Origin of the sequence: Allochromatium humboldtianum (genome assembly GCF_013385175.1) — a bacterium.
GTDB lineage: Bacteria > Pseudomonadota > Gammaproteobacteria > Chromatiales > Chromatiaceae > Thermochromatium > Thermochromatium humboldtianum.
Genome location: NZ_JABZEO010000001.1, coordinates 454,185 through 511,855, shown reverse-complemented (window position 1 = coordinate 511,855; position 57,671 = coordinate 454,185). Strand labels below are relative to the sequence as shown.

Here is a 57,671-nt window from a genome sequence, read left to right as displayed (position 1 = left end):
TTCGTCCTCAACAACAGCTTCCTCGGCATGGTGCGCCAGTGGGAAGACATGATGGACGATGGCCATCATTACGAGACCTGTCTGGCGCGCACGACCGAATGCGATCCGGACTGCATCGACCTCGATCAGAGCTGCCGGCGCCAGATCCCCAACCTGACCGGACTCAAATACGTCTATCCGCGCCTCAAAACGGTGCGTCTGCGCGATCCCGCGACCCTGCGCGAAGACATCGCCGCCGTGCTCGCCGAACCTGGGCCGGTGCTGGTCGACGTCTGGATCGATCGGGCTGAGAACGTCATCCCGATGATCCGCCCTGGGCACAGCCTGGAGCAGATGATCGAATCTTGACTCCCTCTCCCCAACCCCTCTCCCGCCAGGGGAGGGGCTAAGATCGAAAATCCCAACTACGTCCCATCGTCGCACCTATACACGCGCTAAGCTTAGAAGGCAGGGAAAACCCGTGCCATCAGCGAGGAACGCGACTCATGGGCATCAAAGCGAAACTCAAGCTGATCGGTCTGTTGCCGCTACTGGTGGCAATCGTCTTCGGCGTCACTATCTATCGCGGTCAGGATCGGCTCAATGCCCTGAGCGACCTGGCGCTGAAGACTGACGCGATGCGCGAGGCGCTCCGCGATGTACGCGACGTGAGCCGACGCATCCTGGCCACGCGCGACAACGAGATCCGCTACGACGGCTATGACGCGCTGGAGATCGTCAATCTCGGCGTGATGGATCTCGCGGTCTGGCGCGACGAACCGGGGATGAGCCAAACCGTGCGTGAGTTGGACCGGCGTCTGCTCATGGCGCGCATCCATTACGAGATGCTCGACGGCCTGACGGTGCCCATGCTCAAGTGGATCGCGGTGCCGCAGATCACCGAGGTCGAGCAGGCTCTGATGACCGAACTCGATGCGCTCGACACCCGACTGCGGGCCCTCCATCAGACCGCGCGTGCGGCCCTGGTCGAGCACAGCGAGCGGCTCTGGCAGCGCGAATTCTGGCTGCTGACGCTGACGGCCGTCCTGGTGCTGTGGCTGACCCACCCCATGCTCGATCGCATCGGGACGGCGCTGCACACCCTCAGTCAGGGCACGCGCGGACTCGGCCCGGATGGGCTGCCGCAGGAACTCGAGCTGACCGGCGAGGACGAATTCGGTCAGCTCGCGAGCGACTTCAACGCCATGGTCCGGCGTCTGGCCGCCTCGGAGGCGGCACGCGATGAACGCTCACGCGATCTGGAAACGGCCGTCCAGGATCTGGAGAACTTCAGCTATTCGGTCTCGCACGATCTGCGCGCGCCGCTACGGGCCATCGACGGCTTCATCGGCATCCTGCGCGAGGACTATGCCGCGACCTTGGATGCCGAGGGGCTGCGTCTGTTCGGCGTGGTCAGCGCTAACGCGCAGAAAATGGAACGGCTCATCGACGACATCCTGGCCCTGTCGCGCGCCGGACGTCTGGCGATGGAGTGGATGCCGATCGACATGAACCGGATGGTCGACGAGGTCTGGTCGGATCTCCTGGAGACGGCGAGCGGACGCCCGATCCGGTTCGAGCGCGACGACCTGCCCGTCTGTCAGGGCGATCCGCGCGCCATGCGCCAGATCTGGCAGAATCTGCTCGCCAACGCCCTCAAGTTCACGCGCGACCGCGATCCGGCCCTGATCCGGGTCGAAGCCCGAACGGAGGCGGGCCTGATCCGCTACAGTGTGCGAGACAATGGCGCCGGCTTCGATCCGGCCTATTCCGCCAAGCTCTTTGTGCTCTTCCAGCGCCTGCACGGCATGGACGAGTTCGAGGGCACGGGCGTGGGTCTGGCGATCGTCAAGCGCTTCGTGCAGAAACACCACGGACAGGTCGAGGCGAGCGGCGCTGTCGATGGCGGCGCGTGCTTCACGTTCAGCCTCCCAATCGATCTTGAATCATGAGCAGCGGTTGCGAACGCGGAGGATCGACGACATGGTCACGAAAGACTCGATGGTGGACATCCTGCTGGTCGAGGACAATCCGGACGATGCGGAACTGGCCATGCGCGCCCTGCGCAAGCACAATCTGGCCAATCGTCTGGAATGGGTCAAGGACGGCGCCGCCGCGCTGGATTTCCTCTTCCATCGCGGCGACTATACCCATAGCCCAAACACGCTGCCGCGCGTCGTACTGCTGGATCTGCGTCTGCCCAAGGTCGATGGGATCGAGGTGTTGCGCGAGATCCGCGCCCACCCCGAGACGCGCGAGTTGCCGGTCGTGATCCTGACCTCCTCGCATGAGGAACGCGACGTCGTCGCCACCTACGAGCTGGGCGTCAACAGCTTCGTGGCCAAGCCCGTCGCCTTCGACGAATTCGCCCGCACCGTCGCGGAGTTGGGAATGTACTGGGTGCTGGTCAACCGTGTGCCACCGGAGATCCGTTCGACTTGACTGACCGTCCATTACGCCTGCTCCTGCTGGAAGACAACCCGGCCGATGCCGAACTCAACGAACGTGTCCTGCGTCGCGCGGGGCTGGAGTTCGAGTCGCGCCGCGTGGAGACGCGCGAGGATTTTCTCGCCGCGCTCGGCGACTTCAAGCCGGATGCGATCCTGGCCGACTATGGTCTGCCACACTTCGACGGACGCACGGCCATGGAGCTGGCCCATGAGCGCGATCCCGACTGGCCCTTCATCTTCGTCACCGGTGCCCTGGGCGAGGAGAGCGCCGTCGAGCTGCTGCGCAACGGCGCCGGCGACTACATCCTCAAGGATCGTCTGACCCGCCTGCCCGAGGCGCTCGAACGTACCCTGGAAGCGGCCCGCCAGCGCACGGATCTGCGGCTCATGGCCCGACGCGCCTCGGGATTGCTGGAGTTGCCCCGCGTCGCCGAACGCTTAGGCGAGGCCGAGTTCCTGCAGTTCGGTCAGACGCTGGTCGAGGATCTGACCGGCAGCCGGATCGCCTTCATCCATCGCGTCAGCGAGGATCAGACCGCCATCGATCTGGTCACTTGGTCGCACCGCACACTCGAGGGCGGCTGTCTCGCCAAGCCCCCCCTGCATTACCCGGTCGAACAGGCCGGCCTCTGGGCCGAGGCCCTGCGCCAGCAGCGCCCGATCGTCGTCAACGACTACCCGGCGGCCGCCGAGCGGGGCGGACTGCCCGAAGGACACATCACCCTGGAGCGTTTCATCAGTCTGCCGGTGATCGAGGGCGGACGAGTGGTCCTGATCTTCGGCATCGGCAACAAGGCCCTACCCTACACGGATCTGGACGTCGAGACCCTCCAGCTCGTCGCCAACGAGCTCTGGCGCATCCTCTGCCAGCGCCGCGCCGAACAGGATCTGCGCGAGAGCGAGGCGCGGTTCCACGCGCTCTTCGAGCACATGCGCAGCGGTGTCTGCATCTACGAGGCCATCGAGGACGGGCGCGACTTCATCATCCGCGATCTCAATCATGCCGTGGAGTACATCGAGGGCGTCGAAGCGCACACACTGCTCGGGCGGCGACTGACCGAGGTCTTTCCGGGCGTGGATGAGTGCGGCTTCCTGGCCGTGTTCGAGCGCGTGTGGCGCACGGGTCGCGCCGAGCACATCCCGCCGCAACTCTATCGCGACCGGCGTATCCAGGGCTGGCGCGAGAACTTCGTCTATCGCCTGCCGCATGGCGAGCTGGTCGCCGTCTACGACGACGTGACCGAACGGCGCAACCTGGAGCTGGCCCTGGAGGAGAGCCGCGAGCGCCTGGAACTGGCACTGGAGGGGTCGGAGCTGGGCATGTGGGACTGGAAGGTCCAGACCGGCGAGACCCAATTCAACGAGCGCTGGGCCGGAATGCTGGGTTATCGCCTCGCGGAGCTGGAGCCGACCAGCATCGAGAACTGGCAAGACCTTTGCCATCCGGAAGATCTCGTGCTCGCCAAACAGCGACTCGAGAGCCATTTTCGGGGCGAGGCGTCCTACTACGAATGCGAGTTCCGGATGCGTCACAAGGACGGGCACTGGGTCTGGATCCTCGATCGCGGCAAGGTCGTCGAGTGGGGGCCGGATCGACGCCCCGTGCGCATGGCCGGCACCCATCTCGACATCACCGAGCGCCGCCAGACCGAGGAGAAGCTGCACCAGCTCTCGCTGGCCGTCGAGCAGAGCCCGACCAGCATCGTCATCACAGACCTCGAAGCGCGCATCGAATACGCCAATCCGGCCTTCACCCGCGTCTCGGGCTACAGCCTGGAGGAGGCCATCGGGCAGAATCCGCGCCTGCTGCAATCCGGCCAGACGCCGCGCGCAGTCTACGAAGACCTCTGGGCCACGCTCCAGCGCGGCGAGGTCTGGCGCGGCGAGCTGCACAACAAGCGCAAGGACGACGAACTCTATGTCGAGCTGGCCACCATCTCGCCTGTGCGCCAGCCCGACGGCCGGGTGACGCACTATCTGGCAGTCAAGGAGGACATCACGGATCTCAAGTGCGCTCAGGAGGAACTGGACCGTTATCGCCGGCATCTCGAAGACCTGGTCGAGACCCGCACCCGCGAACTGCGGCTGGCCGAGGAACACAGCCGGCTGATCCTGGAATCGAGCGCCGACGGACTCTATGGCGTCGACGTCGAGGGGCGCACCACCTTCGTCAACCCGGCCGCCTGCGCCATGCTCGGCTATGCCCCCGAGCAGCTTCTGGGCCGTTCCAGCCACGAGATCCTCCACCACAGCCACGTCGATGGCCGCCACTATGCGATGGAGGACTGCCCGCTGCACAGCACCCTGCTGCACGGCGAGGTACGGCGCGGCGACAACGAGGTCTTCTGGCGCGCCGACGGCACAATGCTGCCCGTATCCTATTCCTCGCACCCCATCCGGCGCGAGGGCGAGATCGTCGGTGCGGTAGTCAGCTTCATCGACATCTCGACTCAGAAACAGGCCGAGGCCGCGCGCGAGGCGGCATTGGCCGAGGCCGAGCGTCTGGCACGCCTCAAGAGCGAATTCCTGGCCAATATGAGCCATGAGATCCGCACTCCGCTCAACGCCGTGCTCGGCTTCGCCCAGATCGGCGCGCGCGAGACCGACCCGGACAAGGTCCGCGCCTTCTTCCGGCGCATCCTCGACTCGGGTCAGTTGCTGCTCGGCATCATCAACGACATCCTCGACTTCTCCAAGATCGAAGCCGGCAAGCTCGCCATCAACGATGCCGAGGTCGATCTGCGCGCGGTCATCGAGCGCTCGATGGATCTCCTGAACACCCGGGCCAAGGACAAGGGACTGCGTTTCAGCGTCGAAGAAACCCCGAACCTGCCCGCGACCTTCATGGGCGACGATCTGCGCCTGTCCCAGGTACTGGCCAACCTGCTCTCCAATGCCGTCAAGTTCACCGATCGGGGCGCCGTCACCTTCGGCATCCGGCGCGAGGAAGGCCGGCTCGTCTTCAGCGTCGAGGACACCGGCATCGGGATGCGCGAGGACTATCTGGCCAATCTCTTCCAGCCCTTCGAGCAGGCCGACGGCTCGATCACGCGCCGCTACGGCGGCAGCGGTCTGGGATTGGCCATCAGCAAGCGTCTGGTCGAGCTGATGGGCGGCGAGATCCACGTCCGGAGCCGCTTCGGCGAGGGCACGCGCTTCGAGGTGCGTCTGCCGCTGATCGAGCCGCGCGGCGCCATCGGACCCGGTCGGCTCGCCGCCGAGGTCGCCGTGCCCGAACGCGCCGGCGCACGCCTGCGCGGACTGCGTCTGCTGGCCGCCGAGGACAACCCGGCCAACCGGCTGGTGCTGGAGGAGATGCTGAGCGCCGAGGACTGTGACCTGACCCTGGTCGAGGACGGACGTCAGGCGGTCGACTGCGTCGAGCGCGAGGGACCGACCGCCTTCGATCTGGTGCTCATGGACATCCAGATGCCGGTGATGGACGGCCTGGAGGCCACGCAGCGCCTCCATCAGTTCGCCCCCGAGCTGCCGGTCGTCGGCCTGACGGCCCACGCCCTGAACTCCGAGCGCCACCTCTGTCTGCAAGCCGGCATGGTCGATCACATCGCCAAGCCGGTCGACATCGAGCAGCTCATCGCCATCATCCTGCGCCATGTTCGACACCGCCCATCAGCCAGGGACAAGGCCGAAGCATCGTGCTGCCGGAAACGCCCCCTGGGGCCGGCACGGACCGATGCGCCGGACATCGCGGCCACTTCGACCCCGGACACCTGGATCGAGTGGCAGGCACTGGAGTCGCGCTATGCGCACAACCCGTATTTCATCCCGCGTCTGTTGCGTGCGGTGCTGGAGTCCAATCAGGATCAGGCTGACCTGCTGCGCGAGGCCGCCCATCAGGGCGACCGCGACCGGCTGGTCTTCATCGCCCATCGGCTCAAGGGCACGACGGGCAATCTGTTCGCCAAGTCCGTGCATGCCCTGGCCACGGAGACCGAGAAGCGCGCGCGCGCACTCGACATCGAGGCCCCGCGCCTGGCGCTCGAACTCGCCGACGCCCTCGACGCACTGCTCGCCGAGATCGGCGCGAGCCGATGGATGGGCGGCCAAGCCGAGACGACCGACGACACGGACGGCGCAGGCGCCCCCGTCGACGCGGCCGAGGTCGCCGCGATCCTCACCCGACTCGCCGGACTGCTCGACACGGACGACACCGAGGCCAATCCGCTCTATGCCCGTCATCAGGATCTCCTGAGACGCGCCCTTGGCGAGCGCGTCGAACGCCTCGGCGCCGAGATCAAGGACTTCGACTATCAAGCCGCCCGCGAGACCCTGCGCACACTGATCGAATCCGGCACGACCTGAACCCATCCGGCACGACCCGGCCGAGGCGAGCTGGTCTATGCTGATGCTTGAGCCAATCAATGCATTCTCAGGTTGCGCTCACCGCCAAGCCGCCCGATTCTATCGCTTCCAATTCTTCCATCGCGCTCGCTCGACCTCACAGCGCGTGATCCATTTAGAGGCCGACACCATGACTGACTACCTGGATATCGGCGGCCTGAAGGTCGCCCAGCCGCTCCACGATCTGGTCCGGGACGAGATCACGCCAGGCATCGGGATCGACCCCGCCGCTTTCTGGCAATCCTTCGGCGAAATCGTGCGTGAATTTGCGCCCCGTCACCGTGAACTGCTCGCCAAGCGCGACGCCCTGCAACAGCAGATCGACGCCTGGCACCGGACGCATCGCGATCAACCCCTGGATATGGCCGCCTATCGTGATTTCCTGGTCGAGATCGGTTATCTGCTGCCCGAGGGGCCGGACTTCTCGGTCAATACCAGCAATGTCGATCCCGAGATCGCCACCATCGCCGGCCCCCAGCTCGTAGTGCCGGTCAGCAACGCCCGCTATGCACTCAACGCCGCCAATGCGCGCTGGGGCAGTCTCTATGACGCCCTCTATGGCACGGACGCCATCCCCGAGGACGAAGGGCTGGAACGTGGCGCTGAGTTCAACCCGGCCCGCGCGGCGGCTGTGGTCGAGCGCGCGGCGATCTTCCTGGACGAGGCCGTACCGCTCAATCGCGGCTCGCACACCGACGCCTGTGGCTACAAGCTGGAGAACGGCAAGCTGGTGGTGCTTCTGCCCGACAACAGTGAAACCCTGCTCGCCGATCCGGCGCAGTTCGCCGGCTTCCGGGGCAACCCGGACCAGTTGGACGCGGTCCTGCTGGTCAACCATGGTCTGCACATCGAGATCCGCATCGACCGCAACCACCCGATCGGCGCCGGCAGCGCCGCCGGTGTCGCCGACATTCTGCTCGAATCGGCCGTGACCAGCATCCAGGACTGCGAGGACTCGGTCGCCGCCGTCGACACCGAGGACAAGGTCGGCGTCTACCGTAACTGGCTGGGGCTGATGAAGGGCGATCTCACCGCCGGCTTCAGCAAGGGCGGGCGGATGGTCGAGCGCACGCTGGCCGAGGACCGGACCTACAGTCGCCTTGGAACCGGCTCGCTCACCCTGCCGGGGCGCTCGCTGATGCTGGTGCGCAATGTCGGCCATCTGATGACCACGGACGTGGTGCTCGATGCCGAGGGGCGCGAGATCCCCGAAGGATTGATGGACGGCATGATCACCGTGCTCTGCGCCCTGCACGACATCCATCCCGAACAGGGTGCGCGGCGCAACTCGCGCACCGGCAGCGTCTATATCGTCAAGCCCAAGATGCACGGCCCGGAAGAAGTCCAGCTCGCCGTCGATCTGTTCGGGCGCATCGAGGACGCGCTGGGTCTGGCGCGCAACACGCTCAAGATCGGCATCATGGACGAGGAACGGCGCACCACGCTCAACCTCAAGGAATGCATCCGCGCTGCGCGCGAGCGGATCATCTTCATCAACACCGGTTTCCTCGACCGCACGGGCGACGAGATCCACACCGACATGGAAGCCGGCGCCGTGCTGCGCAAGGGCGACATGAAGGGCGCAGCCTGGCTGCGCGCCTATGAGGACTGGAACGTCGATGTCGGCCTGGCCTGCGGTCTGCGCGGTCAGGCCCAGATCGGCAAGGGCATGTGGACCATGCCCGACGAGATGGCGGCCATGCTCGCGGCCAAGTCGGCGCATCCCAAGGCCGGCGCCAGTTGCGCCTGGGTGCCCTCCCCGACGGCGGCGACCTTGCACGCCATGCACTATCACCAGATCGACGTCGCCGCGATCCAGGCCGAGCTGGCCAAGGGCGAACGGCGCGCGACGCTCGATGACCTGCTCCAGATCCCGCTCGATCCGAACCGCGCCTGGACACCTGAGGAAATCCAGCAGGAACTGGACAACAACTGTCAGGGCATCCTCGGCTATGTGGTGCGCTGGGTCGATCAGGGCGTTGGCTGTTCCAAGGTGCCCGACATCGCCAACGTCGGCCTGATGGAGGACCGCGCCACGCTGCGCATCTCCAGCCAGCACGTGGCCAACTGGCTGCATCATGGCGTCGTCGGTGAATCTCAGGTGATGGAGTCGCTCAAGCGCATGGCCGCCGTGGTCGATACGCAGAACGCGGGCGATCCCCTCTACCGGCCGATGGCGCCCGGATTCGACGGCGTGGCCTTCCAGGCCGCCTGTGATCTGGTCTTCAAGGGCCGCGAGGCGCCGAACGGCTATACCGAGCCGACCCTGCACGCGATGCGGCGGCGGTTCAAGGCCGGGCGCTGAGGTCGGCGGGGGCTTGTGGACAGTTGCATCCGGATGCGTTGATGTCCATGCTTGGGATGCGGAATTGACAATTGTCAAACCGATCGGCTTCGATCCTGTCGAAGCCGAATGACACCAGGGAATCCAAGCCAGCGGACAGGCGCTATACCACCCAAGCCTGAAACCATCGACACATGATGGAGGATGCATCCATGTCCACGACCACTACCGAGATCGCCGGCCGCGAACTGACGTTCAACAAGGCGGGTCATCTGGCCTCCTTCGGCGACTGGGATCCCGAGATCGCCGAGGCGCTGGCCGCTGACGAGGGCCTGACCCTGACCGAATGTCACTGGAAGGTGATCGAGTTCCTGCGCGCCTACTACGAGACCCACGAGATGCCGCCCTCGCCGCGCGTCATCATCCGGGCCATCGGCGAGGATCTCTCGGCGCATGTGCCCTGTACCCGCAAGCATCTGGAGGCGCTGTTCCCGAACGGCGGCTGCAAGCAGGCGTGTCGGGTCGCGGGTCTGCCGCGCGCCTACTGTCAGTCCTGCTGAACCATCCCCCGTGAGGCCGGCACTGGAACGCCGGTCTCGCGGGCGGACCACACTCAAAACCATGCGCCATGCTGGGCTTTGCGTGCCTGATCCGCTCATCTATAATCGCGCGCGTCAACCGCTTGATTCATCTATGGAGAAGCACGTCATGCCGACCTATGACTACCGCTGCGACACCAATGATCGCGTGATCGAGGTGAGCCATCGCATGAGCGAGACCCTGACCAACTGGGGCGAGCTGTGCGCGCGCGCCGGTATGGAACTGGGCGATACCCCGGCGGATGCGCCCGTCCACCGGCTCGCCACCGGCGGCAACGTCATCACCAGTTCCAGCCTGGGCAGCGGCCGCGCGCCCATGCCTGCCTGTGCCACCGGCTCCTGCTGCGCCGGCGGCATGTGCGGGTTGAATTGATCGTCCTCCCGGACGTCGCTCCAGCCGGGGTCGGTTCGCCGATTCCGGCCCTCCCTATCGTCATCGAACCTGCCTCGACGGACCCCATGCGGAGCCTCTGGTCTTGAAGTCCATCCTGGTCGTTCGTCTGAGCGCCATCGGCGACATCGTCTTTGCCTCGCCGCTGGTCGCGGCGCTGCGTCGTCGTTGGCCGGAGGCGCGCATCGCCTGGCTGGTCCAGCCCGAATGCGCGGCGCTGCTCGACCGTCATCCGGATCTCGATACGGTGATCGTCTGCCCGTTGCGTCACTGGCAGCGGCTGTGGCGCGAACGGCGCTATCGCGAGCTGTGGGCGGGGATTCGCACGCTGCGGGCCAATCTGCGTGAACATGACTTCGATCTGGCGCTCGATCTGCAAGGTCTGCTCAAGAGCGGGTTGCTGACCCGGCTGTCGGGGGCGCGCGAGCGCATCGGGCTGGGTTCGCGCGAGGGCAGTCAGTGGCTGATGACGCGCCGGTTGCCGCGCGGGGGCGAGTCCAAGCTGATCGGTTCCGAATATCGCTTTCTGGCCGAGTCGCTCGCCCTGCCGGTCGCGGACGGCTTTCGGATGGCGGTCCACTATGGCGAGGCGGAAGCGGCCTTCGCCGAATCGGTCATCGCGCGCGAGTCGCTCTCCAACGGTTATGCGGTGTTCTGTCCCTTCACGACGCGTCCGCAGAAGCATTGGATCGAAGAGCGCTGGGCCAGACTTGCGCATCGTGTCCGCGATGAACTGGGGCTAGCGCCGGTGCTGCTCGGCGGTCCGGGCGACCGCGAGGCGGCACGACGGATCGCCGATGCGGCCGACGATCAGTTGATCGATCTGACCGGCCAGACCAGTCTCACCGAGGCAGCGGCCCTGATCGACCGCGCGGCGCTCCTGATCGGCGTCGATACCGGGCTTTCGCACATGGGCATCGCGTTCGAGACGCCGAGTCTGCTGCTGTTCGGCTCGACCTGTCCCTATCTCGACACCACGCGCGCCAAGGCGCGGGTGCTCCATCATGCGCTGCCCTGCTCGCCCTGCAAGCGTCGTCCGACCTGTGACGGGCGGTTCGACTGTATGCGCGTGATCGAGGCCGACGAGATCCTGCGTGCCGCCGACGAGGTGTTGCGGGCGTGAAGATTCTGCACGTCGAAGGTGGGCGTCATCTCTACGGCGGGGCCTTCCAGGTGCTGCATCTGGTGCGCGGACTGGCGGCGCGCGGCCACCGGAATCTGCTGGCCTGTCCGCGCGGCTGTGCGCTCGCCGAGGCCGCCGCGCCCTTCGCCGAGATCCATGGCCTGCCGATGCACGGCGATGCCGATCTGCTGATGGTTGGGCGTCTGTACCGGCTGATTCGCGCCAGCCGGCCGGATCTGGTGCATCTGCACAGCCGCATCGGCGCCGATGTCATGGGCGGGATCGCGGCACGGCTGGCCGGGGTGCCGGTGATCCATACGCGCCGGGTCGACAATCCCGAGCCGCGCTGGCTGGTCGCACTCAAGTACCGGCTGCACGATCGGGTCATCGCCATCTCGGACGGGATCGGGCAGGTGTTGATCGCCGAAGGGTTGCCGTCAGCGAAATTGCGCGTGGTGCGCAGTGCCGTCGATCATGAGCGCTATGCGGCGCCGGTCGACCGAGCGGCGATTCGCGCCCGGCTTCAGGTGTCCGCCGATGCCTTCCTGATCGGCGTAATTGCGCAGTTGATCCCGCGCAAGGGGCATCGCTTCCTGCTCGACGCACTGCCGGAGCTGATCGCCGCGCATCCCGAAATCCAGGTGCAGTTCTTCGGCCAGGGGCCGCTGGCGGATGAGCTGCAACGCCGAATCGAAGAGGCTGGACTCAGCGGGCATGTCCAGCTCGCGGGCTTTCGCGACGATCTGCCCGAGATCCTGCCCGCGCTCGATCTGGTCGTGCATCCGGCGCTCATGGAAGGTTTGGGCGTCTCGCTGCTCCAGGCCGCCAGCGCCGGCGTACCGATCGTCGCCAGCCGTGCCGGCGGCATTCCCGAGGCGGTGCGCGAGGGCGAGAACGGCCTTCTGGTTCCGCCGGGCGATGTCGTGGCGCTGCGTGCGGCGATCGGCACGCTGCTCGACGATCCCGAACGCCGCCGTGCGTTGGGCGCGGGCGGCCGGGCGCTCATGGCGCGCGAGTTCTCGATCGACGCCATGGTCGAGGGCAATCTCGCGGTCTATCGGGAGTTGCTCGACGCGACTGGATTGGTTCACACATGACCGAACCGACCACACTGCAAATGGTCGCCAGCAAGGCGCTCGGCGGGGCCGAACGCTGGTTCATCCGCTTCAGCGACGCGCTGGCCGAGCGCGGGGCGCCGGCTCAACTGGCGATCCGCCAGGGGAGCGCGCTCGATGGGCTGGATCTCGGCGGGCTGCCGGTCCATCGCCTGCCCTATCGCACCACCTGGGATCCCTGGTCGCGGCGTGCGGTCGGGCGTCTGATCCAGCGCTTGAAACCCGACATCGTCCAGACCTACATGGGTCGTGCGACCCGGCTCGCCCGTCTGCCAAGCGCGGGCGGCCCGGTCCATCTGGCCCGGCTCGGCGGCTATTACGCACTCGGCCCCTATCGTCACGCCCACGGCTGGATCGGCAATACCAAAGGCTTGTGCGACTGGATGGTGCGCCAGGGACGGCCGGCCGAGCGCGTCCACCACATCTATAACTTCGCCGACCCGGCCCGTCCGGTCGCGCCCGAACTCGTCGCCGAGCGCCGCGCCGTGCATGGTCTGCCGGATGACGCCTGGGTGCTGGTCACGCTCGGACGCTTCGTGCCGGTCAAGGGCCAGCGCTATCTGATCGACGCGCTCGAACGCTTGCCCGAGACCATTGCCGGGCGTCCGTTGCGGCTGGTGATGGTCGGCGATGGACCGCTCGGTCCCGAGTTGCGGCATCAGGCCGAACAGGGCGGCCAGTCACACCGGATCGTCTGGGCCGGCTGGCAGCGCGATCCGGCGCCCTATCTCCAGATGGCGGATCTGGTCGTCTTCCCCTCGCTGGAAGAAGAGACGCTGGGCAATGTCATCCTCGAAGCCTGGGCCTGGGGCAAGCCGCTGGTGACGGCCAGTTTCCGTGGCGCGCGCGAGCTGGCCCGTCATGGCGAGGATGCCTGGTGCGTACCCTGCGCCGAATCCGTAGCGCTGGCCGAAGGCATCCGCCAGACGCTGTCCGATCCAGAGCTGATGGCGGCGCTGGTCGCGCGCGGACTGGAGCGGGTGGAGCATGAATTCAGCCGCCGCGCCATTCTGGATTGTTATCTGGAACTCTATCGCCAGGTCGCGCGTGGCTGAGCCGGACCTCAGTCCTCGCTCAACCAATCGCGCACCACCAGAAAGCGCTCCAGGAGTTCGGCCTCCGGCGTCCCCGGCTCGGGCCGATGGTCGTAGCGCCAGCTCACCTCGGGCGGCATGGAGACCAGGATGGATTCGGTCCGCCCGCCCGACTGCAACCCGAACAGCGTGCCCCGATCCTGGACCAGATTGAACTCGACATAGCGCCCGCGCCGGATCTTCTGGAACTCGCGCTCTCGATCACCATAGGTCATGGCCCAGCGGCGCTCGACGATCGGCAGATAGCCGGTCAGATAATGATCGCCAATGCTTCGCCAGAAGGCGAAGGCGTGCTCGAAACCGCCCTGGTCGAAGTCGTCGAAGAAGATCCCGCCGACACCGCGCGGCTCCTGGCGGTGCCTGATGAAGAAATACTCGTCGCACCATGCCTTGAAGCGCGGATAGAGTTCGGCGCCGAACGGCTCGCAGGCGGCGCGCGCGTTGAGGTGCCAGTGGATGACATCCTCCTGGAAGCCATAATAGGGCGTGAGATCGAAGCCGCCGCCGAACCACCAGACCGGCTCGGCGCCCGCCTTCTCGGCGAGGAAGAAACGCACGTTCAGATGCGACGAGGGCACATAGGGGTTCAAGGGATGCGCGACCAGCGATACGCCCAGCGCCTCGAAACGCCGTCCGGCCAGCTCGGGCCGGTGGGCGCTGGCCGAGGGCGGCAACCGCTCGCCGTGGACGTGCGAGAAGTTGATGCCGCATTGCTCGAACACCAGCCCCTCACGAATCACGCGCGTGCGCCCGCCACCGCCGCCGGATCGCTCCCAGGTATCCTGGCGTAGCTCGGCCCCGCCATCAGCCGCGCGCAACGCCTCGGTGATGCGGTCCTGGAGATCGAGCAGATAGGCCTTGACGGCCTGGAGATCGGGTTGGTTCGACATGGCCATGAGTCCTCGCGGTAAAGTCTGGGGCACGGCAACCATAACCGATCAACGATGCCTCATGCTCGCGCGAATCCCCGCCTTTGAGGGGGTTACCCATCGGCTCATGCGGGCGGCAGTGCTTGGTATATAGAACGTTTAGCGCTCAGTCGCCGTCGAGCGACGTCAGGTCGGTGGAGTCATGATAGAGTTCGATGCCCAGTTGCTCGGCGACCCGGCGGGCTCGGGCGTCGATCATCGGTGAGATCACGATCAGCCGCTGGGCCTTGCGGTTGTGACGGGCCTCGTAGAAGCGTGCCTTGCGTTCGAAGCTGTACATGCCGGCCTTGTCGATCGAGGATTTCAGTTCGCAGATCAGTAGCACGCCGTTCCGGATGATGACGTCGAGTTCGATCTGTTCCGGGCGTCCGAAGACTGTGCCCTCGTCGTCGAATTCGTTGACGTTGATGACCTGGACGCCGAAGCTCGTTTCGAGGATGCCAGCCAGGGCGTTGCGGAAGGCGCTTTCGGACTGAATGCCCCAGCGGGCGCCCAGGGCGCCGATGCTGCGGTCGAACTTCTTGGCTTGGGCCATGATTTCTTCGTGGACGCACTCGAAGTGGCGGTTGTTCTCCTCCCACTGGCGTGCTTGTTCGGCGCGGTCACGCTCACGCTCGGCCTTCTGTTCTTCCCATTTGCGCGCTTGTTCGGCGCGGTCACGCTCGCGCTCGACCTGCTGTTCTTCCCATTTGCGCGTTTGTTCTTCCCGATCGCGACGCAGTTCACCGATCAGATGATCGAACCAGTCTGAGGTCTCGGTGCGCGTGGGGTGATTCCGGCGTGTCAGTTCCAGCACATAGTCGCGAAAGGCCGAGTCTTCCCGCAGCAAGGCGGGCAGTTCGCGTTTGATCGTTTCTTTCAAGGATTCGGCGGTCATCGTCAGTTCCTATCGATGTGAGGTGCGTGTCCAGGTTGGTGTAGATTCTGGTGATCTGTGCGTTCAGACCAGCTTCAACAGCGTCCGGATCTTGGCCTTGATTTCAGCCAACTCAGCCGGGCCGACTTGGCCCTTGCGTTCCGCTTGCCGGCTTTGCCAGTCGAGACTCTTCACCTGATCTGCCAGTGCAACGCCTGTCGCTCCGCGGCCCCCGAGCACGACTTCGAAGGGATAGCCCTTGGCTTGATTGGTGATGGGTACGCAGACGAGCAAGCCGGCCCGACTGTTGTACGCCCTGGGACTCAAGACCACGGCTGGGCGCCGGCCGGCCTGTTCATGTCCACTGTGCGGTGTAAAGCTCAACCACACGATGTCGCCCTCGTCGGGCACATAGGTCGTGGCCATCAGAGCCGTTCCTGTCCTTGGGGAAGGCCGAAGTCCTGCTCCAGGTGGCGGTTCAGTGGGGTGATGCCCGCCAGCAGGTCATCGAGGGTGTAACTCGGAGCAGCGGGTTCGATGATCACTCGGCCGTTTTCCACACGGACTTCGACGGCCTGATCCAGTGCCAGATGGGCGGCTTCCATGATGGCGGCGGGCAAACGGACGGCTGGACTGTTGCCCCATTTTTTGACGAATTGAACGGTCATTGGAGATCTCTGCAAGTAGAAACATATGTTTATACCAGAGAGTGTAGGCCACGCGCCTATCGGTATCAATGAGCATGAGGTTACGAGTCCATGGTGATGAGTGACTTCAGTACTCAGTCGCCGTCGAGCGATGTCAGGTCCGTGGAGTCATGGTAGAGTTCGGTGCCCAGTTGCTCGGCGACCCGGGCATGTAGAGCGTCCCAAATTTGGCGTTTTACGGGGTCTGTGGGGGCGTCAGCCAAGTGCCCGTTGCTGCCGATCAGAGCGCTGTTCAAGCGGCTACGCTGATCGATTCGGTGCGTTGACAGCAGGTCATCGAGTCACAAACTGTCCGAGCTTTGATAGGTTCTTCCAGGCTAGGGTTCCAAAGCCGCCTACGCGATTCGACCTCAGGGCCTGATAATCCTCGGTGGATTTGCGGAGGATATTGCGAAGTGAGCGATTGCTGGCGCCACCTGTTCGCATCTTGACCAGAACTTCCGGAAGATAGGCGACCTGAGACTCGCTCAGACCCGAGAAGAGGCGCAGAATCAAATCGTAATCGGCGGCGATTCGATATCTGGTGTCGAAGCCGCCATGGGCTTCGTACCAAGATCGCCGCACGTAGAGTGTTGGATGGGGCGGCATCCAGCCCCAGCGCAGCCGTGACGTTGTGAAACGGCCAGCACGCCAATGACGCAGAACGCGGGTTGGATCATCCTGCCAGACATATTCCAGATCACCATAGCAGGCGAGGATTGCCGGATCTTCGAAGCATTCGGATACTTGCTTGAGGACGGTGGGATGCGCGAAGACGTCGTCGGCATGGAGAAAGCCGAGGATCTCGCCTTGAGCCAGGGTGATTCCTTTGTTGAGGGCGTCGTAGATGCCCTGATCAGGTTCGCTGATCCAGCGTGAGAGCGGTGTATCTGGCTTGGCGTGCTCGGCTTCGATCAGGGCGAGCGTGCCATCGGTGGAACCACCGTCGATGAGGATGGACTCGAAGGTGAGACCTTGTTGAGATCGAATTGAGGACAGGGTATCCGGCAAGGTAGTGACGCTGTGGTAGCAAGCCGTAATGACAGAAATCGACATCAGTGACCAACCCGGATGTCAAGGGTTTTCTCGATGGCTTCTGTGACAGTGGCTCCAGAGTCACGCATATAACGCTTCACCTCCGCTACTTTGGCATCGACCAGATAGCGATACCAAAAGCCCTGGAGAAAGTGGAAGGCCGTACCGGCCTGACCGTCGAGAAAGCCGAGCCGCAGTACATAGCGGTAGAAGAAATAGGCAAAGGCTCGGAAGCCGCCCGGTAAGCGAGCATAAACTCGTTCTTTGATCCAGCGCTTCATCCCTGCCTGGGAGCGATTATGCAGATCCGCAACGGAATCGTGCGGCATGAATCCGTATTCCAGGTTTAGCAGGTCGATGGCTTCGCGGTTGGCATAGCGGTTGTGCTTTTCGGTCCACCATGTCAGCGAATTGAGGTTGTCGTCGATGATCTCACCGTCGAATTTCACTGTCGGCCCAGCTACTTTAATGTGCTCGTCCATCCAGCGGTTTTCGCACTCGCCACGACCGTAGCGAAACAATCGCAGAACTTGGATCGGAAAGACTCCACCATGGCGAATCTGGCATCCCTGGAAAGTCATACGCCGGTTGCAATAGATGCCGTCGATCTCGGGGCCAAGCATTGGCAGGCGGGAATGAATCTCGGTGGTCAGTTCAGGTGTCAGGTATTCGTCGGCATCTAAACGCAGCACCCAATCGGTGTCGGGGCCGAGTTGAGTCAGCGCCCAGTTGAATTGAGTTGCGTGATTTACCCAGGCATTCTGGATTACCAGTGCACCATGCGCGCGAGCGATATCTAGAGTGTCGTCAGAAGAAAAGCAATCCACCACCAAAACTGCGGCAGCCACGTCCTTAAGACTCGCTAAACAGCGTGCCAAATGCAGTGACTCATTGAAAGTTAGGACAATAGCGATAAGTTTCATGGAGCTGATCTAGCCCGTCGCACGGGACGTAACATTGGGGGCAATACCGTGCATAGATATAGCCACTGCATGTTTTAACCAGACATGGATCAAAATAAAAACTGAAAATTTTGCCTATTACTACTTTGTCACTTTAATTTTGGATCCCAAAATCATTTGATAGCTTCGGTCTTATCATATCGCTCAATGTCACGGCGTCGTTGTGTATGTCGAGCCTCTAGCTGTTGAATACGCTTATCGACAGCAGCGGGCTCATTGAGCAGCATGGAATAATCATGAGCCGAATGTCGCGGGAGCTCAGTAACGTTCCAAAGGTGTTTTGGTATAATCGACCTCAGTACAGTACGAAAGTTTTCAAATCATGCTAAGTGCTTAATTTTTCGCTCTTAGGGAGAGTCGCGCTGCAAGCAGAATAATGTATAAAAAACAAGCACTTAAATCAAGTGTGAGATTTTCGTACTGTACTGAGGTTTCAGTTTGAAAATAATCGTAATATTCCTCAATGTGAAATGAAAGCTTGCCAGGCAATTGGCTGAGCGCATGATCTTATTTGGGAGCAGTGGGCTTGACAAGCATATCCGGCACATGGCGCGTTAAAATGACTGCATAGTAAACTATAGCAAAATCAATCGCTTAATCAAATCTGACAAAGTAGTACTATAGACCGAACCGGTAGATCAAGGCCTTTATGTAGGAGCGGACAAGGGCGGTGGGGGAGGTGTAGTTACGCCCATGCCCAGCGGCCCCGCTTAAGATCGGAAAGAACGAGCCGCTAGTGTGAACAAGGGCGCAGTCCTCTGGACGGCGCAGGACGACGGCTAGCATGGCGCGTTCCATCCTGCCGCCTTCACTCTCCAACAAAGCCAGCGTATCGGCCAACAACCGACGCAATATACCCACCCGCGCGGCGAAGACCCGGGTGTCGAGATAGGGAAGCTCGTCGTAGCCATGCGGGCCGTGGCTCCAGATATTGGGACTAGCCAAGAAAAACGCGTGGTTTTCCTGAAGGAAGGCGTCAAAGGCCCTGAAATTCAATAATTTGCAACGGGCATGCAGCTTGATGGCTAGAGCCTCGTCGTCGAGGCAGTGCAACCCACTCAGCAAGTTGCGGCATTCCCCAATCGAGGGGTTGTCGGAAAACGCGCCTCTGTCATGGACAAGTGTTACCCCAGCTGGCACATCCGGCGCGCGCTGCCCATTGTCGCAGACGACGAACTGGGCTTCAGGCAGCTTCGCTCCGAGGTATAGGAGATTTTCCTGTAGGTCTACCTCGCGGGCGCCATTAGTGTCCTTGTTTGGAAAGGTGCAGGCAGGCAGCAGCACAAAAATTTGGTTGGTGTCCATTTGCCAAGCCTTGTGGTTGATGGTCCTTACTGCCCAGACAACAGCTCGCGCGGGATCAGGATGAGAGCTGGTCCAGCCCCATTGATTCGGCCTTCCCGATAACTTTCGTGACGCAGCAACCCGGCGAGTGAGCCGTATTCGTTTTGGGTTCCGTCATGGCCCTCGATGATTATCGCCGGCCGTGCACGCAGCCAATCACACGGCGTGTCAGTATCGCCGAAGATGGACGTTTCAGCACCCTCGATATCGATTTTGACGAGAAAAAGGTCATCTTTTCGTTCGCCAAGCAGCGTGTCCATTGTCACGGCTTCGACGCTTTCCCCGCCCGCGTGTGCCTCTGCACCAATTCTGACGTTGCGTGTGGACTGGTCCGGCGCGTCGTTCAGCGTCACTATGGTGTTATCCTTCCATATCGCTGCGCGCCGCAGGTCGACGGACGTAAGGCCCGCGACGTTGAGCTGCGCGACTGACAGGCTTTCTGCACCAGGTTCGACAGCAATCACATCCGCTTCGGCGAAGAACTGTTTGAATTGCCGCGTGGCGAGGCCGACGTTGGCGCCAGCATCGAGGATCAGCGGCGTGCGCCCGGAAGCATGGATCTCGTCGTGACGACGGCGGATGATATCGAGAATGCCGTGAGCGTCGAGATCGTAATCGCGGTTCACAAATATCTCGCGGAAGGTAGCTAGGTCGGAACTGCACGGACGCAGGTAAATCTCGCCGACCCCGGGGATCGAGGTTATTCGCGGGGCACCACTACGCGCGAGCACGTATTTCACTTGGTGTTCCAGCGCTAGGGTAATACCGGACAGACCAAAGCGCCGGATGTATTCACCGAGACGCGTGAGATAAATTCCAATGCGTTCCGATTTCGTGGTCATTGTGGCACTTCTGCATTCTGGACTATGCGTCAAGCCGGACTTTTGTTGATTGCCTGTACCCCATTGGGCAGGAGATATTTCGGGAAAAATGGAAGATCCCGGCGATCTCTCCTTAACTGCGCGGGCCGGGTTTCCAGCATAGATTTTCCACACTTCAGTATCGCGTGATACCACCGTGCGGGCAGCCAGAACGCTGCCAATCTTCACTCTCACACCGGGGCCAACGAAGGCGTCACTGGCAACCCAGCAATGGGACTGGATCTCAATTGGTCGCGCCACGAGTGGGAAACCAGGGGCATGGACGTCATGGCTCGCGGTGCAAAGATAGGCACCCTGTGACACGATGCTCTGCTTGCCGAGGCGTATCGGTGCAACGTTGTAGCAGTTGACGCGCTCAGCGAGCATGGAATGGTCAGCCAGAGTCAAGTTTGGCGGATACCAGACCTTAGCACTGCCACGCACGTCGCAGGGCACACCAATAGTAGCCCCGAACCGACGCAGTACCATGGAGCGCCAGCGCCACATCATCGGCGGAGTCCAAGAACACAGGACGGCCCAAGTCACGTTCCACATGGCCCGGAACAGCCGGTGCCGCAACGGAAAAGTCGGGGCACCCTCGATCGGGGTGCGCTTTGTTGTCATCAGTACGATCACTCCGTATGCACGCAATCGGGCATCGGGCCTTGCCCCAACACCCAACGATAAACCGAAAGCATTTGAGTAGCGATGCTCGACCAAGTAAAGCGCTCATTGACTAGCATCTGCCCCCTCTGCCCCATCGCCATCCGTTCTTCATCCGTCATCGCAAATAAAGTAGCAAGACCTTGCGCAATGCTTTCAGGTTCGGCCTCGATTTGTAGTGCTGCTTGCACTTGAAAGCCTTCAGGCAAATTGCATTTCGGAGTCATCAAAACCGGTAAGCTATAAGCCCAGGCTTCTAGAATTACCATCGGCAAGCCTTCACTGAGAGAAGGAAGTATAAAAGCATCAGCGCGGCGATAGCTGGCTTGCTTTGCCGCCTCGAACTGAGGGCCAACAAAAGACACTGAATTTTCAACATACTGCTGCCGGGCCAGTAATTTAAGATCGTCTTCATGGCCTCCCTGGTTCCAACCAGCGACAACGAGCTGCCAATTGCTGGCTGAATGCTGTTTCTGATTAACCATTGACCAAGCATGCAACAGATTTGATAGTCCTTTTTTTGGATGCAAACGCCCGAGATATAAAAGCACTTTCTTTTCAAGAGAAATATCTTTTTGCCAGCTCGGCGGATCTACAGGCGTATTAGGTGCCTTATCAATTCCGCTTGGAATAATACAAATTGGATTATGCAGACCATAGGCGCGAATAGCTTCAGCCTCGGATTCGCACAGAGCATGTAGACAAGCCGCGCCACGCAAATGTACATCTTCGTAAAGCCAGCCAGCGAGACGTTTTTTCCAGCGGGCATTGCGAACGGCCCAAAGATCAAGCATACCATGAGATGTGATTAGGTAAGGAGCGCTACAAGATTTGCGCCAAAATAGGTTAGCAGCTGAAGGATACATCCAAAGGCCATGAGAATGAACAATATTTGGTTTAGCTTCAAGAAGCATTTTTATCATACTTGGCGCGTAGCCGAATGCGCGCGGCCCTAATACTGGCAGTGCGTAAGCTGTTGCACCGGACCATTCGCAACACTCGTTAGCCCAATCAGGGTGTTCAAGGCCAATGACGGCAACATCATGACCGAAGGTCTGCTGTGCTGCCGATAAGGCAGCAACTACTTCACGCACCCCCGCAGCGGCCCTGACGAGTCCTGAGGTTACATGTACGATCTTCACGATGACGCCTGCAGCTGATCGACGAGTGCGATGAAACGCTTTGACATATCAACTGTGTTGAAGCTGTTCAGTGTGACGCGGCATGCATTTTGTGACCAATGCATAAGCTTATCATCATCGTTGAACGTGTCATTGATGCATTTTGTAAGTGAAGCTACATTATTGGACTCAAAACTGACTCCGGTCTCACCAGGAATGAAGGCAGCAATTTCAGGCATGTGCCTCCAGCGATTATTATGGACAATAGCAGGTAGCCCGTAGGCCATAGCATGTATCAAACTTAGCCCAACTTCGCCGGGATAAAGAAATGCTTTGCAAATATTTGCAACAGCAGCAATCCGCTCTTCATCAACGGTTCCACCGTGCCAAGTAATCCGTTCACTGATCCCGAGAGTTACGGCATACGCTTTAAGTGAGGAGCCTTCCTCACCATCGCCAAGGATATGAAGGTGCGGAGCATGTGACCCGAGGACGTGAAGCGCCTCTAAGCCAAGGTTAAGGTTTGCCTTCTCTGTTAGCCGCCCAATGAATATAAGGGCATTGTCGCGGATTTGAGGTATGAATATCGCACGTCTAGCGACGATTGGCTCAATATCCAGACCATTATTTAGTGCCACGACTGGACGAGGATCAATAATGCCGCGATGCGTTTCACGATATTCTGCAACCTCAAGATCGGTATAAAACAGCAATGCATCCGCAGCTGTCATTGGTATTTGCCGGATTAACTGACGCCATACGCGGCTCGTCGAGCTCCAATAATGTCCCCACCAAATTGTTTTGGCCCCAATGAAGCGGGCTTTAGCAAGTAAAACGAGCGTCGATAGCTGTCGTGGATTGCCTGATAAGACGACAATATCTTTTGGTTCGATATTGATACTAGATGCATCTTCTTGCCAATAGAACCCGTAAGCTATCTGCCGGATTTGACCAAGCCTGCGTGCCCACGAATGTTCAATAACCCTATCCGTCAACGCACCCATATTTGTCGGACTGAAATAAACGTTAATTTTATCACCATAAAACTGCCAGAGCCGATCAAAAAAGTTGATACGGTAGCTTGGCAATGCAGGCTGAATAAAAATAATGCGTTGCATACAATTATTGCTTAAAGCCATCCAAATTTCCGAGTAAAATTAGGCTTCTAATTAGGCCATTTCCTAAATTTTTTTACGAGATAATAACAAATCCGATTTACGCACAAAAATCTCGTATTGTCCAAGAAGTATTGTTGTCATAAAAAAATTTAGATTAGAAATCAGACTACCCTGCTTTAGACTGACCACCAAAGTAAAAAAACAATATCCTAATAGAATTGCAAATGTACGTCGCCCAACCAAATTTTCTGTTGTCAATCTTAAAATTCGAACAGCAGATCGAATAGTTAGTGCGATCACTGATGCATAAAGTAGAAATCCAATAATTCCTTCCTCTGATAACACCTCCGCTGGAACATTGTGCGGATAAATTCCTATGATAGCGAAAGAAGAAGAATTACCTAAGCCAAATAGCATGCTCCAAGGCGTCTCTGCCCAGCGTTCAAGCATGATTACACTGCTATCAAAGCGGCCGGATATATCCTGCGATATGCGATCTTCACTCCACCGAATATTTTTTTGGCTAAATTCTTCAATACCCCATCCGACGAGCAAAATAAACAATAACAGACTGATTGCCAAGCTAATAAAACGGCCTACACTTTTTATTCGGTGAACCAGCGGCCAGACCAAAATGACTGCCGCCATTCCACCAAGCAGTTGACCCCTTGAACCGGACGCGACAATAAGCCCCAAACAAAGCGCAGTCACAAACCATCGAGCAGCAGACCAAGCGAACTTCAGGATTGGGGGATTATGGAACATGGCTATCAATAGTACAACAGCACCAAGTGTTCCTATCTCCAATGGATTACCAAAAAACTCTTGGGTACCAGATTGGATGACAATTCGCCGATTATCCCAAGTCACAAAAAACAGTAAAAATATAACCAAAGGTAACGCAAATACTAGCAACGCATTGAATATCACTTCATAGTCTTTCACTTGTGTTACAAGCAGTGGCGCAAAAACTATAATCACGGCAATGTAGGGTATCTGGTGCTTCCAAAGCCCAGGGGCTTTGTCGCTCAGACCCCACAGCGTAGATAAATAGGCGAACAAAAACAAAGCCAGAACGAGCCAAGTGACTTTAGGAATCGCAATAAATACGCGCTGACGCGATAGGATCCAACGCACCAACCCAATGCCTACAATAATACCTACCGCTATATTCGTGAAGGTACTATGCTGTAAGAGAAATGCCCAAGATGACTGCCCCCATTGCTCGAGGCTAAACATTACTATAACAGCCGATAGCCCTACACTTGGCCAACGGAATGTTGTCAGTAATAGACCTCCAAGAATGACTAAGTAGCTTATCTGCCCCAGCATATTTTAATTCATTAATTTTTCATATCAACGTTAATTATTTTGGGCGGCACAATTTTTAATGTATTCATGCTGCCCATGATTGGTTTATAAGACCACACAATATCAGAATCAATCATTGCATTCCAAAGATCAATAGCAAAGTCCCTGCCTGAATAAAGATCTGGACCGGGCTTAAACTCGCAAAAAGCAGTGTCATACCACTTATTTCCTTCAACTCGATATAGCCATGTTTTCACTGCATTTTTGTATCTCGCTATAATCTCGTCGTATTCCGTACTTCCAGATTTCCACAGACCAGCAGCAATAATGCTGGTTAAATGAAAAAGCGAATTTTTTGCCCCCCAAGCAACATAATCGGGGCTACTGCGACCATTGATATTATACTCAAGAAACATGCCAATTTCCCCAAGATTTGGGGAGGCGAAGCCATCAGCAATATGCCCTGCCGTACCACATTTCGTATCTATCTTGCATGCCTTATCAACAATTTGAGCAGCTAAGTTAAAATCATACTCCTCCCTTCTTAATAAATTATAAGGGTCATAAGCAACTTCGCTTCCTGTTTCATACCATGCCGGGCAACCTGGATCACCTGTTACTATTCTGCCCTTAAAAGTAAACGCTTTTCGAACCCCTTCAGGATTCACTTCGCATTTGCTAGCAGTAGATTGACCACCTTGAATCATTAGTTTAACAGTGTCACTTCCACTTAGACTTGCAGTAAGCTTTGACCAACCGAAATCAGAAAGCTTTTTGATTAATGCGGGGTGATCAAATGAAGAAAGCACGCTGTTAACTTTCTCCGCACTACCGAAATATATGTAAGCATATGACATCCAGGCAACCATGGAATTTCGCTGATTGGGGTTATAGTTTCCCGCGTCAGTCATCTTAATATCTAAATAACATTGATTCGCTGCATTATGTTGTATATTGGCAATAAAAGTGCCGACACGCATCAACAAATCAGCTCGTTCTTTTGTCTCCGGAGATAATTTTTCCCAAACGGCAGGATTGTATTTAGCAAATGCAATTAATCCGGCGACATGATGATCTCCCCATGAAAACATGATTCCTCGAAGTCCTGGTTCATTTCCAGGACTGACAACACTTGTTAAATTTTCAACAGTTCGATCAGCAATGCTTCGCCCATCTGACGATGCGGCATTCGAGTTAAAATAAGCAACTATGCTAAGATAATGCGCGGCGGCCCAAATATCAAAGCGACCAGCATTGTCTGTAAGTATCGGAAGACTCATGGCTCGATCAATAGTTGACTGAGAAAATTTTGGACTCACTACATCTGCAATTGTGATTAAAGGATGCAACAAAATCATAGATGCCAAAATAGTGGTCGTAGTAATGATTTTTATGTACTTAATCATAAACACCTCAGAGGTTAAGATATACGGGTTTCTGTTCGGTTTAATGCCGTTTGGTTTTTGGCACATTCGCGATATTTGGCGAAAACGCTGTTTAATGCATAGTATTATCTTTGAAATAGGTGATTTTCAGAAAATAAGTTAACGCGCTTGATAGATAAAACGCCAAATAACCGAAAGCAAGTGAATATTCACGATACTGAATAGTGCAAACAAGAACAGCAATAAAACTAATGGCGCCAACCAGAGAGCTTATAAAAACAATCCATGAATTATTGATGGCTATAACATATTTATTTAGCACGCTTGACAAAGTAAAAGCAACAGAAGCAAAGCAAAGAATTACAAGCAGTTTATATCCATGCGCGTAGTTTTCACCGTATATTGCCATTATTTCTTTCGCAAAAAAAGAAAAAGCGGATGCAATAAAAACCGATATTGCAAAGTTTATTGTCAAATTAATTTTGAATATGCTTTTCATGATGACTAGGCTTTTATTTCCAAATGCCTTTGATAACATTGGAAGCGCCACACTTGTTGTGGCTCCAGTAGCAATCATGATCATTGTAAGCCATTGAAATGCCGCATCAAAAACTGCTATGTCGGAAAAACCGCCAGACGAATTGACAACCAAATATCTTCCGAATAGTGGTGTTACATTGCTAATTACCATAGAGAAAAATATCGGCACGCTAAATATTAGAATTTTTTTTCCTTCTCGCCAAAATAAAAACAAGCCTTCAAAAAAATAATACAAACAAAAATTTGTTATTTTATTTATGATCAAATATTTAAACAAGAAATCCAAAAAAAAATATAACGTCAACCCAAAGATCGCCCCATAGATAGAAAAGAAATATGTAAAAAAAAATATTAATGGAATCGCCACGCAGGATGAAGCCAAGCCTGCAAAGGTTAATTTTTTAAATTCTTCAAGCCCTATCATTATTGATTGCATTAGAGAAGAAATGTTTGTCGAAATAAGAAGAAGTGTTCCAATCTGCAATCCCAAAAGAATTTCTTTTTGATCGATAAATAAATGCTTTATTATGAAATCTGAATTCGCAAAAAAAATAGCGGCCACAAAAAATATTAGCAACAGATCTGTTATAATTATAATCGCGAAAATACGTCCGATTTTATTTTTATCCTTATGGCAAATCTCACTAACACGCTTGATAATTGAAGGGCCAAGTGCGCCACTTATTATGCCCTCAATTGAAGATATTGAATTTCGAAGTAATGCAAACTGCCCAAACAACTCTTGAGAAAGCAATCTTGCCGCGATGATATTGCTCAGAAAAGCTGCCGACCTAGCTGCAATATTTCCAATTAGAAGCCACGCGGAGCGATGGATAACTTCTTTAATTAACTTCACATTTAGATACGCCATTGAGTATTCAAAATATTTCTACCTCCGTCATCTTTTACCATGGCACCACCAGCGTCAACGGCTCCTAACACGACCACCTCGGCAACGGCCGCTTAATCCTAATCGGCTGAGAAATCTTCCAGGGCGCCGAAACCTCCAATCGGAGGCCTAGCCTAGGCTCGCCTCCAGCTTCAACTCTCCCATCTATTGTAGTCAAGCATCCGCTGACCTGCTTGCCGCTCGTCATCGAAGATGCACTCAAAGTCGGCCTCACACGCGACACCCGACTCATCACCCAAGTCCTTGACCCCACGTCCGCCAACTCACCGTCCCCCCCTACGGCCAGTGGCATATCCGCCTCAAACACGAAAACCGCCGCTCACGACGTCGACGCCTGCGCGCCATCGTCGAACATGCCTTCGACAATGGTTGCACCCTGCTCATCCCCGCCTTCAGCATCGCCAACGACGCCTCACGAAAGGGCGCACCTGGGACGACCTCGAAATCATCCTCGATTCCCGACTTCACCGCTGGCTACACCCGCTTACGTGAACACAGGGACCGCGAAGCCAAACGCCGGCTCGATTCAGGCCGCCGTCCATACTTTGAGTATATTTTACTGAGGAATGCATCTGAACCAGCAAGGAGCCGGACCAGACCACCCAGGCAGGGCAATCGACAGTCTTATGCAACACCTTGTCCAGACTTTGGGCGTCCAGGATACACTCGGACCACTCTAGGAGCCGGTTGGGGTCAGCTTGCGTGATCCGCTCGCGCACCGGCGCACTCGGCGGGCCGAATTTGCGCTCGATCAGGCGTAGGAGCACCATGGCCCGGCCACGCTGCTCACCTTTGCGCAATATATCGATCGATGAACGTCTGCATCAGCGGTTCTCCCGTGGACTCTACTTGCAACAGCGCCCGTACCTCCGGCTCGTCCAGACGACCCGTGCCCCGGACATAGTAGCGCAGAAGCAATAGCCGAGGTGGTTATAGGTTGAGCGGTTTCAGATCAGATGCCTATCCTGCGACCAATGGAGCGCCATCTCAAATTGAGATAGATTTTTTGGGTGAAAGTCATCAGCAACAGCGCACTGCGGGCCTTCGCGGCCGACCATCCGCAAGCCGAAGCCCCATTGCAGGGCTGGCGGCGGGTGATCGAGAAGAACCGATTTTCCAACTGGGCCGAACTCAAGGCCACTTTCAACAGCGTTGACAGTGTCGGCGACCTGGTGGTGTTCGACATCGGCGGCAACAAATACCGCCTGATCGCCTATATCCGGTTCGAGAAGCAAATCCTGTATATCAAGGCCGTCCTCACCCATCAAGACTACGACAGAGGAACCTGGAAACCGTGAATGCACAAATCGACATCAACCGCCTGCTTCCGGCTTGGGAGAACTTTCGCCGCGCGACCGACATCGCTCCAATCCGCGACCAAACCCACTACGCTCACATGATCGAGATGCTCGAAATCCTACTCGACGAAGCCCAGGGCAACGAACAGCATCCCGCCATGGAACTCGTCGATATCGTGGGCGACCTTATCGCAGACTATGAGGCCGAGACCCATCCGTTGCCCGAGGCAACAGGTTTGCAAGCCTTGAAGTTTCTGATCGAACAGCACGGACTGAGGCAGAGCGATCTATCGGACATCGGCAGTCAGGGCGTCGTTTCCGAAATCCTGGCCGGCAAGCGCGAACTCAACCTTCGTCAAATCCGCGCTTTGAGCGAACGCTTCGGAGTATCGCCGGCGACCTTCGTCTGATCCTGGCCGTCCACCGACCCCAAACCGAGTTAACGAGTCAACAAGAGGCGGCATCATCGCCGGCACCCGAGGTAAACATGACTCATCAACACAGGCCAAATCCAACCATCCTCCACCACGGCGCCACCACAGGCGTCACCGGCTCCTGCCACGAACTCCAACTCGGCAACGGCCAATCGATCCTGATCGACTGCGGCCTCTTCCAGGGCGCCGAAACATCCACCCAGGGCGCCGGCCACGACCGCCTCCAGATCGAGTTCCCCGTCGAACCGATCCTCGCCCTGATCGTCACACATGTACATATCGATCATATCGGCCGCCTGCCCTACCTGCTCGCCGCCGGCTTCAAGTCTCCCATCTATTGTAGTCAAGCCTCCGCCGAGCTGCTCCCACTCGTCATCGAAGACGCCCTCAAAGTCGGCGTCACGCGCGACGCCAAACTCATCGCCCGAGTGCTCGACCGCGTCCGCCAACTCACCGTCCCCCTCCCCTACGGCCAGTGGCACAGCCTCACGACCGGCGACCCCAGCCTGCGCCTCCGACTCAAACCCGCCGGCCACATCCTCGGCTCCGCCTACGTCGAATGCGACCTGCGCCAAGGAGGAACCGCCACCCGCGTCCTCTTCTCCGGCGACCTCGGCGCTCCCCATACCCCCCTGCTGCCCGCCCCCAAATCCCCCTACGCCGCCGACATCGTCGTCCTCGAAAGCACCTACGGCGACCGACTCCACGAAGACCGCCGCTCACGACGCGACCGCCTGCGCGCCATCGTCGAACACGCCTTCGACAACGACGGAACCCTGCTCATCCCCGCCTTCAGCATCGGCCGCACCCAGGAACTGCTCTACGAACTCGAAGCCATCATCCACCAACATCGCCAACGACGCCTGACCAAAGGACGCACCTGGCACGACCTCGACATCATCCTCGACTCCCCCCTGGCCGCCGACTTCACCGCCGGCTACGCCCGCCTGCGCGACCACTGGGACCGCGAAGCCAAAAGCCGACTCGACTCAGGCCGCCACCCACTCGACTTCGAACAACTCATCACCATCGACGACCACGCCACCCACCTGCGCACCGTCGACTACCTGACCCGCAGCGCCCGCCCAGCCATCGTCATCGCCGCCAGCGGCATGTGCGCCGGCGGACGCATCGTCAACTACCTCAAAGCCATGCTCGGCGACCCACGCCACGACGTCCTCTTCGTCGGCTACCAGGCCGCCGGCACCCCCGGCTGGGCAATCCAGCGCTACGGACCGCGCGGCGGCTATGTCGACCTCGACGGCACCCGCCTCGACATCCGCGCCGGCATCCATACCCTCGGCGGCTACTCCGCCCACGCCGATCAAAAAGACCTGATCAACTTCGTCACCCGCCTGCGGGTCAAGCCCAAGAAGATCATCCTCGTCCACGGCGACACAGACGCCAAGCACGCCCTGCAACACGCCCTGCTGGAACGCCTGCCCCAAACCGACGTGGTCATCGGTTGAGCGGTTTCAGGTAAGAGCGCTACATAGCACGGACGTTCTCAAAGATGCGGTTTGATCTGCGGCAGGAGCTGCTCGAAGGTCCGCCCCTGACCGACCTCGCCGATGGCGTGCATCTTCCATTCGCCATTGTGACGATAGACCTTGGCCATGAGCATGGCCGAGTGGCTGCCCTGACAGCTCAGATCATAGCGGGCGATCTCACTGTTGTTCGCACCGTTGAGGATGCGACAGTAGGCATTGGCCACCTGCGAGAAATCCTGGCCGGTGTAGTTGTTGACGGTGAACACCAGACTCTTGACGTTGGCCGGTACCGCCGCGAGATCGACCTTGATTTGCTCGTCGTCGCCCGCGCCCTCACCGGTGCGGTTGTCGCCGGTGTGATGGATACTGCCGTCGCGGCTGGTGAGCTGGCGGAACCAGACCGCGTCGACCAGCTCGCCTGCTTCGTCGAACAGCAGACAGGAGGCGTCGAGGTCGATGCTGTCGTTCCCGCCGCCGCCGAACAGACCGCCCAGTAGACCGCCCTTGCCGGACTGAGCGGCATCCCAGCCCAGGCCCATGACGATGCGGGTCAGACCGCCGCCGGCCTCTTTTTCGAGCGAGATCTTTTGACCTTTCTGAAGACTGATGCCCATGATGACGACTCCTCAGTGATGAACCGCGTCTGGCGCGGCATGGATTGCTGGATACGTGGTGATTGTTGAAACGGCTGGAATGCGCACGCGGTCATTGCCCTTGCTGGGGTCGGAAGATGGTCTTGTTGCGCGAGCAGATGACGACCTTGCCCTGACCGCGAAACCGGATCACCAACCCTTCGCCCGAGGTCACGGAGTTGACGATCGAGCCGAAGAAGCCGCCGCCCGTGCGCGGCATCCCGACCTCGTAGAGCAGACTCGATGACCAGGCCACCGCATGATTGTTGTCGATGACGATATCGCGACCGTGCGTGACATCCAGGGTGAAGATCGAGCCGAAACCCGACACGGCCAGCTTGCCCTGCCCAACCGCTTCCATGATCACGAAACCGCCGGTGCCGCCGAACAGCCCGCCGCCGACCGTATTGAGCCGTGGATTGACTTGCACGCCGGATTCGGCGGCGAGAAAGCTGCTGTCGGAGAGTGTGTAGGACGAACTGGGGGTGACGTCGAGCAGCTCGATCGAACCGGGCATGGTCGGTGAGAGCAGACAGTCGCCGTCGCCGCCGACGGCCTCGATCTCCTGCTGGAAGAAGGACTCGTCATTGGCCAGACGCCGCAGCAGCGCACGTCCGAAGCCGCCGCGCATCTGGCCCTTCACTTGCAGCGGCTCTTCCATCATGACCATGGCGCCGGACTCGCAGAAGACCCGTTCGCCCTTGCTCAGACTCACATGCAGAAACGGATCGATCTCTCCAGTGACCGTGAAGGTTGGCATGGCTTGGCCTCCCCTAGCGGATGAAAGCAATGAGGCGTCCGGCAACCGGCGACCAGCCGCCAGCGCTGTTGCTGGAAGCCGATCGCCGGACGCTGGCAGCTTGGAATCAACCGATGTTGACGCCGTGATCCTTGGCCAGCGCGCCCAGGCCGCCGGCGAAGCCCTGGCCGACAGCCTTGAACTTCCACTCCTCGCCGTTGCGGTAGATCTCGCCGAAGATCATGGCCGTCTCGGTCGAGTAGTCCTCGGAGAGGTCGAAACGGGCCAGCTCGGTACTGCTGTCTTTGTTCAGCACGCGCATGAAGGCGTTGCGCACCATGCCGAAGTTCTGTTTGCGGCTCTCGGCCTCGTGGATAGTGACGGCGAAGACCACGCGCTTCACGCCCGCCTCGACGCCCGGCAGATTGATGGAGACGGTCTCGTCGTCGCCCTCGCCGGCGCCCGTGGTGTTGTCGCCGGCATGGATCACGGCGCCGTCGGGCGAGGTCTTCTGGTTGTAGAAGACGAAGTGACCGTCCGACAGCACCTTGCCGTCATCGCCGACCAGGAACACACTGGCGTCCAGATCGAAGGCCGCGCCGTCGGTGGAACGCGCGTCCCAGCCCAGTCCGACTTGGACATTGGTCAGACCCGGATCGGTCTTGGTCAGACTGACGTTACCGCCTTTTTGCAAACTGATGGCCATTGGGGGCTCCTTGTGGTGCGTTGATGGAACTGAGATCGTTGTAGAGAATGATTCGAACTAGTGTAGTCGAGTCGACCAGCGCACGGTATAAGCTTAACGTTTCTTCATCCTGCCCAAGTGATCGATCGTCTGATTCTCGATGAGTCCGCTTCTAGACGTCCTTGGCCCCGCGGCCCGCTGTCCCGCCATCAAGAGCGCACTGTCGCGACTGGCACGACAGCACGACACCGAACGTGATAGCGTCTCCACGCCGCCCGAGGTCGTGAACGCCCTCCTGGATCTGGCCGGCTATACGCCCGACCGACCGCTGTATCGCTTACGGCTGCTCGAACCGGCGTTCGGCCAGGGCGAGGTGCTGCTGGCCGCGATCGAGCGTCTGCTCGCGGCCTACAGTCTGGCCGGCGGTCAGGCGAGCGAGGCGGTGCGCGAGCTGCGCGAGACCATTCGTGCCGTCGAGCCGCACATCGCCGACCATGACGCGACCGCGCGCGCTGTCGAGGCGCGACTGGTCGCGGCGGGGCTCTCTGAACGCGATGCGCACCGGCTGCGCACGGTCTGGCTGATCCGCGACGACTTCCTGCTCTGTCATCTGCGCGGCGAGTTCGATTGCGTGGTCGGACGACCGCCCCAGGTGCGTCTGGAGCGCCTGCCCAGCGTCCTGCGGCGTGAGTACCGGCGGCGTTTCCACACCCTCTATGATCGTGCCGATCTCTCGATCGCCTTCTTCGAGCGCGCCCTGGATCGGCTGGCGCCCGACGGACGGCTCGGATTCGTCTGCGCCGGCCGCTGGCTGAGGAACAAATCCGGCGGCCCATTGCGTGCGAAGGTCACGCTGGAGTTCACGCTGACGCATTTCATCGACCTCGAAGGTCTCGATGCCTTGGCGTCGAACGGGCTCGCCGCGCTCACGTTCATCGAGCGCCCGCCTGTCGAGCCGCCTGCCGACACACTCGGCACGACGCGCCTCGTCAAGCCGGGCGTCTTGAGTCTGATCGAACAACTGCCCTATCTGGTCGCGACCCTGGGGGCCGAATCACCGGACGAGACGCTGGTCGCCGAGGTACGGCTCGGCGGCGCAAGACGCGACGCGCCCTGGCTGCTCGACGGCGGAGAGCACCTGGACGTGATCCGTCGGCTCGAACAGGCCTATCCGACGCTGGACGAGGTCGGTTGCAAGGTCGGACTCGGCGTGGCCACCGGTTGTGACCGCGTCTTCATCGACGACTATCCGAGCCTGCCGGTCGAGCCGGCCTGCAAGCTGCCGCTGGTCATGGCCCGGGATCTGGCCGATGGTGAGATCCGGTGGCACGGCCAGGGGGTGATCAATCCGTTCCGAGCGGATGGTCGGTTGGTCGATCTCGACGAGCATCCACGGCTGGCGAAATATCTGGAACGGCATCGGGCGGCGATCGCGGGGCGGCATGTCGCCCGACGCAACCCGACGGCCTGGTATCGCACCATCGACCGCATCGACCCGAGTCTGGTCGAACGGCCGAAGCTGCTGATGGCCGACATCCGGGGCGAGACGCTGGTGGTGTTCGACGAGGGGCATTTCTACCCGCATCACAGCCTGTGCTATGTCACCATGTCCGAATGGGAGCCGCGCGCGCTCCAGGCGGTTCTGCGCTCATCGGTGGCCATGGCGATGGTCGCGACCTATGACACACGCTCGGCCGGCCATCCACGGATTCAGGCGTCATCGCTCAAGCGTCTGCGGATTCCGCGCTGGACGGAGGTGCCGGAAACGCTGCGCGCCGAACTGGCGACCGTGGCGCTCGAAAGCGATCGGGACGCCGTCGATGAGGCGGTGTTTCGGCTCTATGGTCTCGATGGGCGCGAGGCGGAATACGTCAGAGCGATGGCGCGTCGCTACTGAACCTGAACCGCCGAACGCATGCATCAACATCTGTTTCAGGGTCCATACAATGCATCTGTACTCAGCCTTCCGTATCCACAACGACGACCAGGGCCATCATGCTGGGATCGAACAGCGACCCAGGCCGGAACCGGCTGAGGGCGAGGTGCTGATCCGGGTCCAGTATTCCAGCGTCAACTACAAGGACGCGCTCGCCGGCACGGGTCGCGGCAAGATCCTGCGGACCTTTCCCCTGGTCGGCGGCATCGATGCGGCGGGCGAAGCCGAGGTCTCCCGACATCCGAACTACAAAGCCGGGGATGCGGTCATCGCCACCGGCTGGGGCTTGAGCTTCGACCACGACGGCGCCTATGCCGAATACCTCTGTGTCCCCGGCGACTGGCTGGTGCCCATGCCGGCGGGACTCGATGCACGCGCGGCCATGATCCTGGGCACGGCTGGATTCACGGCGGCGCTGGCCGTGCAGCGGATGCAGGTCAATGGTCAACGCCCCGAGCTGGGACCGATCCTGGTGACAGGCGCCAGCGGCGGGGTCGGCTCCATGGCGGTCGCCATCCTCGCCCATCTCGGCTATGAGGTCACGGCACTCTCGGGCAAGCCGGATCTGCACGACTGGCTGAAGGGATTGGGCGCCGCGCGGATCATCGGCCGCGAAGCCCTGTCCGGCGCGACCCGACCGCTGGAGAAGGCCGAATGGGGCGGCGCCATCGACAACGTCGGCGGCGAACTCCTGGCCCAGATCACCCGCACCACGGTCCCCGGCGGCAACATCGCCGCCATCGGTCTGGCGGGCGGGCATGAGCTGCATACCACGGTCATGCCCTTCATCCTGCGTGGCGTGAGTCTGCTCGGCTGCAACTCGGTGGATGTCCCCAATCCACTGCGTACCGAACTGTGGCAACATCTGGCCGACGATTGGCGGCCGGCGAACCTGGACGCACTGCTGAGCGAAACAGTCGCGCTGGATGGACTGGCCGAGGTGTTCGAGCGCGTGCTCGCCGGCCAGACACATGGACGGATCCTGGTCCGACTCTGAGCGGCGTGCGACACTGTTCGGGGCGCGACGAGACCGCGCGTCGCCGACGCCCCCTATCGGAGCACCGACCCAAACGCATGCCACGTCTCATCAATCCGCAGGGCATGGCCAATCGCCTGATCCTGGCAGGCATGGCGATCATCCTGCTCAACGCGAGTCTCCAGTTCGGACTGCTCGATCGCCATCTGCGCCAGGATCTCACCGAGCTGACATCGAGCCAGTTGCTGACGCTGGCCAACTATGTCGCCGCCCAGATCGACCGCGACCTCGTGAATCGCCGCGAACTGCTCCGGCATGTCGCCGATCATCTGCCGCCGGCGCTCCTGGACGACAGGATCGCCCTGCGCGCCAGGCTGGCGGAACATCAGGCGGTCAATCCCCTGTTCTCAGAAGGACTGATGGTGCTCGACGACACCGGCATGGTGGTGGCCGACTACCCGCCCCTGCCCGGCCGGGACGCCCTTTCGCTCGGGGACAGCGACTACTTCCGTCAGGCGATCCAGGGTGCGTTCGTGATCGGCCGCCCCCTGTTCAGCTCGGTCTCCAAGGCGCCGGTCCTGCCGATGGCCGTGCCCCTGCGCGACACCGATGGGCAGGTGCGGGCCGTGCTGGTCGGGGTCTCGGGGCTGAAGTCGGCCAATTTCGTCCAGGCGCTCTATGACACGCGGGTCGGAGCCACGGGGGGATTCGTCCTGGTCTCGCCGCGCGACCAACTGTTCCTCGGCTCCTCGGATCTCAATATCACGCTGACACCGACACCCAAGGAAGGCATCCATCATCAGCACGACATGGCGATGCAGGGCTTTCGCGGCGTGGGCATCGACGTCAACGCCGGCGGCGTCGAGGAATTGGCCGCCATCGCCTCGGTGCCTACGGGCGGCTGGTTCCTGGTGGCACGCCTCCCCACCCACGAGCTGTTCGCACCGATCGAGCGTCTGCGCGACTTCATGCTGACGACCAGCGCCATCCTGGCACTCGTGTTCCTGCTCGTCATGGTGATCGGACTGCGCCATCAGCTACGCCCGCTGCGCGAGGCGGCACGCCACGCCGAATGCATGACGCGCGGCGAGATCCCGCTCGAACCCCTGCCCGTGGTGCGCAACGACGAGGTCGGTCACTTGACCGCCGCCTTCAATCGCGTCCTGGAGAAACTGCTGGAGAGCCGTGCCGAGATGGAGTATCTGGCCCGGCACGATGGCCTGACCGGACTGCCCAATCGTCAGCTCTTGGCGACCCATGTCCAGCATGCGCAGGCGCGGGCACAGCGTCATGGATACGGCCTCGCGATCCTCTATCTCGACCTGGACGGCTTCAAGACCATCAATGACAGCCTGGGACATGGGGCGGGCGATGCGGCCCTGCGCGAAGTGGCCACACGCCTGAGCGGAGTGATCCGTGGCGAGGACACGCTGGCACGCATCGGCGGCGATGAGTTCGTCATCCTGCTGGCGGATCTCGATCCGGATGAGGCCCGCGAGATCGCCGAACTGGTGGCGCGCAAATGTCTGGGCGTCTTCGAGCGTCCGGTTCGGATTCAGGACCGGGACTGCCTTCTGGGTACCTCGATCGGTCTCGTGCTCGATCACGGCGAGCGGACCCTGGATGCCCTGCTGACGACGGCCGACATGGCCATGTATCGCGCCAAGGAGACTGGGCGGGGCCGTTTCTGCTGGACGGCCGACTGAGATCGAAAACGCGCCATCCATCATGCCGGCCTTAACAAAGTTTAACCGAGCGTCCAGCTTGGGGCTGCATTGCCCAATTATTTGATTGGATTGGTTTTTCATTCCGGCACTCAGGCGCTGCCCCCGTTCTCGTTTCATCGCCCACTTGCGCGCCGCGACCGGCTTGGTTGAAATCCGCGCCCGTATGGGGCCGCTGTGCCCTACCCTCCAAGACACCGCGAGCAATCGAGACAGGAGAGACTCAATGATCGAGGTTCGCCACCTCAGTCGCCACTATGGCGCACTCAAGGCGGTCCAGGACGTCTCGTTCAGCATCGACACGGGTGAGATCGTGGGTCTGCTCGGCCACAATGGCGCGGGCAAGACCACCATCATGAAGATGCTGACCGGCTATCTCGAACCGAGTGCCGGAACGATCCGGATCGACGGACTGGACATCGCCGAACAACGCCGCGAGGCGCAACGCCGCATCGGCTATCTGCCCGAGAACTGTCCGCTCTATCCCGAGATGACGGTGCTCGATTCACTGGACTATCAGGCATCCCTGCTGGGTCTGGCGCCCGACCGACGTCCGGCGGCGATCCGTCGGGCCGTCGAGCGCACCGAACTCGGCGCCAAGGCGACCGCCGCCATCGGCACCCTGTCGCGCGGCTACCGTCAGCGCGTCGGCGTGGCCCAGGCGATCCTGCACGAGCCGCGCATCCTCATCCTCGACGAGCCGACCAACGGACTCGACCCGGCCCAGATCCAGCACATGCGCGCCTTGGTGCGCGAGCTGGCGCGCGAGGCCACGCTCATCATCTCGACCCACATCCTGCAGGAGGTCGAGGCGGTCTGCGGGCGGGTGCTCATCATGCGCGGCGGTCAACTGGCGCTCGACAGCCGGCTCGACGCCATCGGACGCCGGCCGCGTCTGGTGGTGACGCTGGATCGCGATCCGGACGAGGCGCTGCCGGCGCTCTCGGCGCTGGACGGTATCGGCTCGGCGGTCCTGCTGGATCAGGACGGTACGCGCCATCGCTTCGCGCTCGAAACCGACGACGCTCAATCGGCTGCGCCCGGCGTCGCCCGCGCCGTCTGCGAGCGCGGCTGGTCGCTGCACGGTCTGGAGACCGAACGCCAAGACCTGGAGGCGCTGTTCGGCGCCGTGACCCTGGAACGGATGGAGGCGACCCATGGCTGAGATCGTCCGCGTGGCCCGCCGCGAGCTGGCGGCCTTCTTCGGCTCGCCGGTGGCCTATATCTTCATCGGCACCTTTTTGGCGGTGTCGCTGTTCGTCTTCTTCTGGGTGGATGCCTTCTTCGCCCGCAACATCGCCGACGCGCGTCCGCTGTTCGAGTGGATGCCGATCCTGCTGATCTTTCTGTGCGCCGCGCTCACCATGCGAATGTGGAGCGAGGAGCGGCGCGCCGGGACGCTGGAGAACCTGCTGACCCTGCCGGTGGCCACGCCCAAGCTGGTGCTCGGCAAGTTCCTGGCCGCGCTCGGGCTGGTCGCCGTGGCGCTGGCCCTGACCCTGCCGCTGCCGATCACGGTCTCGCTGCTCGGGCCGCTCGACTGGGGGCCGGTCATCGGCGCCTATCTGGCGGCGCTGCTGCTGGCCTCGGCCTATGTCGCCATCGGACTCTTCGTCTCGGCACGGACCGACAATCCGATCGTGGCCCTGATCGGCGCGACCCTGGTCAGCGCGGCCTTCTATGTCATCGGCTCGCCGGCGCTCACCAGTCTGGTCGGACACGGCGGCGGTGAACTCCTGCGGCTGATCGGCAGCGGCGCACGCTTCGAGTCGATCACGCGCGGTGTGATCGATGTGCGTGATCTCTATTACTACCTGAGCCTGACCGGCGTCTTCCTGGCACTCACCATCCACGGCCTGGAACGTCTGCGCTGGGCCGAGCCGGAGGCCAATCCGCGTCATCATCGGCGCTGGACCCTGGTTACGGGGCTGGCGGTGGCCAATCTGATCGCCGCCAATCTCTGGATGCAGGGCGTGACCGGCGCGCGCGCCGATCTGACCGAGGGCCGGCTCTACAGTCTCTCCGAGGCCACCCGGACCTATCTGGATCAGCTCCAGGAACCGCTGCTGATCCGAGGCTATTTCAGCGCCCAGACCCATCCGCTGCTCGCGCCGCTGGTCCCGCAACTGCGCGACCTGCTGGAGGAATATCAGATCGCCGGCGGCGACAGGGTGCGCGTGGAGATCGTCGATCCTCAGCAGTCGCCAGAGCTGGAGCGCGAGGCCGGCGAGCAGTACGGCATCCGTCCGGTCGCCTTCCAGACCGCGACCAAGTATCAGGCCGCCGTGGTCAATTCCTATTTCGACATCCTGATCAAATACGGCGATCAGTACGAGACCCTGAGCTTCCAGGATCTGATCGACGTCAAGGTCCGCAGCGAGACGGATCTCGACGTGCGTCTGCGCCATCCTGAGTACGACCTGACGCGCACCATCCGCAAGGTGCTCCAGGGCTATCAGGGCGGCGGCGATCTGTTCGCCAACCTGTCCAAGCCGCTGACGCTCAAGGCGTTCGTCTCGGCATCGGACACGCTGCCCGAACCGCTACCCGGTTTGCGCACCGATCTGGAGTCGCTCCTCGGTGAGTTGCAGTCCAAGTCGAACGGCCGTTTCAGCTTCGAGATCCAGGATCCGGCGGCCGGTGATGGCGCCCTGGCCAAGACGATCCAGGAGCAGTATGGCTTCGAGCCGCTGGTGGTCAGTCTGCTCGATCCCACACCCTTCTATTTCTATCTGGTGCTAGAGGATGGCGCACGGAGCATCCCGGTGCCGCTGCCCGAATCGCTGGACCGCAGTGGGCTGAACCGTTCGATCGAATCGGCGATCAAGCGTTTCGCACCCGGCGTACTGCGCACCGTGGCACTCTTCGCGCCCGGCCCCAAGCCCAACCCCTTCGGCATGGGCGGCTCGACGGGCGACGACTACAGCCTGCTGCGTCAGACGCTCCAGGACAGCTTCAACCTGCGCGAGACCGATCTCACCTCGGGTCAGGTGCCGGAGGACGCCGATCTGCTGCTGGTCGTCGGTCCCGAGTCGCTGGACGAGAAACAGCGCTTCGCCATCGACCAATTCCTGATGCAGGGCGGAACCGTGATCCTGGCCGCCTCCAGCTTCAATCTGGATCTGACCGGCGGCGCCATCGGCGCGCGCAAGATCGACACCGGGCTGGGCGACTGGCTCGCGCAGCATGGCCTGAAGCTCGAATCCAGCCTGGTGCTCGATCCGCGCAACACACCCTTCCCGATCCCGGTCCAGCGCGATCTGGGCGGCTTCACGGTCCAGGAGATCCAGACGCTCGACTATCCCTATTTCCCCGACATCCGGGGCGAGGGACTGGCCGAGGACAGCCCGATCACCGCCGGTCTGGGTCAGATCACGCTCAACTGGTCCTCGCCGATCACGCTCGACGCGACGAAGAACGCCGGACGCAGGGTCACGCGCCTGCTCCAGAGTTCGGACGCCGCCTGGAGCAGCGATTCGGAGAACATGCAGCCCGACTTCGAGGCCCATGGTGCGCTCGGCTTCCCCAAGGGCGAGGATCGCGGACGCAAGCTGCTGGCTGTGGCTGTCGAAGGACGGTTCGATTCGCCGTTCGCCGGTCAGCCATCGCCGCTACTGGCCAAGGAGGAAGCCAGTGCCGAGTCCGACACCGACGTGGAGGCCGCCTCATCGACGCCCGAGGAAAACAACAATGCCGAAGGCTCCAAACAGCCGGTCATCTCGGCCGTCATCGACAGCTCGCCCGAGTCGGCGCGGCTGATCCTGCTCGGCTCGTCCAGCTTCCTCGGCGACACCGCCATCAGTCTTGCCAACGAGGCCACCCAGAGCCGTTATCTCAAGCCGCTCGAACTGGTCCAGAACGCCATCGACTGGTCGCTGGAGGATCGTGGACTGCTGTCGCTGCGCGGCCAGGGTCAGTTCGGACGTCTGCTCGATCCGATCGGACGCGAGGCACGCCTCTTCTGGGAGTCGCTCAACTATCTGCTGGCACTCGGCGGACTGGCGCTCGTCTACGCGCTGCATCGTCGCGCCCGCGCCCGTCGCGCCCGCTACCATGCCGCCATCCTGGGTCAAGGAGGTCAGTGAATCATGACAGCGACCAACACGACATCGCTCTCGAAGTCGGCGAGCGAGACCGCCGCCGACACCAGCGCACCAAGCCTTCAGACCGATCTCGGCTGGCGTCCGGATCTGCGCACCCCCCTGGTCATGGGGCTGGCCGGACTGCTCGCGCTGCAACTGCTGATCGCACTCGGCCAGAGCCTGAGCGCCCCGAGCACGCGCGCCTTCGCCCCGCAAACGCCGCTCATCGACTTCGAGCCGGCGCAGGTGACGGCGATCCGTATCGAAAGCTCGGACGGCGCCGATCCGGTGCGCCTCGAACGGCGCGACGGCAGCGCCTGGGTGATCGGCGGCCTGGGCGACTTCCCGGCCGCCGGCTTCAAGGCCGATCAACTCCTGGCCACGCTGGCTGGCCTCAAACGCCCGCTACCCGTGGCCACCAGCGCCGAGGCGCGCGAACGCTTCAAGGTCGCCGACACCGGCTTCAACCGGCGTCTGACGCTCGAAGGCGCACAGGGACAGATCGCGACCCTGATCCTGGGCGAGACACCGCGCTTCAAGCGGCTGTTCGGCCGCCCGGCGGACGACTCGGCCGTCTACGAGCTGGATCTGGCGATCGCCGACGTCTCCAACCGCCGTGTCGACTGGCTCGACCAGGGGCAGCTGCGCCTCGATCAGGCGAAGATCACCGCCATCAAAGGCGCCGACTGGCGTCTGGAGAAGGACGGCGAGGACTGGCGTCTGGCCGGCGCCGGCGCGGACGAGCCGCTGGACCAGGACAAGGCACGCGAGCTGGTGCGTACCCTGGCCAACCTGAGTTATCGCGACGTCTTCGCCGCGACAGAGGCCCCAGCCGAGGACGCGTCGAACCCCGTGCTCGAGCTGAAGATCGAACTAAGCGCGGGCGAGTCACGCGCCTACCGGATCGCCAGGCTCGCCGGGAGCGAGGACTATGTGCTCAAGGATGCCGCCCGTCCACAAGCCTTCAAACTCTCGAAATACGACCTGATGGACTGGGTCGATCTGGAGCGCTCCAAGCTCATCGTCCAGCCCGAGCCGACAACGGCCACAGACGCGCAACCGGAATCCGCCGCGCCCGCCGCGCCTGAGTCGCCTGTGACTGACAAGGCGCCGGCCCCGGTCGGCACAACACCGGCCTCAGACACGGACGCCGACTGAGATCCGACGGCGAGGGATCGCCGCCATCATTCGACCCGGGATGACGAAGCCGGGTGACTCGATTATAGTGATTCGTTGAATGGGCTCGACGGAGGGCGTTCCACACCCTCCGCGGAGCCGCCCGAACATCGCGCAACGCCCGCTCGGACCATCGACGATCATGACCCCCTCCAATGCCTACGAGCTGCTCGGCGAGTTGTCGCGGGCGATCGATGACTCACTGGAACTGGAGCCGATGCTCCAGCGTTTTCTGGCCGAGATGGTGCGCCTGCTGGAGGCGGGCGGCGGCGCCGTGCTGGAGTCTCCGGCCTCCACTCCACCCGGACAGCCCACCCTCGTCTGCCTGCACCCGGATGCACTGCCACGCGATCCGCTCTATGGCGCCTTCTGGGACGACTGGTCGCCGGGCGCGCTGGAAACGGCCCTGGCCGAACGTCCACAGGGACTCCCGATCCTGACCTCGGGCGAGATGGGCCATGTACTGGCCGCGCGCCTCCCCGGATTCGGTCTCCTGATCCTCGTGCGTCCGGCGACGGCCGGTGAGCCGACACCCGACCTCCAGCAGGGACTGGCCCTAGTGGCCATGACCCTGGCCCAGGCCGCGCGCGGCGCACGCCGCCGTATCGAACTCCAGCACGGGATCGAATCGGCACACCGCGCCAGGAACCAGCGTCTCGCCGACATCGGCCACGAGATCCGCGCCCCGGTCAAGGACATCCTCGAACTCAGCGAATTGACGCTGCATACGTCACTCGAACAGACCCAGCGCCACTATCTCGATCACATTCGTTCGGCGTCCGCCCGCCTGCTCGGCCAGATCGACGAACTGCTCGATTTCACACGCATCGAGACCGGCCAGATGACCATCGAGCGGATCCCCTTCAATCCCTCGGTGTTGATCGCCGACCTGATCGACACGCTCGCGACCACCGCCAGAAGCCAGGGACGCGAGATCCAGTACGAACGACTCGACGCCCTGCCGACCCACAGTCAGGGGGATCCGAGCCGCATCCGTCAGGTGCTGACCACGCTCTGGAATACAGCACTCGTCTTCGGTCGCGATGACAGGCTGTGTCTTCAGTCACGGCGACTCAGCCGCGAGGATCCGACGCTGGACTGGATCCAGTTCTCGATCCTGGGCCTCAGACCTCCGCTCACCGAGCTGCAGCGCCTGATCGATCCCGCCGCGACGACGGATGCGGCACAGACACCGGACTTCAGCGATGGCGGACTGCGTCTGACCACCTGTGCGCGCCTGGTCGAACGCATGGGCGGCCGGCTCTGGATCGAGACCCAGGACTCCGGGAGCCTGCACTTGATGATCCCCCTCGTCCGCCTGGACTCCAGCGAGGCCGCCCCGCGCCTGCTGGCGAGCTGGCCCGGCAGACGCGCGCTCATCGTCGACGATCAGACCATCGCACGGCGCACGCTGGCCTATTGGTTCAGACACTGGGGATTCGAGGTCCAGGAGGCGGGCGCCGGGCGTCAGGCGCTGGAGTTGGCGCGCGCCTGTCAGGCACGGGGTCAGGCATTCGACGTCTATGTCTTCGATTCCACGCTGCCCGAGCTCGACGGATTCGAGTTGGCGGCCCGCCTGAGAGACGCACTCCCGACCGAGCGGGCGGCGCTCGTGATGCTGGCCTCGATCGGACAGCGCGGCGACGCCCAGCGCTGCCGCGAGGTCGGGATCGACGCCTTCCTCACCAAACCGGCCTCGCCGCGCGAGTTGCGCGAGCTGCTCACGCGGCTGCTCGTACCGCTGGATTCGACCCGGCAGGCGCGTCCGCTGCTCACCCGGCACATGCTGGTCGAGTACCGCCAGCGTCTGCGCATCCTGCTGGTCGAGAGCGGGCTGCTGCACCAGAAGCTCGCCAGCACCCTGCTCCAGGAGTGGGGCCACGAGACCCTGATCGTCAACAGCGGCGGGCTGGCCATCGAGCAGTTCCGATCCGAGACCTATGATCTGGTCTTCCTGGATCTCTACCTGCCGGACGTCGATGGGATCGAGGTCGCGCGTACCATGCGCCGTCTGGAGGAGCCGGGCGCGCGACGCACCCCCATCATCGGCCTGAGCACACTGGGGCTGGACAGCGAGCGCGAACGCTGTCTGGCGTTCGGCCTCGACGAGCATATCGTCAAGCCCCTCAATCCAGCGGTTCTGGAAGACTTGATCCAGCGGTTCGTCCGGCACGACGACGACCCGCTGGAGTGACGGGATTCTCCGACCTCAGAGCCTGAAGCGCGCGACCCGCTCCTGGAGCATGCTGGCCAGCCGCGCCAGCTCTTCGCTGGCGCTGGCGATATGGGCCGCGCCGGCGGCGGTCTGATCGACCGTCGAGGAGATGGTGTGGATGTTGCGGTTGATCTCTTCGGCCACGGCGGTCTGTTCCTCAGCCGCGCTGGCGATCTGGCGGTTCATGTCGGTGATGCTGGTGATGGCGGCGCTGATGGCCTGGAGCGATTCGCCGGCACGCTGGGCCTGAGCCACGCTCTCGCGCGCCATCTCCTGCCCCTTGGCCATCACCGACACCGCACCCGTCGAGCCGTTCTGCACCCGTTCGATCTTCTCCTGGATGTCCTGGATCGAGGACTGGGTGCGGCTGGCCAGAGTCCGCACCTCGGCGGCTACGACAGCGAAGCCGCGTCCCTGCTCACCGGCGCGCGCCGCTTCGATGGCCGCGTTGAGCGCCAGCAGATTGGTCTGCTCGGCCACGCCCCGGATCACGTCCAGCACGGCGCCGATCTCGGTGCTGTCCTCGGAGAGTCGCGCGATCACCTGACTGGCCGACTCGACCTCCTGGGCCAGCAGGTCGATGGCCGAGATCGTCTGTGCCACGACCTCGCTGCCGGCCTCGGTCTCGTGGTCGGTTTCCTGGGCGGCGCGCGCGGCGGCGGCGGCATGACGTGCAACCTCCTCGACCGTGGCCGTCATCTCATTCATGGCGGTGGCGACCTGATCGGTCTCGGACTGCTCGAGGCGCACCTGCTGATTGGTCTCCTCGCTGGTGGCCGAGAGTTCGACGGCGGCGGCCGCGACCTGAGAGCTGGCGTTGGAGACGTCGCGCAGCACGCGCCGCATGTTCTCGACCATGCGCGCCATGGACGCCATGAGGCTGGTCTTGTCTCCTGGACGCAGCTGGATAGTGGTCGTCAGGTCGCCCTCGGCGAGCTGGTTGACGACGGCCACCACCCGCGCCGGCTCGCCGCCGAGCTGACGCAGTGTGCTGTGGGTGATGAGGAAACCGAGGATGGCGGCCAGGATCAGGCCCACGGCCATACCGCTTCCATAGAGCATGACCATGAAATCCCCCTCCTTGAGGGCCTGCGCCAGCCTGTCGCCGGAAGACGTGTTTCTGAGCGCGACCAGGGACTCGATGAGCACGCCGACCCGGTCGGAGACCAGGAAGCTCTCGTCGACCCGCTGTGCAAATTGCGCCAGCACGGCGGAATAGGTGTCCTGATCCTGGGCATCGAGCATCCCGCGCGTCAGGCGATCGAGTTCGGCGTAATGCTCGCGCCAGCTCGCGTAATCGGTCTTGAGGGCCGAGAAGACGGCCTGCTCACTGACGGACTGCGGGAGCTTCTCGAGTCGGGCGAGCGCATCCTCGACGATGGTCCAGGAGGCGACACGCTGGCGCAGAACCTGTTCGAGCAGTTCTCGTGTGCGCGGTCCCCAGGTCGTCAGCCCCTTGGTCTCATAGGTTTGACTACGGATCTGAGCGCGCTCGTAATTGAGCCGATTGAGTTGCACGATCGCCGGCAGACTCTCCTGGCTCATCGCGATGAGATGATCACGCATACTCAGCTCACCCCTGATACCCAGGACACCAAGGATCAATAGGATCACCGCCATCGCCAAGAAACTGGCGGCCAGCTTCACGCTCAATCGAGTGTTCTTCAACATGCTACTTGCTGCCCCGAGGCTTGTTTGGAGGATGATGACGCAAACATGGCGGGACAGTCTAAACGAAGTCGCCGTCGAGCGGTGTCGATCCCATCACTCCTTACGTATCGTCCGGTGCCCGCAAGCGGTTATAGGAGCCGTTCGCGGCCCGGCGTTGTCGGTGTCACGCGCCTGCTTGGCGACATAGAGGGCCGCATCGGCGTGCTGGTAGAGCTGATCGAGGCTCATGTCGGATCTCAGGGTCGCGGCGCCGATACTCACGCTGATCCCGACGCGCCGGCCGGATTCGGTCTCGACGAACTGCCGTTCCAGTGCGCAGCGGATGCGCTCGGCGCAGTCCTGGGCCGCTTCCGGACCGGTCTCGGGCAGGAGCACGACGAATTCGTCGCCGCCCAGACGCACGCAGAGATCGGCGGTACGGGTCACGGTCATCAGGGTCTCGGCGACCTTGCACAGGATACGGTCGCCGACCGGGTGGCCGTAAGTGTCGTTGACGGCCTTGAAGCGATCCAGATCCAGGACCAGCATCGAGAGCGGATGGTGATGACGCACGCTGTCGGCGCGCCAGTATTCGCCCTGGAGCGTCAGGGCGCGGCGGTTGCCGAGTCCCGTCAGGGGGTCGCGCTCCAGCTGGCGATTGACGTGCGAGAAACGCAGGGCGTTCTGGACAGCGGGCGCGGCGAGTGCCAGCAGTCCCTCGATGCGTTGCTGATCGTCCTCGGAGAAACGCCGTCCGCGCATGAGCTTGAGCGCGCCCAAGTCCTGGCCGTTGAGCGTCAGATTGTATTCGATCCGATGACGCTCGGAGCGACCGCCGGTCAGACGGAACTCGTCGTTCGGGGCGCGATACTCCCAGCCGCCGTGTTCGAAGGCCTGATGCAGGAATTCGTTGAGCGCGTCGAGCACCTCGTCGAGCTCCAGTGAGGCGGTGACGGCCTGCAGGAAGCGGACGGTATCGATGGTCTCGGGAGGTTGACGGCGACTCGGGCCGGCCGTGGGAACGAGCGCCAGTCGCGCAGAATCGATTTGATGATGGGATGACACATGACGCCCCCGGAAAGATGAGCCATGTTCCGGATATAGCGAAAGCTGTGCCAACTGGCTCCAAGCCTTTGATTGGGCGTCATTCTGTCCAATGGCGGCCTGAAACGACGGCTCACTGACGCTCGAACGCACGAACCGCCGTGAAACCGGCATCTCGACCGACATTCAGACGTCCCTCCGGCTCAGCGGCGGGCGGGCGCGACCGCGTGCGCCGCAGGCCAGCATCCCCAGCGCCCGATCGAGACCAAGTTGACGCTGCACACGCTGCCCGAATTCATCCCGCACCCGTACCGACCAATGACGGGTCTTTGGATCGGAGACGAGTTCCAGCCACAGCCGCTCGTCCTGCCAATGGGCGTCGATCGACTCGACCACGCCCCTCGTACCCGCCACTGTCGGGCCTTCGCGTTCCAGTCTGTTGTTCACCGCTGACTCCAGGCAAGACGCCGATGATTCGACCTGGGAGCGGGCCAGCCCTGTCGCCGATGCCCGCACCCGCCTACATGGCGAGTGTATCGGCGTGTCGTGCGATTCCTTGAGCCGGCGCGGCGGCGGTGCGGTTCAGCCCGCTCGGTTCAGCGTTTGAACAGCCAGGGCAGCACGTCCTCGAAGCGCGAGGCGAAATGGACCTCCAGTCCCTTGCGCACATGCTCGGGCACTTCCTCGAAGTCGCCCTGATTGTCGGCGGGCAGGATGATCTCCTTGATCCCGGCGCGACGGGCGGCGATGAGCTTTTCGCGGATACCGCCGACCGGGAACACCTCGCCGGTGAGGGTGATCTCGCCGGTCATGGCGATGCGCCGCACCGGCTGTTTGCGTGCCAGCGACAGCAGCGCCGAGGCCATGGTGATGCCGGCGGAAGGGCCGTCCTTGGGCGTGGCGCCGGCCGGGACATGGACATGGATGAAGGACTTCTCGAAGAACGCGGGATCGACCCCGAAGTCCTGGGCATGGCTGACCACATAGCCATAGGCGATCTCGGCCGATTCCTTCATCACGTCGCCGAGCTGGCCGGTGAGCTTGAAGCCGCGCGTGAAGCTGTGAGTGTGCGCGGCCTCGATCGAGAGCGTCGCCCCGCCCATGGCGGTCCAGGCCAACCCCGTGACCACGCCCGGTCCTGAGAGCTTGCGCTCGTCGCGGAACACCGGACTGCCGAGATAGCCCTTGAGATCCTGCTCACGCACCCGGATCGGGATCTCCTCGCCTTCGAGCATCCGTACCGCGACCTTGCGCACGATCTTGCCGAGCTGTTTCTCCAACCGACGCACGCCGGCATCGCGTGCATAGCGCTCGATCAGGGCGCGCAGGGTCGTGCTGTCGAGCTTGACCGCCTTCTTGCCCAGTCCGGCGCGTTCGATCTGGCGCGGCAGCAGGTACTTTTTGGCGATCTGGAGTTTTTCCTCGGCGATGTAACCCGAGAGCTTGATGACCTCCATGCGGTCGAGCAGCGGTCCCGGAATGGTGTCGAGCTGGTTGGCGGTGCAGACGAACAGCGCTTTGGACAGATCGAAACGCAGATCCAGGTAATGATCGAGGAAGTCGGTGTTCTGCTCCGGGTCGAGCACTTCCAGCAGCGCCGAGGCCGGATCGCCGTGATAGGACGCCCCGATCTTGTCGATCTCGTCGAGCAGGATCACCGGATTCGAAGTCTCGGCCTCCTTCATCGCTTGCAGGAACTTGCCCGGCATGGCGCCGATGTAGGTACGACGATGGCCCTTGATCTCGGCCTCGTCGCGGATGCCGCCGACCGAGAAGCGATAGAACCGCCGTCCGAGCGCATCGGCGATCGAGTGTCCGATCGAGGTCTTGCCCACGCCGGGCGGGCCGACCAGCAGGATGATCGAGCCGGAGATCTCGCCCTTGTGGATGCCGACGGCGAGGAATTCGAGGATGCGTTCCTTGACGTCCTCCAGACCGTAATGATCGCGGTCGAGGATGCGCCGCGCGCGCTTGAGATTCAGGATGTCGTCGGAATGCTTGCCCCAGGGCAGGAGCGTGATCCAGTCCAGATAGTTGCGGGTGACGGCATACTCGGGCGAGCCGGTCTCCAGCATCCCGAGTTTGTCGAGTTCCTCGTCGACACGCTTCTGGGCCTGCTCGGTCAGGGTGAGCTTTTCGAGCCGTTCGCGGAACTTGTCGATCTCGGCGGTGCGGTCGTCCTTGGCGATGCCCAGTTCCTTCTGGATCGCCTTGAGCTGCTCGCGCAGGAAGAACTCGCGCTGCTGCTTGTGCATCTTCTCCTCGACCGTGCGCCGGATCTTCTGCTGGGCGCGGGCCAGTTCCAGCTCGTTGTTGAGCAGGACCAGCACCTTTTCCATGCGTTGCAGGAGCGGCAGGATCTCCAGGACTTCCTGGAGCTGATCCTTGGTCGAGGTGGTGAGACTGGCCGCGAAATCGGCCAGATGCGAAGGATCGTCGGGGCCGAAGCGGTCGAGGAACATACGCAGTTCCTCGACATAGAGCGGATTGAGCGGCAGCAGCTCCTTGATGGTGTTGATGACCGCCATCGCATAGGCTTTGACCTCGGCGTTGGGCGGGCCTTCCGGCTCGGGCAGATAGGTCACGCGGGCGCGAAACGGCGTCTCGGGATGCGCCCAGCCCTCGATCTTGAAGCGTTGCAGACACTCGACCAGGACTTGCAGATGCCCGTCCTGCTGATGGATGCGATGCACGCGGCAGGCCGTGCCGATCTGTCTGAAATTCTCCGTGGTCGCCTCTTCCGAGGTCTCGCTGTCGACCAGCACCACGCCGAGGATCTTGTGATCGGTCTTGGCCACGGCCTTCATGGTCGGCGCCCAGGGTTCGGCCGACATCATCAGCGGCACCGCCTGACCGGGGAAGAAGGGACGCGAGGCGACGGGGAGCAGATGGATCTCGCCGGGCAGCACGTCGTTGGCGCGCGCCAGTTGAATCGGAGTCGATTCCTCGTCCGACTCCTGCTCCTGCTCCAGATCGGCGCCCGACTCCAGGGTTTCGTCGTGCTCCGCGTTCGTCACCTGATCCTCATCCGACATGCTGTTGGCCTCACTCGCAATACCACACACAGGAGTGGCCAATTTCAGGTTTTCGCCGTCGATTTGCAAGCGGCGGTAAGATAGTCAGTCCTGACTTACAACCATGCCGATGGAGATTCCGCGCCATGAAGTTCAGCTATCCGGGACTGACCGACCACGAGGCCGAGCGCTCACGCGCCCAGCATGGATCCAACGCCGTCGCCAGCCAGGAGACCGAGACCTTCTGGGACAAGCTGCTCGGCAATCTCAAGGATCCGATCATCATCATCCTGATCGTGGCACTCGCGATCACGGTACTCCTGACGTTCCTCGGCTATGCCGAGTGGTACGAGAGCGTCGGTATCGCCTTTGCGGTGGTCATCGCCACCTTCGTCGCCACCTGGTCTGAGTACAGCAACGAACAGTCCTTCCAGCGCCTGCTGGAGGAAGCCTCGCTAATCAGGGTCAAGGTGTTTCGCAACGGCCATCTGACCGAGATCCCGATCAATGATCTGGTGGTCGGGGATCATGTGCTACTGCAACCGGGCGACACCGTCCCCACCGATGGTCTGCTGATCGGCGGTCATGCCGAGGTCGACGAGGCGGCGCTGACGGGTGAATCCGAGCCGGTCAAGAAGAGCAGCCTGCCCGACGGCAAGACCGATGACGCCGCGCCCGAGGAGCATCGTCTGTCGCGCGCCGGGCTGCTGGTCGACGGCGAGTGCGTGATGCGCGCCACCGCCGTGGGCGACAAGACCCGCTATGGTCAGACCATGAAGGAACTGCTCTCGGCCGAGGACCGGCTCTCGCCGCTCCAGCACAAGCTGACGGTGCTCGGCGGCCATATCGCCACCTTCGGCTATGTCGGAGCGACTTTCATCTTCCTGGCCTTCATGTTCAACAACGTCTTCCTGCAGGGCGGAGGACTGGAGAGCTACTGGGCACAGGACATCGGCCTCATCGTCAGTGACGTGGTGACGGCGCTGATCCTGGCCATCATCGTCATCGTGGTCGCGGTGCCCGAAGGGTTGCCGATGATGATCGCGATGGTGCTGGCCATCAACATGAAGAAGCTGCTGAGCGAAAAGGTGCTGGTACGCAAGCTGCTGGGCATCGAGACGGCCGGCAGTCTCAATCTGCTGTTCACCGACAAGACCGGCACCCTGACCCAGGGCAAGCTGTCGGTCAGTGCCTTCCTGACCGGGACCGGCGAGCGTTTCGAGTCGCTGGAAGCCATTCCGCAGGCGCTGCGCGACGAGGCCGGCTTTGCGCTGCGCAACAACACCAGTGCCGTGATCGATGCCAGCGACCCCAGTGATCCCAAGCTGGTCGGCGCCGACCGCACCGAGCAGGCCCTGCTGCGCTTTGTCAAGCCCTATCTGGCGACGAACAATTCCGATGTCGTGGACATGATCCCGTTCAGCAGCAGCCGCAAATTCTCGGCCACCCAGGTGCGTGGCGAGCGGGCGCTGACCCTGGTCAAGGGCGCGCCGGAAGTCATTCTGAAGAACTGCGTTCGCTGGCTCGATGGCGAGGGCAAGGTCCATGAACTGAGCGATTCCGCGCCGCTCCAGGCCGCGATGCACGAACTCTCGGCGCGTGCCATGCGGTTGCTAGCGGTCGCCGTCACCGAGACGCCGATCGACTCCGAGACCAATGCCCTGCCCGAGTCGCTGACCCTGGTCGGCGTGTTCGGGATGCGCGACGAGCTGCGTACCACGTCCTATCAGTCGGTCAAGACCGCGAAGCAGGCGGGCATCCATGTGGTCATGATCACGGGTGATGCCAAGGAGACGGCGCAGGCGATCGCCAAGGACGTGGGTCTGCTGGAGGACGACCCGCAGGCCATCGTCATGACCTCAGCGGAACTCGGCGAACTCTCCGACGACGAGGTCAAGAAGATCCTGCCGCATCTCTATGTGGTCGCGCGCGCCTTCCCGACCGACAAGAGCCGACTGGTCAAGCTGGCCAAGGAGCTGAATCTGGTGGTCGGCATGACCGGCGACGGGGTCAACGACGCCCCGGCGGTCAAGAACGCGGACGTGGGCTTTGCGATGGGCAGCGGCACCGAGATGACCAAGGAGTCGGGCGACATCGTCATCCTCGACGACAACTTCTCTTCGCTGACCAAGGCAGTGCTCTATGGACGCACGCTGTTCAAATCGATCCGCAAGTTCCTGGTGTTCCAGTTGACGGTGAACGTCTCGGCGATCCTGGTGGTGTTCCTGGGGCAGTTCTTCGGCTTCGACCTGCCGCTGACCATGACCCAGTTGCTGTGGCTCAACATCATCATGGACACCCTGGCGGGTCTGGCCTTCGCCGGCGAGGCGGCGCTCGGGCGCTACATGCACGAACCGCCGCTGCGGCGTGACGAGCAGTTGATCAACGCCGATATGTGGTCGTCGATCCTGATCAATGGCGGTCTGATCGCGGCCATCAGTATCCTGTTCCTGACCAGTGATCTGACTCAGGGTTGGTTCGACGGCGGCTATGCGGCCGGTACGGATGAAGCCCAGGCCAAGTTCCTGACGGCGTTCTTCGCCTTCTTCGTCTTCGTGCAGATCTTCAACACCTTCAACGCCCGCACCCAGGGACTGAACCTGTTCGAGCATCTGCTCGACAACCGGCTGTTCTCGATCATCATTCCATCGATCATGGCGATCCAGGTGTTCTTCATCACCTTCGGCGGCGAGATCCTGCGAACCGTGGGGCTGTCGTTCGGCGAATGGCTGCTGGTGCTGGCGCTGGCGATCCTCATCGTTCCGGCGGATCTGATCCGCAAGGCGATACGCAATCGGGTGTTCGGGAATCCGGTGACGGCGAGCTGAGCGCGCATCGAAATCTTAGGGTACGCCATGAGGCGTACCCTGACATCCGCCAACGAGAGTGACGCCATGACTGCCCGCAAACTCCCCATCGGTCTCCAGACCTTCAGCGAGATCATCGAACAAGGCTATGCCTATGTCGACAAGACCGCGCATGCCTGGGCCATGGTCAGTCAGGGCAAGTCGTACTTTCTCTCGCGTCCGCGCCGCTTCGGCAAGAGCCTGTTTCTCGATACGCTCAAGGAACTGTTCGAAGGGAGCGAGGCGCTGTTTCGCGGGCTGTATATCCATGAGCACTGGGACTGGGGCCGGCGTCATCCGGTGATCCGGTTCGATTTCTCGGTCGGGGTGCTGCGCAATCGTGACGAACTCGACCAGCGCATCGACTGGCTGCTGCGCGACAATGCTCGGCGTCTGGGACTGATCGAGGCAGAGCGGGACACAGATATTGCCGGGCGCTTCGCCGGACTCATCCAGGGGGCACGGGCCGCCACCGGCCAATCGGTCGTCATCCTGGTCGACGAATACGACAAGCCGATCCTCGACAACATCACCGATCCGACCGGCGCGGGCGCTGAGATCCGCGAGGGCTTGAAAAACCTCTACTCGGTGATGAAGGGACATGACGCCGACATCCGCTTCGTCTTCATGACCGGCGTGACCAAGTTCAGCAAGGTCAGTCTGTTCTCAGGCCTGAACCAGCTCGAAGATCTCACCCTGGATGAGCGCTTCGCCACCCTGTGCGGCTATACCCAGTCCGATCTGGAAACCACCTTCGGCGAGCATCTGCACGGGGTCGACTGGGCGCGGCTCAAGCAGTGGTACAACGGCTACAGCTTTCTGGGCGAGCCGGTCTACAACCCCTTCGATATCCTGCTCTTCATCGCCAAAGGCCGGCGATTCCGCCCCTATTGGTTCGAGACCGGCAACCCGAGCTTTCTCATCGAGTTGCTGCGCGCACGGCGTACCTTTCTGCCGAGTCTGGAAACGATCGAGGCCAGCGAGGAGATCCTCGACTCGTTCGACATCGAACGCATCGATCCGGTGACACTGTTGTTCCAGACCGGCTATCTGACCATCGACAGTACGCGCGACAGCTTCGGACAGTGGTTGTTCGCACTGCGCGTGCCGAATCAGGAAGTGCGTCAGGCACTGGCCAATCATCTGGTCGATGCCTACACCGCGCGACTGCCCAGCGAGCGACTGCCCTGGCAGCAGGCACTCTACGACTGTCTGCGCCAAGGTCATGTCGATGAGTTGATCGCGGCGATCCAGCGGCTGTTCGCCGGTATTCCCTGGCGCAATTTCACGGGCAATGATCTGTCGCAGAGCGAGGGCTACTATGCCAGCCTGCTCTATGCCTTCTTCGCCAGCCTCAACGCCGAGATCATCCCCGAAGACATCTCCAACCAGGGTCAGGTCGATCTGACCGTCAAGCTGGAGGGCTACATCTATGTCATCGAGATCAAGGTTCAGCGTGGTTCCGGGCCGACGAGTGCTCCGGGTTCCGACGACGCCGGCCAGACCGATCCCGAGACCCGAGCCAAACAGAAACGTCGCCGGCCCGGAAAGACCGACACGGAGCAGGCCGCGGAACCCGCCAACCCCGCCCTGGCCCAGATCCGCGCCCGCGACTACAGCGCCAAGTATCGCGGTCTGCCCAACAAGGGGCTGTTCGAGCTGGGGCTCGTCTTCGACAGTCAGGCGCGCAATCTCGCGCAGGCCGACTGGCGGGCGGTGTGATCCCGGTTCATCCCATCACTCCCAGCGAAACATCCAGGTCGCCAGACTCAGGAAAGCGATCGCCAGCGCCAGCAACACCCCGATCTCCGGCAAGACCTCCACCACACCAGCTCCATCGATCATCACCGCGCGCGCCGCCGCAACCAGATGCGTCAGTGGCAACGCCTGCGAGACCCCTTGCGCCAACGCGCTGGTGCCCTCCATCGAGAACAACACCCCGGACAGCAGCAGCATCGGCCAGGACATCAGATTGAGCAGTCCGTCGGCCAGTTCCTCGGTGCGCAGACGCGCGGCGATGATCAGGCCCAGACTGATCAGACACAGCGACCCGGCGACATAGACCAGCGCCAGCGCCACATAGGAACCGCGCATCGGCACGTCCAGCAGCCAAGTGGTGCCCAGATAGACGATCAGACTCGCCCCCAGCACCACCAGCAGCCGCGAGAGCACCTGCGCGGTCAGGAACTCCCAGGGACTCAGCGGCGTGGCCTTGAGCCGGCGCAGCACGCCGTTCTTGCGATAGCGCACGATCACCCAGCCCACGCCCCACAGGCTGGAGAACATGATGTTCATCGCCAGCACGCCCGGCAGCACCCAGTCGACATAGCGCAGAGCCGCGCCGCTCAGGGTCTGGCGTTCGGGTTCGTTAGACGCGCTCACGCCTGAGCCGCTGTCGGCGTTAATTTGTACTTCGGCTACCGGCTCGCGCCCCTCTGAACCCGATGCGGATGACTCGACCGCCAGCAACAGCCGCTCGGCCAGATAGCCATTGGCCGAGTCGCCATTGACCCAGTAGCGTGGCACCGCTGCGCTCGGATCGAGCAACAGATCCAGTTGGTGGCGCTCGACCTTGACGATGGCCGCCGCCAGATCCGCCACGGGCACGGGGACGAAGGTCACATGCTCCAAGTCGAGCATCGGCGACTCGACGCCGTTCAGCGTCCCGCTCGGCGTCAGCACACCGATCTTGAGCAGATCGGACTGCTCGTCCTGGAAGATGAAGGCAAAGGCCAGCACCATCAGCATCGGCATCAGGAGGTTCCAGCCCAAACCGGAGCGATCACGGTAGAACTCCCGGTTGCGCGCGACCAGGATGGCGCGGATGCGTGTCCACATGGGTCAAGTCCTGAGAGTGTGTCCGGTGAGCTTGAGGAAGAGGTCTTCCAGATTGGGCATGGCCACGCGCAGGGCGCTCAGATCGACGCCGATGCGCTCCAGCTCGTCGAGCCGGGGTGCGACCTCCTCGGTCGGCAGTTCGATCTCGCCGTTGCGCACCAGGGCCTCGGTCGGCAGCGGCACACCGGCCGGCCAGGCCGAATCCGGCAGCCGGATCAGACGCGCCGGGAACTGGTCGCGAATCAGCGCCTCCGGGCGTCCCTCGACCAGAATGCGCCCCTGATCGACGATGGCGATCCGGTCGCACAGGCGTTCGGCCTCTTCCATATAGTGGGTCGTGATCAGAACCGTGGTCCCACGCCGGCGCACTTGCTCGATCAGCCCCCAGAAATTGCGCCGCGACTGCGGATCGAGTCCGGTGGTCGGCTCGTCGAGGAACACCAGTTCGGGATCATTGACCAGAGCGATGGCCAGCAGCAGCCGCTGACGCTGGCCGCCGGAGAGCTTGCGGGTATCGCGGTCGAGGATGTCGCCCAGATGACAGAGCCGGATGAGCTCGTCGCGATCGACGTGGCGTCGATAGAGACTGGCGAACATGGCCAGCGACTCGGCGACGGTCTGGAAGTCCTGGAGCGCTGTGGCCTGGAACTGGATGCCGATCGATTCGCGGTCGTCGCGTCCCAGCGGTCGCCCCTTGAACAGCACCTGTCCCGAGGTTGGGGTCTGGATGCCTTCGAGCATTTCGAGCGTGGTCGTCTTGCCCGCGCCGTTCGGCCCCAGCAGCCCGAAGCACTCGCCGGGCGCAACCTGGAAGCTGAGACCATCGACCGCGCGCACGCCGCCGGGATAGAGACGGACCAGATTGCGGGCTTCGATCAGAGCGGTCATGGGTTGGATTCCTTGGTGTTCGGCTTGCGCTCCGGCTCAGCCTGACACAGTCGTTTCGCGGTCATCGGGGCGTCGTCAGTGGCCGAAGCAACGGGTTGGAAAGACGATCGTATGCACTGTAAGGGATAGAGCCGCGTAAATGAAATACCCAAGACGTTGAGTTCATTCAGCTGCGAAGCGTCAGGATGCGATAGACCTCGGCCAGTGAGGCGTCATCACCGACATTGCCCGGAAAGATGACCACCGGCAACTCGGGCAGGCGCGGATGATCGGCGGGACAGCGCACCACCGGGCAGCCGGGCAGGATCTGGCCGAGTACGCGCGCCGTGCGCAGTGCGAGACCCTGGCTGAGGGTGTCGTTCGAGGTGATGCCGCCCTTGCTGATCAGGAAACCGGTCTCGCGCGGCAGATGTCGGACGATCCGCACCAGAAAGCTAGAGACCCGCTCACCAAAGGCCAGACGCTCGGCCGAGGTCGGAAACCGGCGCTCGCCGCGGCTGGTATAGAGCACCAGATTACGGTTCTGGTGCTGGGCCGTCTCCAGACGGTCGATGATCGTATCGAACAGCCCTGCCTCGTCCTGAACCAGATGCTCCAGATCAATCTCGACCGGCGCCACGTCGGTCGTCTCGATCAGGGTCTGCAACTGCCGGCTCGACTTGGCCACATGCGAGCCGACCAGCACCACGCCGGGACGTCCACCGCGCACATAGGCCGACATCGACTGCGCCGCGACCGGCTGTGGCGGCAGGGCGGCAAAGGCGGTCAGGAGACTGGCCGCGCTGCGAAACAGAAAACGCTTGCCCTCCCCCACCGCCGCGAGCACCTGACGCGCGAAGCCGTCGAGATCGGCTTGACGCTCGGCATCGACTACACAGCAGCGGTTC

General features: G+C 61.6%; 45 protein-coding genes (2 of these 45 cut by a window edge). 22 read left to right on the top strand and 23 right to left on the bottom strand.

All coding sequences use genetic code 11. From position 1 onward, the window contains the following. The 10 genes from ilvB to HW932_RS02340 form a co-directional block, all read left to right on the top strand. Positions 1-348: the end of a biosynthetic-type acetolactate synthase large subunit gene (gene ilvB, locus HW932_RS02385; RefSeq protein ID WP_176974892.1), read on the top strand. The gene continues 1,386 nt to the left of window position 1, outside the view; only the last 348 of its 1,734 coding nucleotides appear in the window; the start codon falls outside the window, past its left edge; it ends in the stop codon at positions 346-348. A gap of 137 nt (positions 349-485) precedes the next feature. Continuing rightward, positions 486-1,931 carry a sensor histidine kinase gene (locus HW932_RS02380; protein ID WP_176974891.1) on the top strand — a complete coding sequence of 482 codons (1,446 nt, stop codon included), beginning with the start codon at positions 486-488 and terminating at the stop codon, positions 1,929-1,931. A gap of 31 nt (positions 1,932-1,962) precedes the next feature. Then, complete coding sequence (locus HW932_RS02375) at positions 1,963-2,421, top strand: response regulator (protein ID WP_176974890.1); 459 nt, start codon at positions 1,963-1,965, stop codon at positions 2,419-2,421. Further along, entirely contained in the window at positions 2,418-6,752 is a 4,335-nt protein-coding gene (locus HW932_RS02370) for a PAS domain S-box protein (RefSeq protein WP_176974889.1), read from the top strand. Before HW932_RS02375 ends, HW932_RS02370 begins: the two co-directional genes overlap by 4 nt. A gap of 169 nt (positions 6,753-6,921) precedes the next feature. Then, the gene (locus tag HW932_RS02365; RefSeq protein WP_176974888.1) at positions 6,922-9,096 is read left to right on the top strand and encodes a malate synthase G; all 2,175 of its coding nucleotides are present in this window, start codon (positions 6,922-6,924) and stop codon (positions 9,094-9,096) included. A gap of 191 nt (positions 9,097-9,287) precedes the next feature. Continuing rightward, positions 9,288-9,635: a TusE/DsrC/DsvC family sulfur relay protein gene (locus HW932_RS02360; RefSeq protein WP_176974887.1), complete on the top strand. Its 348-nt coding sequence runs from the start codon at positions 9,288-9,290 to the stop codon at positions 9,633-9,635. A 148-nt stretch (positions 9,636-9,783) separates the two neighbouring features. Then, positions 9,784-10,047 carry an FmdB family zinc ribbon protein gene (locus HW932_RS02355; protein ID WP_176974886.1) on the top strand — a complete coding sequence of 88 codons (264 nt, stop codon included), beginning with the start codon at positions 9,784-9,786 and terminating at the stop codon, positions 10,045-10,047. 103 nt (positions 10,048-10,150) lie between these two features. Further along, positions 10,151-11,188 carry a glycosyltransferase family 9 protein gene (locus tag HW932_RS02350; RefSeq protein WP_176974885.1) on the top strand — a complete coding sequence of 346 codons (1,038 nt, stop codon included), beginning with the start codon at positions 10,151-10,153 and terminating at the stop codon, positions 11,186-11,188. Beyond that, complete coding sequence (locus HW932_RS02345) at positions 11,185-12,285, top strand: glycosyltransferase (RefSeq protein WP_176974884.1); 1,101 nt, start codon at positions 11,185-11,187, stop codon at positions 12,283-12,285. Before HW932_RS02350 ends, HW932_RS02345 begins: the two co-directional genes overlap by 4 nt. Then, on the top strand, positions 12,282-13,358 hold the full coding sequence (locus tag HW932_RS02340) for a glycosyltransferase (RefSeq protein WP_176974883.1): 1,077 nt from the start codon (positions 12,282-12,284) through the stop codon (positions 13,356-13,358). The genes HW932_RS02345 and HW932_RS02340 overlap by 4 nt, the downstream gene beginning before the upstream one ends. 8 nt (positions 13,359-13,366) lie before the next feature. On the opposite strand, the gene hemF is transcribed toward HW932_RS02340, so the two are convergent. The 13 genes from hemF to HW932_RS02275 form a co-directional block, all read right to left on the bottom strand. Then, positions 13,367-14,287: an oxygen-dependent coproporphyrinogen oxidase gene (hemF, locus tag HW932_RS02335; RefSeq protein ID WP_176974882.1), complete on the bottom strand. Its 921-nt coding sequence runs from the start codon at positions 14,285-14,287 to the stop codon at positions 13,367-13,369. Between the two features lie 145 nt (positions 14,288-14,432). After that, entirely contained in the window at positions 14,433-15,203 is a 771-nt protein-coding gene (locus tag HW932_RS02330) for a PD-(D/E)XK nuclease family protein (RefSeq protein ID WP_176974881.1), read from the bottom strand. Between the two features lie 63 nt (positions 15,204-15,266). Continuing rightward, a complete protein-coding gene (gene mazF, locus HW932_RS02325) occupies positions 15,267-15,608 on the bottom strand; it encodes an endoribonuclease MazF (RefSeq protein ID WP_176974880.1) in 342 nt (113 codons plus the stop codon). Beyond that, positions 15,608-15,850, bottom strand: a complete 243-nt coding sequence (locus tag HW932_RS02320; RefSeq protein ID WP_176974879.1) for an AbrB/MazE/SpoVT family DNA-binding domain-containing protein — start codon at positions 15,848-15,850, stop codon at positions 15,608-15,610. The genes mazF and HW932_RS02320 overlap by 1 nt, the downstream gene beginning before the upstream one ends. Before the next feature lie 312 nt (positions 15,851-16,162). Beyond that, positions 16,163-16,924, bottom strand: coding sequence for a glycosyltransferase family 2 protein (locus HW932_RS02315; RefSeq protein ID WP_176974878.1), 762 nt, complete (start codon positions 16,922-16,924; stop codon positions 16,163-16,165). Then, on the bottom strand, positions 16,924-17,826 hold the full coding sequence (locus tag HW932_RS02310; RefSeq protein WP_176974877.1) for a glycosyltransferase family 2 protein: 903 nt from the start codon (positions 17,824-17,826) through the stop codon (positions 16,924-16,926). Before HW932_RS02310 ends, HW932_RS02315 begins: the two co-directional genes overlap by 1 nt. A 657-nt stretch (positions 17,827-18,483) precedes the next feature. After that, a complete protein-coding gene (locus HW932_RS02305; protein WP_176974876.1) occupies positions 18,484-19,170 on the bottom strand; it encodes a hypothetical protein in 687 nt (228 codons plus the stop codon). A gap of 26 nt (positions 19,171-19,196) precedes the next feature. Next, a complete protein-coding gene (locus HW932_RS02300; protein WP_176974875.1) occupies positions 19,197-20,693 on the bottom strand; it encodes an FkbM family methyltransferase in 1,497 nt (498 codons plus the stop codon). Positions 20,694-20,701: 8 nt separating this feature from the next. Then, positions 20,702-21,874: a glycosyltransferase gene (locus HW932_RS22080; RefSeq protein WP_176974874.1), complete on the bottom strand. Its 1,173-nt coding sequence runs from the start codon at positions 21,872-21,874 to the stop codon at positions 20,702-20,704. Continuing rightward, on the bottom strand, positions 21,871-22,992 hold the full coding sequence (locus tag HW932_RS02290; protein ID WP_176974873.1) for a glycosyltransferase: 1,122 nt from the start codon (positions 22,990-22,992) through the stop codon (positions 21,871-21,873). The genes HW932_RS22080 and HW932_RS02290 overlap by 4 nt, the downstream gene beginning before the upstream one ends. A 42-nt stretch (positions 22,993-23,034) precedes the next feature. Next, positions 23,035-24,210: an O-antigen ligase family protein gene (locus HW932_RS02285; protein WP_176974872.1), complete on the bottom strand. Its 1,176-nt coding sequence runs from the start codon at positions 24,208-24,210 to the stop codon at positions 23,035-23,037. 104 nt (positions 24,211-24,314) lie between these two features. Further along, positions 24,315-25,688: a hypothetical protein gene (locus HW932_RS02280; protein ID WP_176974871.1), complete on the bottom strand. Its 1,374-nt coding sequence runs from the start codon at positions 25,686-25,688 to the stop codon at positions 24,315-24,317. A gap of 91 nt (positions 25,689-25,779) precedes the next feature. Then, positions 25,780-27,063, bottom strand: coding sequence for an oligosaccharide flippase family protein (locus HW932_RS02275; RefSeq protein WP_176974870.1), 1,284 nt, complete (start codon positions 27,061-27,063; stop codon positions 25,780-25,782). A gap of 1,064 nt (positions 27,064-28,127) precedes the next feature. On the opposite strand from HW932_RS02275, the gene HW932_RS02270 reads away from it, so the two are divergent. The 3 genes from HW932_RS02270 to HW932_RS02260 all read left to right on the top strand — a co-directional run bounded on the left by HW932_RS02270 (position 28,128) and on the right by HW932_RS02260 (position 30,318). Continuing rightward, positions 28,128-28,415: a type II toxin-antitoxin system HigB family toxin gene (locus HW932_RS02270; RefSeq protein WP_176974869.1), complete on the top strand. Its 288-nt coding sequence runs from the start codon at positions 28,128-28,130 to the stop codon at positions 28,413-28,415. Then, positions 28,412-28,825: a helix-turn-helix domain-containing protein gene (locus HW932_RS22075; protein ID WP_343046943.1), complete on the top strand. Its 414-nt coding sequence runs from the start codon at positions 28,412-28,414 to the stop codon at positions 28,823-28,825. The genes HW932_RS02270 and HW932_RS22075 overlap by 4 nt, the downstream gene beginning before the upstream one ends. A gap of 77 nt (positions 28,826-28,902) precedes the next feature. Further along, positions 28,903-30,318, top strand: coding sequence for an MBL fold metallo-hydrolase RNA specificity domain-containing protein (locus HW932_RS02260; protein WP_176974868.1), 1,416 nt, complete (start codon positions 28,903-28,905; stop codon positions 30,316-30,318). Positions 30,319-30,356: 38 nt separating this feature from the next. Here the strand turns inward: HW932_RS02260 and HW932_RS02255 are convergent, their stop codons facing one another. The 3 genes from HW932_RS02255 to HW932_RS02245 form a co-directional block, all read right to left on the bottom strand. After that, on the bottom strand, positions 30,357-30,953 hold the full coding sequence (locus HW932_RS02255) for a TerD family protein (RefSeq protein WP_176974867.1): 597 nt from the start codon (positions 30,951-30,953) through the stop codon (positions 30,357-30,359). Positions 30,954-31,044: 91 nt separating this feature from the next. Beyond that, complete coding sequence (locus HW932_RS02250; RefSeq protein WP_176974866.1) at positions 31,045-31,731, bottom strand: TIGR00266 family protein; 687 nt, start codon at positions 31,729-31,731, stop codon at positions 31,045-31,047. Between the two features lie 106 nt (positions 31,732-31,837). Then, entirely contained in the window at positions 31,838-32,416 is a 579-nt protein-coding gene (locus HW932_RS02245) for a TerD family protein (RefSeq protein ID WP_176974865.1), read from the bottom strand. 139 nt (positions 32,417-32,555) lie between these two features. Here HW932_RS02245 and HW932_RS02240 point away from each other — a divergent pair, with 139 nt between their 5' ends. The 7 genes from HW932_RS02240 to HW932_RS02210 all read left to right on the top strand — a co-directional run bounded on the left by HW932_RS02240 (position 32,556) and on the right by HW932_RS02210 (position 44,483). Then, positions 32,556-34,292, top strand: coding sequence for an Eco57I restriction-modification methylase domain-containing protein (locus tag HW932_RS02240; protein WP_176974864.1), 1,737 nt, complete (start codon positions 32,556-32,558; stop codon positions 34,290-34,292). A gap of 49 nt (positions 34,293-34,341) precedes the next feature. Then, positions 34,342-35,328, top strand: a complete 987-nt coding sequence (locus HW932_RS02235; protein ID WP_176974863.1) for a YhdH/YhfP family quinone oxidoreductase — start codon at positions 34,342-34,344, stop codon at positions 35,326-35,328. Between the two features lie 77 nt (positions 35,329-35,405). Further along, complete coding sequence (locus tag HW932_RS02230) at positions 35,406-37,013, top strand: sensor domain-containing diguanylate cyclase (protein ID WP_176974862.1); 1,608 nt, start codon at positions 35,406-35,408, stop codon at positions 37,011-37,013. 244 nt (positions 37,014-37,257) lie between these two features. After that, the gene (locus HW932_RS02225; protein WP_176974861.1) at positions 37,258-38,196 is read left to right on the top strand and encodes an ABC transporter ATP-binding protein; all 939 of its coding nucleotides are present in this window, start codon (positions 37,258-37,260) and stop codon (positions 38,194-38,196) included. Then, positions 38,189-41,116 (top strand): Gldg family protein, encoded by a 2,928-nt coding sequence (locus HW932_RS02220; protein ID WP_176974860.1) that lies wholly within the window; start codon positions 38,189-38,191, stop codon positions 41,114-41,116. Before HW932_RS02225 ends, HW932_RS02220 begins: the two co-directional genes overlap by 8 nt. Positions 41,117-41,119: 3 nt before the next feature. After that, positions 41,120-42,271, top strand: coding sequence for a DUF4340 domain-containing protein (locus tag HW932_RS02215; protein WP_176974859.1), 1,152 nt, complete (start codon positions 41,120-41,122; stop codon positions 42,269-42,271). A gap of 160 nt (positions 42,272-42,431) precedes the next feature. After that, on the top strand, positions 42,432-44,483 hold the full coding sequence (locus tag HW932_RS02210) for a response regulator (RefSeq protein WP_176974858.1): 2,052 nt from the start codon (positions 42,432-42,434) through the stop codon (positions 44,481-44,483). A 15-nt stretch (positions 44,484-44,498) separates the two neighbouring features. Here HW932_RS02210 and HW932_RS02205 read toward each other — a convergent pair whose 3' ends face one another. The 4 genes from HW932_RS02205 to lon all read right to left on the bottom strand — a co-directional run bounded on the left by HW932_RS02205 (position 44,499) and on the right by lon (position 50,233). Then, positions 44,499-46,175, bottom strand: coding sequence for a methyl-accepting chemotaxis protein (locus tag HW932_RS02205; RefSeq protein WP_176974857.1), 1,677 nt, complete (start codon positions 46,173-46,175; stop codon positions 44,499-44,501). Between the two features lie 93 nt (positions 46,176-46,268). Then, a complete protein-coding gene (locus tag HW932_RS02200; RefSeq protein WP_343046942.1) occupies positions 46,269-47,219 on the bottom strand; it encodes a GGDEF domain-containing protein in 951 nt (316 codons plus the stop codon). A gap of 165 nt (positions 47,220-47,384) precedes the next feature. Continuing rightward, positions 47,385-47,645, bottom strand: a complete 261-nt coding sequence (locus tag HW932_RS02195) for a hypothetical protein (RefSeq protein ID WP_176974855.1) — start codon at positions 47,643-47,645, stop codon at positions 47,385-47,387. A gap of 149 nt (positions 47,646-47,794) precedes the next feature. Next, positions 47,795-50,233 (bottom strand): endopeptidase La, encoded by a 2,439-nt coding sequence (lon, locus tag HW932_RS02190; protein WP_176974854.1) that lies wholly within the window; start codon positions 50,231-50,233, stop codon positions 47,795-47,797. A gap of 125 nt (positions 50,234-50,358) precedes the next feature. Between lon and HW932_RS02185 the strand changes: the two genes are divergently transcribed. Both HW932_RS02185 and HW932_RS02180 read left to right on the top strand, forming a co-directional pair. Continuing rightward, entirely contained in the window at positions 50,359-53,040 is a 2,682-nt protein-coding gene (locus tag HW932_RS02185) for a calcium-translocating P-type ATPase, PMCA-type (protein WP_176974853.1), read from the top strand. A 66-nt stretch (positions 53,041-53,106) separates the two neighbouring features. Further along, on the top strand, positions 53,107-54,780 hold the full coding sequence (locus HW932_RS02180; protein WP_176974852.1) for an ATP-binding protein: 1,674 nt from the start codon (positions 53,107-53,109) through the stop codon (positions 54,778-54,780). 15 nt (positions 54,781-54,795) lie between these two features. Here HW932_RS02180 and HW932_RS02175 read toward each other — a convergent pair whose 3' ends face one another. From HW932_RS02175 to HW932_RS02165, 3 genes are all read right to left on the bottom strand, one after another. Further along, positions 54,796-55,896 carry an ABC transporter permease gene (locus tag HW932_RS02175; protein WP_176974851.1) on the bottom strand — a complete coding sequence of 367 codons (1,101 nt, stop codon included), beginning with the start codon at positions 55,894-55,896 and terminating at the stop codon, positions 54,796-54,798. 3 nt (positions 55,897-55,899) lie between these two features. Then, positions 55,900-56,784 carry an ABC transporter ATP-binding protein gene (locus tag HW932_RS02170; protein ID WP_176974850.1) on the bottom strand — a complete coding sequence of 295 codons (885 nt, stop codon included), beginning with the start codon at positions 56,782-56,784 and terminating at the stop codon, positions 55,900-55,902. Between the two features lie 166 nt (positions 56,785-56,950). Beyond that, positions 56,951-57,671, bottom strand: the 3' portion of a protein-coding gene (locus HW932_RS02165) for a four-carbon acid sugar kinase family protein (protein WP_176974849.1). It continues 611 nt past the right edge of the window; the window shows 721 of its 1,332 coding nt (coding positions 612-1,332); its start codon lies off the right edge, out of view; its stop codon occupies positions 56,951-56,953.

What these genes read in the sequence shown, in the direction of transcription:
- HW932_RS02315 (WP_176974878.1), bottom strand. Translation starts at nt 16,924, where the DNA reads ATGTCGATTTCTGTCATTACGGCTTGCTACCACAGCGTCACTACCTTG.
- HW932_RS02210 (WP_176974858.1), top strand. Translation starts at nt 42,432, where the DNA reads ATGACCCCCTCCAATGCCTACGAGCTGCTCGGCGAGTTGTCGCGGGCG.
- HW932_RS02280 (WP_176974871.1), bottom strand. Translation starts at nt 25,688, where the DNA reads ATGATTAAGTACATAAAAATCATTACTACGACCACTATTTTGGCATCT.
- HW932_RS02380 (WP_176974891.1), top strand. Translation starts at nt 486, where the DNA reads ATGGGCATCAAAGCGAAACTCAAGCTGATCGGTCTGTTGCCGCTACTG.
- HW932_RS02215 (WP_176974859.1), top strand. Translation starts at nt 41,120, where the DNA reads ATGACAGCGACCAACACGACATCGCTCTCGAAGTCGGCGAGCGAGACC.
- HW932_RS02205 (WP_176974857.1), bottom strand. Translation starts at nt 46,175, where the DNA reads ATGTTGAAGAACACTCGATTGAGCGTGAAGCTGGCCGCCAGTTTCTTG.
- HW932_RS02340 (WP_176974883.1), top strand. Translation starts at nt 12,282, where the DNA reads ATGACCGAACCGACCACACTGCAAATGGTCGCCAGCAAGGCGCTCGGC.
- HW932_RS02185 (WP_176974853.1), top strand. Translation starts at nt 50,359, where the DNA reads ATGAAGTTCAGCTATCCGGGACTGACCGACCACGAGGCCGAGCGCTCA.
- HW932_RS02300 (WP_176974875.1), bottom strand. Translation starts at nt 20,693, where the DNA reads ATGACAACAAAGCGCACCCCGATCGAGGGTGCCCCGACTTTTCCGTTG.
- HW932_RS02235 (WP_176974863.1), top strand. Translation starts at nt 34,342, where the DNA reads ATGCATCTGTACTCAGCCTTCCGTATCCACAACGACGACCAGGGCCAT.
- HW932_RS02250 (WP_176974866.1), bottom strand. Translation starts at nt 31,731, where the DNA reads ATGCCAACCTTCACGGTCACTGGAGAGATCGATCCGTTTCTGCATGTG.
- HW932_RS02225 (WP_176974861.1), top strand. Translation starts at nt 37,258, where the DNA reads ATGATCGAGGTTCGCCACCTCAGTCGCCACTATGGCGCACTCAAGGCG.
- HW932_RS02330 (WP_176974881.1), bottom strand. Translation starts at nt 15,203, where the DNA reads ATGACCGCCGAATCCTTGAAAGAAACGATCAAACGCGAACTGCCCGCC.
- HW932_RS02180 (WP_176974852.1), top strand. Translation starts at nt 53,107, where the DNA reads ATGACTGCCCGCAAACTCCCCATCGGTCTCCAGACCTTCAGCGAGATC.
- hemF (WP_176974882.1), bottom strand. Translation starts at nt 14,287, where the DNA reads ATGTCGAACCAACCCGATCTCCAGGCCGTCAAGGCCTATCTGCTCGAT.
- HW932_RS02305 (WP_176974876.1), bottom strand. Translation starts at nt 19,170, where the DNA reads ATGGACACCAACCAAATTTTTGTGCTGCTGCCTGCCTGCACCTTTCCA.
- HW932_RS02320 (WP_176974879.1), bottom strand. Translation starts at nt 15,850, where the DNA reads ATGACCGTTCAATTCGTCAAAAAATGGGGCAACAGTCCAGCCGTCCGT.
- mazF (WP_176974880.1), bottom strand. Translation starts at nt 15,608, where the DNA reads ATGGCCACGACCTATGTGCCCGACGAGGGCGACATCGTGTGGTTGAGC.
- HW932_RS02240 (WP_176974864.1), top strand. Translation starts at nt 32,556, where the DNA reads ATGAGTCCGCTTCTAGACGTCCTTGGCCCCGCGGCCCGCTGTCCCGCC.
- HW932_RS02175 (WP_176974851.1), bottom strand. Translation starts at nt 55,896, where the DNA reads ATGTGGACACGCATCCGCGCCATCCTGGTCGCGCGCAACCGGGAGTTC.
- HW932_RS02260 (WP_176974868.1), top strand. Translation starts at nt 28,903, where the DNA reads ATGACTCATCAACACAGGCCAAATCCAACCATCCTCCACCACGGCGCC.
- HW932_RS02245 (WP_176974865.1), bottom strand. Translation starts at nt 32,416, where the DNA reads ATGGCCATCAGTTTGCAAAAAGGCGGTAACGTCAGTCTGACCAAGACC.
- HW932_RS02310 (WP_176974877.1), bottom strand. Translation starts at nt 17,826, where the DNA reads ATGAAACTTATCGCTATTGTCCTAACTTTCAATGAGTCACTGCATTTG.
- HW932_RS02360 (WP_176974887.1), top strand. Translation starts at nt 9,288, where the DNA reads ATGTCCACGACCACTACCGAGATCGCCGGCCGCGAACTGACGTTCAAC.
- HW932_RS02375 (WP_176974890.1), top strand. Translation starts at nt 1,963, where the DNA reads ATGGTCACGAAAGACTCGATGGTGGACATCCTGCTGGTCGAGGACAAT.
- HW932_RS02365 (WP_176974888.1), top strand. Translation starts at nt 6,922, where the DNA reads ATGACTGACTACCTGGATATCGGCGGCCTGAAGGTCGCCCAGCCGCTC.
- HW932_RS02170 (WP_176974850.1), bottom strand. Translation starts at nt 56,784, where the DNA reads ATGACCGCTCTGATCGAAGCCCGCAATCTGGTCCGTCTCTATCCCGGC.
- HW932_RS02230 (WP_176974862.1), top strand. Translation starts at nt 35,406, where the DNA reads ATGCCACGTCTCATCAATCCGCAGGGCATGGCCAATCGCCTGATCCTG.
- HW932_RS02290 (WP_176974873.1), bottom strand. Translation starts at nt 22,992, where the DNA reads ATGGCTTTAAGCAATAATTGTATGCAACGCATTATTTTTATTCAGCCT.
- lon (WP_176974854.1), bottom strand. Translation starts at nt 50,233, where the DNA reads ATGTCGGATGAGGATCAGGTGACGAACGCGGAGCACGACGAAACCCTG.
- HW932_RS02220 (WP_176974860.1), top strand. Translation starts at nt 38,189, where the DNA reads ATGGCTGAGATCGTCCGCGTGGCCCGCCGCGAGCTGGCGGCCTTCTTC.
- HW932_RS02255 (WP_176974867.1), bottom strand. Translation starts at nt 30,953, where the DNA reads ATGGGCATCAGTCTTCAGAAAGGTCAAAAGATCTCGCTCGAAAAAGAG.
- HW932_RS02285 (WP_176974872.1), bottom strand. Translation starts at nt 24,210, where the DNA reads ATGTTTAGCCTCGAGCAATGGGGGCAGTCATCTTGGGCATTTCTCTTA.
- HW932_RS02355 (WP_176974886.1), top strand. Translation starts at nt 9,784, where the DNA reads ATGCCGACCTATGACTACCGCTGCGACACCAATGATCGCGTGATCGAG.